The sequence below is a fragment of the Pseudomonas sp. P7548 genome (assembly GCF_013386585.1).
Taxonomy (GTDB): domain Bacteria; phylum Pseudomonadota; class Gammaproteobacteria; order Pseudomonadales; family Pseudomonadaceae; genus Aquipseudomonas.
The window spans coordinates 39690-89294 of the sequence record NZ_JACARO010000035.1 but is presented as its reverse complement, the minus strand read 5'-3'; the positions used below and the strand labels follow the sequence as shown (position 1 = coordinate 89294).

The window sequence follows — 49605 nt, the reverse complement described above, 5'->3', positions numbered from 1 at the left end:
GAGCCTAGGCGAGGTGCCGAGTGTTGGGGCAAGAGCCTTTTGGTTACTTTTGGGCTCTTTCCAAAAGTGACCCGCCGTAAGGGCGGAACCCATATCAGCCATCACCCAAATAATGGATACGCCCACCACCCAAAACCTCAGGGACTGTAATACCCCACAGCCACCATCAAATCCCCCACCCTACGCAAATAAGCATGCTTATTCTCAACCCGATCCGTCACCGGGTTCTTCCAGCGATACTTGTACTCCCCCTGATCCTGCTCCCCCATCAGCCTCAAGATAGGCTCCCCCACCGGCTTTCCATCCGGATCCTTGATCTTGGCAAAGTCGGTATTCACCAGCCGCAAATTGGTCCCATGCGCCACATAGCGTTCGGTCTTAAGGTCCACCACAAACACATACAAATCATCCTGCAGAAACCCACCCTGCAATGAGTTGATCGCCTTCAGCGTCCCGGCTTGGTCCTTGAGCAGCGCATTCGCCGCCTTGTTGCGCAAGGCCCGCGCCTGTTCCGGCGTCGCCCGTGGCAGGTAATACCCCACCGCCAGAATCCGCTCCCCCACCCGCTGATAAAACACATGCTTGTGTTCAACCTTGCCGTCATTCCAGTTCTGCCAGCGGTAGTCGGCCTGCTGGATGCCCTGGCCCTCGGGCACGTTCAAGGCGTCCTTGAACGACTGCCGCAAATCCGGCCCCAGCACCTCGGACACATCACGGCCGATCAGCGCCGAGGAGGGCCCGCCGCTGGCCAGCAAGACGCCTTTTGTGTCGACCACGAACACGTAGCGGTCATGGTCGACGAACTCACCCTGGCGGCTGAACGCGGCGAAGGCCTTGTCGCCGTTGCTCTGGTAATACACCAGGGCTTTTTCCAGCAGCGCCTTGGCGGCGCGGGCGTCCTCTTCCTGAGTGGTGGCGTGCACCTGGCTGGCACACAACAGCAGCAGCCAGGTGAGTCGGAGCAGTCCCTTCATGACCCGTCCCTCGTTGTTATTGATGTGACAACAGCGTAGACCGCCGTGGCTCAGGGCGCCGCCAGCCATTGGTTGACGATGCCGTCGTACACGCCAGTGGCCACGCTCAGGTGCAACCACTGGTCGACGTAGCTCTTCCAGGCCACATCATCGCGGGGCAGCAAAAAGGCTTTTTCGCTGTATTGCATCGGGTGGTCGGGGTTGACCGCGCACAGCCCGGGCTTCTGCTTCTGTTGGTAGCGTGCCTCACTGGCGTCAGTGATCATCACGTCGGCCTTGCTCGCCAGCAGTTCGTCGAAGATCGTCACGTTGTCGTGCAGGCGGATTTGCGCCTGGCCCAGGTGGGCACGGGCGAACACTTCGTTGGTGCCGCCAGCGGGCTCAATCACCCGCACTTCGGGTTTATTGATTTGCTCGACAGTCTGGTAGTGCTGCACATCGGCGCAGCGCACCAGCGGGATCTTGCCATCCACGCCGAGGGTTTGGCTGAAGAAGGCTTTTTTCTGGCGCTCCAGCGACACCGAGATACCGCCCACGGCGATGTCGCAGCGTTGGGCGAGGAAGTCCGGCATCAGGGTTTTCCAAGTGGTGGGCACCCAGCGGATCTTGGCGTTGAGGCTCTTGGCCAGGTTTTCGGCCATGGCAATGTCGATGCCTTCATACGTGCCGTCGGCGCGCAAGGAGGTGTAGGGCTTGTAGTCGCCGGTGGTGCACACGTTGAGCGTGCCACGCTGCAGCACCTCGTCGAGACGCGACGGGGCGTTGTCGGCCAGGGCAGGCGTGGCCAGGCAGGCCAGTACACACAGGGTCAGAGGCGCTTTCATGCAGTCGAATCCTTGGGGGCATGATCAGGGGCGGTCATTATTTGCAGGTGCCGGGGAGGGTGGCAAGGCGCGGCGAATGTTTAGCCAACGTGCAACCAAACTCCATCAACCCTGACTTGAACCCCCTTTGCAGGCATGTGACGCTGCCGGGCATCTACCTCACTGTGACCCTTGTATGGACGGTTCCCCCGACACTCACCCCGAGACATCGCCTGGCGCCCATGTGCCGAGCTGTCCGACGGTTGTCGAGGCACTGCCGTCCGAGTTGGCCTTTTGGGCGTTGTTCCACTGCCGACACGCGCGCCCACCAGATACTTTTCTCCTACGTTGATCTGCCCCATGGATGACGTGCACCTGTGCGCATCTGCCCGGCGGCGCCTGCGCGCCTGCCTGACGCAAACGTATGAGAATTGCCATGAGTGTTTTTGCCAGCCTGCACGAAGCCCAATCCTTCCTTGAACACAACCCGGACATCGAGATGTTCGAGCTGTTTATCCTCGACAACAACGGTGTGCCGCGCGGCAAGTTGCTGCACCGCGACGAGCTGTTGGCGGTGTACGACAGTGGCCGTCCGCTGCCCAGCACTATCCTTGGCCTGACCATCAACGGTGATGACGTCGAAAACTCGGGGCTGGTGTGGGAGGTGGGCGATATCGACTGCCGCGCCTACCCGGTCAGCGGCAGTTTGCAGCGCATGCCGTGGCGCCTGATCCCGACGGCAGCGGTGCAGGTCAGCATGCACCCCACCGAAGGCCTGCCCGCGACGGTGGCCGACCCTCGGCATTTGCTGGCCAAGGTGATCGACGGCCTCAAGGCTGACGGTTACTACCCGGTGATGGCGGCGGAGCTGGAGTTCTACCTGCTCGACCAGAAGCCCGACAGCAATGGTCGCCCGCAACCGGCGCGGGATGGGGACGGCGGCCGGCCGCGCTCGACCCAGGTCTACGGCCTGCGCGAGCTGGAGCAGATCGAGCCGTTTCTCGCCGACCTCTACAGCGCCTGCAAACTGCAAGGCATCCCGGCGCGCACGGCGATCTCCGAATACGCCCCGGGCCAGGTGGAAATCACCCTGGAACACCGCGCCGACGCGCTGCAGGCGATGGACGAGGCGGTGCGTTACAAACGCCTGGTCAAGGGCGTGGCCCACAAGCACGGGATGACCGCCTGTTTCATGGCCAAGCCCTTCGACGACCTGGCTGGCACGGGCATGCACATGCACGTCAGCCTGGCGGATGCCCAGGGCAATAACCTGTTTGCCAGCGAAGCCACCGATGGCACGCCGCTGTTGCGCCAGGCGGTAGGCGGTATGCTCAGCACCTTGCTCGACTCGTTGCTGATGTTCTGCCCCAACGCCAACTCCTACCGCCGTTTCCAGACCAACAGCTATGCGCCGCTGGCCGCCACCTGGGGCGTCGATAACCGCACCGTCAGCCTGCGCGTGCCGGGAGGGCCGGCGAATTCGCGGCATATCGAACACCGCATCTGCGGCGCCGACGCCAACCCTTACCTGGCGGCCGCCGCGATCCTGGCCGGTATCCACCGGGGGATCCGTGAGCAACTGGACCCCGGCGCGCCGGTGGAAGGCAACGGCTATGCCCAGGCCAAGGAACTGCTGCCGACCGACTGGCTCACCACCTTGCGCGCGCTGGAAGGTTCCAGCTGGGCGCGGGATGCGTTCGGCAGCGAATTCCTCAACGTCTACCTGGCGGTAAAACGCGCCGAATACCGTCAATTCATGGGCGAAGTGGGCGAGCAGGATTGGCGGTGGTACCTGCATCAGGCGTGACGGGTTTGGTGGCGGTACGGGTTTCGACCTTTTTTTCACGTTGCAGTGGTTAAGCTGCGTATCAAGGTCGTTCACTACCGTTCCACTCACTTGAGCCCGTGATGTCGCCACAACCACCATCCTCCATCGAGATTGAATTCGCCGAGCGCTGCGACCGTGAGCACGCCAGGGTCTGCGGCGACACGCGCCCGCCGGGGCTGTTGCAGCGCCTGGCGGTGTGGCGCGATGAGCGGCTGGTGCGCCATGCGCTCAAAGTGGCTGGCGAACCGGGCCTGATCCTCGACCTGGCCTGCGGCTCGGGGCGCTTTTGGCCGGTGTTGGCCGAACACATCAACCGCGTGATCCTGGCCTCGGACAATTCCCAGGCCATGCTCGACCACGCGTGCACCCATCACCCGGCGTCGTTGCTCAAGCGGGTCAAGACCTTCCAGGGTTCGGCGTTTTCCATCGGCCTGTCGGCCAATGCGGTGGATTGCATCTTCTGCCTGGAATTGTTCCGCCATGTGCCCACGCGCGAAGCGCGCCTGGCGCTGCTCAGTGAGTTCTATCGGGTCAGCCGCGATACGGTGATCGTGTCGGTCAATGCCGGCACACCGGTAGAGGAGGAGTTTCGCCACGCCGGCTTCAGCGTCCTGAACCACCAAGAGTTCCTGCCGGGCTCCAAGCTGTGGCGTGTCTACGTTCTGCGTAAGAGAGGATAACTCCTAGCGGTCGGACTACTCTTTCATCTCTTGTAGGAGTTTTCACGATTGTGCGTGCACAGCGAATGCTCGCTACGGCCTTTCGCGATATATACTGCGCGCCATTCTTCAAGGGAGAGCCGTGTGGCCATCGATATTCACTGGATCTGCGACAACGATAGCCTCGGCCAGCACTGCGCCGAATGGCAGCAGTTGCCATTCGTCGCCCTCGACACCGAATTCATGCGGGTCGACACCTTTTATCCTATTGCCGGGCTGATCCAGATCGGTGATGGCGCACGCGCTTACCTGATCGATCCCCTGACCATCGACAACTGGCAACCCTTGGCCGCCTTGCTGGAGAACCCGGCGGTGATCAAGGTGGTACACGCCTGCAGCGAAGACCTGGAAGTATTGCTGCGCCTGACCGGCAGCCTGCCGGTGCCGTTGTTCGATACCCAACTGGCGGCGGCTTATCTGAACCTCGGTTTCTCCATGGGCTATTCGCGCCTGGTGCAGGCCGTGCTCGATATCGAATTGCCCAAGGGCGAGACCCGTTCGGACTGGCTGCAGCGGCCACTGTCCGAGACCCAGGTGAGCTATGCCGCCGAAGATGCGGTGCACCTGGCGGAGGTCTACACCCGCTTGCGCCCGCAACTGTCGGACGACAAGTACACGTGGGTCCTGGAAGACGGCGCCGAACTGGTGGCCAACCTACGCCGCGAAGTGGACCCTTACGAGGTGTACCGCGACGCCAAGCTGGCGTGGAAACTGTCCCGCGCGCAACTCGCCGTATTGCGCGAGCTGTGCGCCTGGCGTGAACAGCAGGCCCGCGCGCGTGACTTGCCGCGCAACCGCATCATTCGCGAACACTCGCTATGGCCCCTGGCCAAATCCCAGCCGGATAACCTCGCCGCGCTGGGCAAGATCGAAGACATGCACCCGCGCACCGTGCGTCAGGACGGCCAGTTCCTGCTGGATCTGATCAAACGTGCCGGCAGCGTGCCGATGGACCAGTGGCCGCCCGCCGTTGCCGAACCGCTGCCGGTGGATGCCGCGGCGCTGATCAAGCAACTGCGTGCCCTGGGCCAGGCCGAAGCTGAGCGCCTGGACATGGCGCCGGAACTGATGCTGCGCAAGAAAACCCTCGAAGCCCTGGTCAAAAGTGGCTATCCCGATGGGCCTTACCAATTGCCAGACTCGCTGCGTGGCTGGCGCCGCGAGTTGATGGGCCAGGCGCTGCTCGACAGCCTGGCCACTGCCGGAGAACAGCCTTGAAACGTATTTGCTCCATCTACCGCAGCTCCAAACGCACTGGCATGTACCTGTATGTGCTCAAGAGCGATGCCCTTGAACGGGTACCCGAAGGCCTGCTGACGATTTTCGGCAAGCCGGCGCACGCCTTCGACCTGGTGCTGACACCTGAGCGCAAGCTGCAACAGGAAGACATCGTGCAAGTCCTGGAAAACCTCGACAAGCAGGGTTACCACCTGCAAATGCCACCGGCCGAGGACGAGTACATCGAACACTTGCCCGAAGAGCTGCTGCGCCGCAACGACCCGATGTGATCGGTCGGTGCCCTGTTCAGGGCACATTCATCCATGGACTCGTATTATCAGGCGCTGGCCGCAGGGAGGCAGCGAACGGCCTCGGCGGTCGCCTGCATTGTTTTTGAAAGGTTTTAACCATGCGTGTTCTGATTGCTGAACAGGATCACCCGCTCTACGCCCAGTTGCTGAGCGCAGCGGCTCCGAACCTTGAGGTGTTCACCAGCGGCGACTCGGCCGAGCTGTCGCGCCTGGCCGCCGATTGCCCGGTATGGCTGGGCCAGCCAGACCTGCTGGCGACGCTGTTGCGCCAAGGTCATCACCCGCAATGGCTGCAATCGACCTGGGCCGGTATCACGCCGCTGTTGGCCGATGGCTTGCCCCGCGACTATCGCCTCACCCGTGCGGTGGGCATCTACGGCCAGGTCATGGCTGAATTCGTGCTCACCTATATGCTCGGCCACGAGCGTGAAGTGCTGGCGCGGCTGGTCAGCCAGGTCGAGCGCAAGTGGGACAATCGCATGGGCCAGAGCCTGGCGGGGCGCAAGGCGTTGATCGTGGGCACCGGCGATATCGGCCAGGGTGTTGCCGAGTTCCTGGTGCCGTTCGGCGTGAAGCTGTACGGCATTGCCAGTGCCGCCCGGGAGCAGGCGCCGTTCATCGAAGTGGCCGGGCTGGACCAGTTGGGCCGCCTGGTGGGCGAGGTGGATTACGTGATCAACCTGCTGCCCAACACCCCCAACACCCACGACCTGTACGACGCGGCGTTGTTCAAGCAATTCAAGCCGACCGGGTTGTTTATCAACGTCGGGCGCGGTGTGTCGGTGGTGGATGCCGACCTGGTCGAGGCCTTGAAGGAAGGGCACCTGGCCGGCGCGGTGATCGATGTGTGCCGCCAGGAACCGCTGCCACAACGGCATCCTTTCTGGACCGCCTGGGGGCTGTTGCTGACGGGGCACAGCTCGGCGCCAACGTCGCCGGAGTTGATGGTGGAGTTGTTTGTGCAAAACCTGCGGGCGTATCAAGCCAAAAAAGCACTGCGTGGGACTGTGGATTTCGCACGGGGTTACTGATCCGAAGACAGTGGCATTGACATAAGCACTGACAGTCAAGCGGGAACTGCTTCCCTGGGGATTAACACCCAGTGAACGCCAACCAGGCCGAAAGGCGTGGGTGGCAGGACGTATTCCCGCTATGGACAGGTCACTACTATGCACGCCATCAATGCCCTACGTACTCCATCATATTCCGTAACAAGCGCAGGTGATCAAACACCGCCACCCTCGACGAACCTCCCGCTACAGTCGCCAAACCTTCAGGTGCAGGCCCCGACGCTCGACAACCCGGCGGCGTTGAAAAGGGCTTTCGGCGACAGTTGCAACTGGCTAGCCCTGGCAAAAAAACTCAAGGATGTCACACAAGCCTTGAGCGAGGCTTATCCTGATCAAGCGCTGGCAGCGCCGCATCAGCAGGGCAGCGGTTTTCAGGCGGACTTGGCAGCACGCTTGAAAAACACCACGATCCATGTGTGTGAGGATTCCACCTATTTTCAGCAGCATCCGCTGACGTCTTCCAGTCTGGACGCCTTTCTGGCGGCCAGTGGCCTGAGCGTACCGAAATCCATTGGCGCGCTGATCGAACTCAATAACGTGGTTGCCAAGAACGCTCAGGTACATCCCCTGGGCAATTTCAGTGGCGCACTCGCCTGGCCTGTACCGTTGTCGAATCAGGACCAGGATTCGTTGGCTGCCTGGCTGCAAAGTGATTCGTCCGGCCTGCCGGGGGTGCCATTGGCCGAGGGTGCCAAGGGGGTGCTGGGGCACTTGTTCAGTGGCAGTGCTGTGTCCGAGTCTGACTTGAAGAGGCCGAGCCTGGCGATTGAGAAACTGCTCGGCTCACCCAAGGCCCAGGCGCTGGGGAAAGCCCTGCAGGACAAATTGGGTGGTATTGCCACGGACACCAGCATCAATGACTACCTTTTGGCAGCTATTCATGTCGGGCTTGATCCTGAGTCACGTGGGCGTCCTGCCCCCAACAGTGTTGCCGGGTTTGACCTGGCGCAGCGTTCACACTGGGGCAAACCCGCGTCGGTAGTGATCCAGGCTTTGGCCGAGCACTTGAGGATAAAGGGCAGAGCCTCCCGGCAGACGGCAGATCTGGCCGCACGCCTGCTGCTGGCTCGCCAGGCCCCTGAGTTGCTGGTCAAGGGCGTTCCTTCCAGCGTGACATATGGCAGCCTGCTCTGGACCCAATTTGCGATAGCCACGGCCAGGCTTGAGGCGGACTCCCCCGGCCGTGTCCTGAACATGACCTACAGCGAAGTCCTGGTCGCAGCCGAAGAGATCGGCCCCGGCCTACCGGGCGTTCAAGTGGCCCAGCGCAACGCCCTGACCCTATGGGCAGCGGCCAACGGTGTTGTTGATGGGCGCGACACTTCATCTGTCGCAAGTGAAATGGAACGCATCCGGCTCGCCTACAACAACCAGTTAAGTGTCCTGACGTCTGCAGCGACCTTGCTGCAGACTGAAATACCCGACCGCAAGGCGTTGGCGCTTGCCCAGCTCAAAGCGGCCTTTCCTGAGGTTGAAACCCACGTCTTTGAAGCAAAGACCTTGCAGAAAGCCTGGCTCAATCCAGGGCGGCCCGGTGTGTTTCCTGGCATGCGTTCGATGATGGATATCGTCATGGAGGGGGACACGCTGGGTGATAAGGAACATTGGATTTCCCAGGATAAACGCATCCCCATCCAGCGGTTCTGTGCATTGTCCGAAAGCGGCAAGCTGGATGTATCGGGTGCATTCGCCAGCGCCTATGAGCAAAGCCTCACAGCCCTTGAAAACGGGCATGAGGGTTTGGTTCGCTACCTGATTTCCACGCTGGCGCCTGAAGATAGAATGAACTTCGAATATGGCCGGCTGGAGTTTTTTCACACGAATGACTACACCATGGCCATGGACCTCACCACCCCCCTGGCTTTGAAAACCCGGGGGCATACCCTCGATGTCAAGGTAACCCGGGGCGGCGAGACGCATATTTATGAGATCGACACCCGCACGTTCAGCATAAAAAACCGCGACTACTTAAGATCACGCTACACACCGCCCTATACAACCGGGAAGCTGGAAGATCGCACGGCAAATACCGTTAGTAAGACAGTGCTGTTTGATCCCTTCAAGGAGGAGGCGGCCCAGGCCCGCGAAAAAAACGCGCCGGCAACCGTGCCTGACAGCTTGGGGTCCGAACGCAGTAAATACATTGCGAAGGTTTTCGCCAAGTCTCTCGACTTGCACAATGAAGACCTGCTCAACCACGCCAGGGGCTTCACGTCCTACGACCAGGGGCGTGCCCGGAATGATGCGATAGGTGAGTTCTTTCTCAACCTCATTCCCTTGCGATCGGCCATCGTCAATTTCAGTAACGGCAACTACGCGGCAGGCCTGTTTGACCTCGGGCTGGATGTCATAGGCCTCGTGACGCTGGGGGCCGGGAAGGCTGCACAGGCGAGCAGATTGCTGGCCAAAGGTGTTTCCAGTCTAGGTGCGGTGACCAAAGTCGCGCGCTTGCTGGGGGCTACCGCTGTCGAGGCGTTCAACCCCTTCAGTGGTTTGGTGGATTTGGCCACGGGAGGCGCCCGTTTGCTTGCCAAAGGTGCGCAGAAAGGCGTGGAAACCGTCAACAAGCTCAGGGGAGCCAGTGGCAGTTATGACCTGCTCAAGGCCGCCAGCAAACACTACGGTGAAGCAGCGACCGGCAGCCTCAAAATAGCGGGCCAAAGCACTGAAAACGGTGCAGTGCTCCTCAGGGGCAAATGGTACGGTTTTGACCCTGACAAGATGCGCCCCTACGGCCCACCCCTTGATGGGTTCACGCCAAGAACCCGGGCTGTGGACGGTGCGATCAGCCCCGCGAATATCGAGCCCTCCCGAGCATTGAGCAATACCCAATTTGGCAACTACAAGGTGCCGGCATCGAGCATTACCGGGCTTACACCTGACAGCCGGGGCGTGTACGTCGCTGCTGATGGGCACCTGTCGCATATCCGGCATACCGACAGCACCGGCCTGAGCGCCGTGTACGAAGTCCGCCAGGTGACCCGTACGGCAGACGGGGCCGTGCAAGCGCGGATCTATCACAACAACCGGCAAACCCCTCTGCTGGTCGAGCATGTCCAGGGTGACCAGTGGCAACGTCTCGGCGCTCAGGGCGGTGGCCTGCCGTCGGTCAAGTCGGACCTTGGGCCGGAGATTGGGCGGGGTGGAGAGGGCATTATCTACGCGAGCCTGGATGGCAAGAGTGTTTACAAAGACCTGGGACCGACGCGACTGACCACTGCCGAGGGCCACACCGATATGGAGGTGGTCAACCTGAACAAATACTACGGCGAAGGCTTTGCCGTGGTGATGATCGATGAGGGGCGTAAGTACATAAAGATGGGCAGGATCGACGGCATCGACCTCAGCCAGATTGAAAAGGGCAGTTTGCCGGCATCCGCGCGGTCGTTACTCGACGATGCATTCGCAGAAATGGAAGCGAAGGACATTTTCCATAACGATCCTCAGTTGAAAAACTTCATGTACTCCGCAAGAGACAACAAAGTGTTTCCCGTGGACATGGATGGTCTGCCTGCCGAGTTTATGGTGCCGGGCGTCAGCGATGTGTACTACCGGAGTAAGGAAGAGGCACGCCGCAAGTTCAACGAGCTTCTCGCTAAGGCGCCTTGACAGCGTTACGCCGGACAACCCCTTGACTATGGACAGGTAGCCTCTCATGACGGTCATTAATCCCGCCAACCCCTATTCCCGTGACACCCAGCCGACTGTGCCAGTCGCCAACCCTCTATCGACGGTGGTGGTAGGTCGGCCCCAGACGTCGAGCTCGCAAGGTGCAGCGTCGACGCTGGATAACCCGACCGCGTTGAAAACCGCATTTGGTGACAGCTGCAACTGGCAAGTTCTGGCGAGAAAATTACACACGCTGATTGAAGCACTGAATAAACGGTTCCCCTCAGACATCCCCCTCGTGCAGGGCCAAAACGCCGCCCGGTTTGAAGCCGAGGTAATGGCGGGCCTGAAAAGTGCCTCAATGACGGTGTGCGAAGACTCCACGTTTTACCGCCAACAGGCGCTGACGGCGCCTGCCGTTGTCAGCCTTGAGGCTTTTCTGAAAGGCAGTGGCTTGACCCTTGCGAAAACCTGGGACGCGTTGATCGAGTTGAATCACATCGTGACCCGGCGCGCGCAGGTCCACCCTTTGGGGAATTTCAGCGGTGCGCTGGCTTGGCCGATACCGCTCAGCGTGCAAGCACAGCGGTCAATCATCGACATGCTGCAAAGCCCAACCACCGGGCTGCCCGGCCTGCCGTTGGTGGATACGCACACTGGCGTCCTCGGGTATCTGCTCAGTGGCAGCTCGATCACCGAGAAGGACTTGCGCGCGCCAAGCGCTGCGATTGAGACGTTACTTGGCTCACCCAAGGCCCAGGCACTGGGACGGGCGATCCAGGCAAAACTGGATGGGGTTGCCAGCGACAGCAGCCTTAACGAGTACCTGTTGGCTGCGATCCAGTTGGGGCTGGACCCTGAGGCTTTGGCCGCACCGCCGCACACGACAGTCGCCGGTTTTGACCTTGCACAAAAGGGGCATTGGGGCCAGCCACCTTCGACAGTGATCGATGGCCTCAGCCGTCATCTGTTGGAAAAAGGACGGGTGACAGCGCAAACCGCCAATCTGGGCGCTCGGCTGCTAATGGCGAAGTCGGCGCCGCAGTTCCTGGTCAAGGGCATTCCCTCAAGCGTGACTTACGGCAGTGTCACCTGGGTGCAGTTGGCGATTGCGACGGCGCGCATTGAAGCGGATTCTCCAGGGCGTGCGCTCAACCTCAATTACACCCAGGTGCTGGCCCTGGCCGAGCAGCTCAACACGCCCGAGGCTGTTCTTCAGCAGGCTCAGCAACACGCGCTGACCGACTGGGGTGTGGCGAACGGCTTGCTGAAAACCACCGCGCCGACAGATGCCGAGCGTGAGCGGGTAAGAGTGGCCTACAACAGCCAACTGGCGGCCTTGAGGCGTGCTAATACCCTGGCTCAGACGCCCATCCCCAGCCGTCGGGAAATGGCGCTGGATGCGCTGAAACAGGCGTTTCCCGACGTGGACCCCAAGGTGTTCGAAGCGCCAACCTTGCATAAGGCGTTCCTGATCCCAGGCCGTACCGGTCGATTTCCCGGGATGCAGTCCATGCTGGACATCGTCATGCACGGTGGCCCGTTAGGTGCCAATGAGCACTGGGTGTCCCGGGACACGCGCATCCCCATCAAGCCCTTCTGCACTCAGTACGCCGCGGGCAAGCTGGACGTTGCGACAGCCTTCAAGACCGCATACGACCAGGCGATCACGTCGATCGAAGCCGGCCAACAAGGCTTGGCCAACTACTTGATCTCCACGTTGCCGCCCCAGGATCGTGAGAACCTGGAACACGGGCAATTGGAGTTCTTTCATACCAACGACTATACATTGGCCGTGGACATGACGACCAAACCCACCCTCAGTAATCGGGGCCACACCTTGCAGGTGAAAACCACGCGTGGCGGGGAGGTCAATATTTATGAGATCGACACGCGAAATGCCACGATCAAGAAACAGAATTATCTAAGGAGACGCTATACACCGCCCTATACGGACGAGAACCTGCATCACCGTAACGCCAATGTCGTGAGCAAAACGGTGGTATTTGATCCCTTCAAGGACGAACGGCTCCCCCAGGTCGGCTCGACGCGCAGCGATTACATTGCCAGGGTGTTTGCCAAGTCCCTTGACCTGCGCAACGAGGACTTGCTGCAGCAGGCCAGGGGCGTGACCTCCTTTGATGAAACCGCGGCGACAAACAAGGCCATCGGCGAGTTCTTCCTGAACCTTGTTCCCCTGAGATCGGCCATCGTCAATTTCAGCAACGGCAATGTGGCTGATGGTCTGTTCGATTTGAGCCTGGATTTCATCGGATTGGTCACATTGGGCGCCGGCAAGGCGGCGCAAGCGAGCAAGGCGTTATCAAAGGGGGTTTCAAGTCTGCGTGGTGTGGCCAAGGTGGCGCGATTCATCGGCGCGACGGCCATTGAAGCCTTCAATCCCTTGAGTGGCGTGGGCGATTTGACGGTGGGCGCAGCCAGGCTTATCGGTGCGGGTGCGCAACGGGTGCTTTCCAAGGGGCTGGAAACGGTCAATGCGCTGAGGGGCGCCAGCGGCAGTTACGACCTGTTGAAGGCTGTGAGCAAGCACTATGACGGGGCGGCGACGGGCACGTTGAAGGTGGCGGGCGAGTCTGTTGAAGTCGGTGCCGTGTTACACAACGGCAAGTGGTATGCCTTTGATACCGCATTGATGCGTGCTTACGGATGCCCGCTTGAAGACTTCACCGCGCATACCCATGCCGTGGATGGTGTGAGTGGCGCGGCTCATGTGGAGCCAGGCAGCGAGTTGAGTAACACCTTGTTCCGCCACTTCAAAGTTTCCGAGGCGAGCATCAGCGGCCTGTCACGCAACAGCCAGGGGGTTTATGTGGCTGCCAACGGTCATGCCTCCCACATTCGCCACACCGACAATGCTGGGCAAACGGCCGTGTATGAAGTTCGACAAGTGACTCGCACCGAAGAGGGGGCTGTTCAGGCGCGGATCTATCACAACAACCGGCAAACGGAGGTATTAGTCCAGCATATCGAAGGGGATCAGTGGCAACGCCTGGGGGCGAAGGGCGGTGTGCATGTAAACGGCGATCATCTACGGGCGTGGGAGGCCTTGTCCGTACCGGAGCAGCAAAAGGTCACGATTCAGGGGTTTGCCAGGCGGCATCGGCTCAACCCGGCCACCTGGGCACATTACGTTCAGGCTGACGGCCGTTTGAGCGCCGCGGGCGTCATCCTGCGCGACCGCGCCGCGGGTGTACCGTTGAATGCGATTACACCCAGGCACATTCGTGACTGGCAGGGCATGACGCAGCAAGCACGTGATGCAATGACCATGGAGGGCTTCGCCAGTGGCCACAACCTGGGGATCGCTGATTTCAAGGGGCACGTGAGGCAATCTGGTGGCCTTATGGGGCGTGGCGAGGCGTTGTTGTTCAGGGCTGCCGGCGGTACGTACGACACCCTCACAGACACGCATTTGCAGCAGTGGAGCCAGCTTTTCCAACAGCCCGGTAATCGCGTCACCCCTGAGGCGTTCAGACGTCAACACAACCTCAATCCTGTCACGTGGGTCACCTTTGTCTATGTCGATGGCACCTTGAGCCCGGCGGGCTTGAAGCGCAGCGCGCGTGCGCCAGCGGGTGTTCCCGTTCTGCCTCCGACTGTGCAGCCGCCTCCTGGGGCATCGCGCAAACGGCCAGCTTCTGACCCCATCGACCCGCCGCAACAGGAACCGCTGGACTTGTCGATGCCCAAACTCTCTCCTCCACCACCGGCGCCGAACGTACCGATTCCCGGGCCGTCCAGGACTGCCTCGACCGTCGTCAAGATCGAGCCCGGCGTCACGACACCTCGTACCCTGTCGTCCCATCAGGTCGACAATTCGCTACCGATTCTGCAAGACCCGCGAGATCCCAAGATCAGCTTGACCCTCGCGTTGGAGGGGCCTATCGATGACATTCGGATCTCCCATTGGAATGGTCTGTTGGACGGTCTGGGTTCGGCAGAAAAAAAAGCGGTCGCTGATCGCATCAAGGCGTCCATAAAAGACTGGCTGCGCAGCGAAGGGCAGCACGGAACGAAGTTTGATGAAACATTGGAGGTCGTCACGCCACTGGACGATGGCGGGCCGGCGCGTGGGGCTTCGGTGTGGGCACGACGCGACATTCCCCAGTTCGAGGTGCTGGGGCCTTATTCAGGCAAATATCATGCGTCAGAGGCCTCATTATTTGAGGAGCAGCGCAAACAAGGCTCGCGAGCGGTGTTGACCTATCTGTTCGGCACGCGCTCGGGTACACGTTCGGTGAGTGCGTTCAACACCGGAAACACCCTGAGCCTGGTCAATACGGCGCAGTTGAGGAACGGGCCGGCGTGGCAGGCGAATAATGTCGCGTCCATCTCGGTGGGAAAAAACCTGACTTTCTATGTGTCGCTCAAGGACATCAAGGCCGGTGATGAGTTACTGCTGGACTATGGGCCTTATTACAACCCGGTGCCCGACATCGCGATCAAACCCGATCCCGACGCCTGACCGATCAGCGATAAAGCTGCATCCTTGGCGATGCAGCTTCATTCGGCATCAAAGGCTGAAATCACCTTCGGACACCAACTCGCTCAAGGGCCGACGTGGGCTCGGCGTTTCACGGCCTTGCAGGTACTCCGGCAAGGTCGACTTGTCACCCAGCTTGCCCACGGCCACGGCGGCGTGCAGCGCGTAGCCTTCGGGAATCTTCAACTCTTTGCGGGTCAGCTCCTGGTCGAAACCGGCCATGCCGTGGGTGTGCCAGCCGCTGAGGCTGGCTTGCAGCGCCAGGTGGCCCCAGGCCGAACCGGTGTCGAAGGTGTGCCACAGGGCCGGGGTTTCTTCGCTGGCGCCGGGGGCGGTGAAGTCGGTTTTCGAGGCGATGATCACCAGGGCCGACGCGTGTTGCGCCCAGCCACGGTTGAATTCATTGAGCAGGCCCAGGAAGCGCTCCCAGTCCGGCGTGTCGCGGCGCGCGTAGAGAAAACGCCAGGGCTGCGAGTTGTAGGCCGACGGCGCCCAGCGCGCGGCTTCGAAGAAGCTCAGCAGGGTTTCCTGGGAGATGGTTTCGCCGGTGAAGGCGCGGGGCGACCAGCGTTCGGTGAACTGGGTGTGGATCGGATAATCGGCAACACGTGTCATGGAGCAGTTCCTGATCGTCAATTCGGCGTTCAAAGCTACTGCGCGGCCACTAGACTGACAAGTGTTGTTACACCGCCAGTCGTAAGCGCTTGGCCCCGGGGGCCTCTGGCACTAGACTGGCGGCCTTTTCACCTACCGATACTGATGTAGAGCCATGGCCGCCAAAGTCGAACCTTTCTGGATACGCAAAACCCTCGAACACCTCGACCAGGAGGAATGGGAGTCGTTGTGCGACGGCTGCGGCCTGTGCTGCCTGCAAAAGCTCGAAGATGAAGACGACAACAGCGTCTATTACACGCGTATCGCCTGCAAGCTGCTGGACCTCAAGACCTGCCAGTGCACCGACTACCCCAACCGTCGTGCGTCGGTGCCCGACTGCATCCAGCTCACCCCGGGCCAGGCCGACCAGTTCAAATGGCTGCCGCCGACCTGTGGTTACCGCCTGGTCAGCGAGCGCAAGGACTTGCCACTGTGGCACCACCTGGTGTGTGGCGACCGCGACGCCGTACACCACGAACGCATTTCCCAGTCCGGGCGCATGCTCAGCGAAGGCAGCGTGCCCGAAGATGACTGGGAGGATTACCTGATCTTCCGCGCGGGCTGAAAAAAGGAGTGTGTATGAGGCTGGGATCCAAGCTGGCGGCGACCCTGGTGCTGTTGTCGCTGAGCCTGCCGGGCTGGTGCGCGAAGAAAGTCGACCTCGATTATCACGTCAAGCTGCTGCCCCAGAGCGACCAGGCCGAAGTGCGCGTGAGCCTGTCCCAGGGCGCGGCCGTGCGCAGCCTCGACTTCGACCTGGGCCATGACGGTGACTACAGCGACTTCAAGGCCGACGGCCAGTGGAAAGTCACCGGCACCCGTAGCCTGTGGCAGCCCGGCGCGAGCAAGGCCAGCCTGACGTACCGCGTTCGCCTCACCCATGCACGCAAACCGGGTCTCTATGAAGCCCGCATGACGCCAAGCTGGGCGCTGTTCCGTGGCGAAGACCTAGTGCCGGCCGCACGGTTGGACCAGCAGGATGGGGTCGAGCTGGTGTCGCGGCTGGTGTTCGAGTTGCCGGCCGGCTGGAAAAGCGTCGAAACCGCCTGGCCACGTATCGGCAAGAACAAATTCCGCATCGACAACGTTTCGCGTCTGTTCGACCGGCCCACCGGCTGGATGCTTGCCGGCAACCTCGGCAGCCGGCGCGTGCGCCTTGGGGAAACCGAAGTCACCGTGGCCTCGCCCAAGGGCCAGGCCATGCGCCGCATGGATGTGCTGACCCTACTGACGTTCGTCTGGCCCCAGGTGGAGGCGGCATTTCCGCGCCATCCGGCCAAATTGCTGGTGGTGGGTGCGAGTGACCCGATGCGCCGTGGCGTGTTTTCGTCGCGGGACTCGATCTACCTCAACAGCCGCACGCCGTTGGTCAGCGAAAACGGCAGCAGCCCGTTGATCCGTGAGGTGGTGCAGACGATCGGCCGCTTCAACGACCATGAAAGCAGTGACTGGATCAGCGAAGGTTTGGGTGAGTACTACGCCATTGAATTACTGCGGCGTGCCGGTGGCATCACCGATGAACGGTATGCCGCGATCCAGACGCGCCTGAACCATGAGGGCAAGGACGTCACCACGCTGCGTGGCGAGCACGTCGGTGCGGCGACGGTTGCGCGTGCGGTGGTGGTGTTGCAGGAGTTGGACCGGGAGATCCGCGTGAAGACCCACAATAAGCGTTCACTGGATGACCTGGCCCAGGCGGTGATGCGCGCCAACAGCATCACCACGCCAGAGTTTGTGCAGTTGGCTGAAAGCATTATTGGCGAGTCGTCGGTGGTGCTGGATAGCAAATTACTGCGCTGATTCCAAACCTTGCACTATCCAATGTGGGAGCGGGCTTGCTCGCGAATGCGGTTTATCAGTTCAAGATGAGTTAACTGACACACCGTCTTCGCGAGCAAGCCCGCTCCCACATTTAGATCTCCATTGTTTGGACGATCCCTGTTAGCCAGTGGTTTTTTCAGCGGCCACTTCAGCCTTGGTCTTCAAGTTTTTCAACTCGGCGCCCGCGCGTTCGATCTTCGTGCGCACGCTGTTCATTTCCTGGCGGCCCTGTTCCAGCTTGTCCTTGAGCGAGCTGTGCCCGGTAAAACCACGGGCCAGGGCCACGCCGCCGATCGCTACCTGGATCAAGCCGAAAATGCCGCCACGGCGCAGGCCTTTACCCACCATCATCAGGCCACCGGCCACCGAGCCGATGCGTTCCCAGCCATGCACGTTCTGTGTCGGTGGGGTTTCAAACGGCGTGTGCTCGATGATAGGTCGCAGGGTTTTGCTGTCGCTCATGATCTGTCTCCAACAAGGGCAAAGGTAAACAGCTGACTGCCCGCAGGCGCCGGATGTTCCCGCAGAATCAGTATTTGGGGCCCGAACGGGTGTTGTTGCCCTTGGCCAGGCGGTCATAGAGCACCACGTTGACGGTCGCCGCGAGGTTCATGCAGCCGGTGGTCGGGATGTACACCACGTCTTCACACCAGTCACGGATCTCCTTGTCGAGGGAGCCGTCCTCAGGGCCGAAGATATACAGCGCGCGGTCCGGGTGGGTGTATTCGGGCAGCGGGCGGGCGCCCTCCACCAGTTCCACGGCGACGGGGATGCAGCCCAGGGGCAGGATCTTTTTCAGGTCATCGATGCCGATCAGCGGAATGTCGTGGTGGACCTTCTTGGTGTCGGTGATGAAGTCCCGGGCGCGCTCGTAACGCACGCCGGTGTAGAACACCGAGGCCACGCCGTAGCAGCCGGCGGCGCGCATCACCGAGCCGACGTTTTCGGGGGATTTGGGGTTGTACAGACCGATGCAGCTGTAGCGTTTATTGCCCACGGGGAAGGGTGCCTTGGAGAAAAAACGCGATTATACGGCCTGGAGGTGATGCGGTCTTGGACGATCGTTATGCAGCCAAGTACAAGGGTCGGACGCTCTAGCGTTGATTCGAGCGGTCTGGGCTACCTGCACGCAGGGTATATTCCGCAGCCAACTCCTGCAGCATATTGCGTATCCAGCGATGGGCTGGGTCGCTGTCGAGCACTTTATTCCACAGGGTGAATTCCCGTAGCAGTGGCATCTCAAACGGCGGCGTCAGGACACGTAACGACAGAAAGTCCTTGTACAGCGTCGCCAGGCTGCGGGGTATCACGGCCACCCGCTGAGTGCCTACCAGCAGATGCGGCACGGTGTTGAAGCTGCTGGTGGTCAGTTCCACCCGGCGGGCTTGGCCATAACCCTGCAGGATCTTTTCGCTGAAGCTCGGTTCGCGGGCGCTGCCGAAGTTGACCGCGATATGGCCCAACTTCAAATATTCTTCCAGGCTCAGGTGCTCGCCCACCAGGTTGTTTTGCGACCAGACCACGCACTGGTAGTCATCCTCGAATAACAATTCCTTGGCATGCAGGTCGGACAAGTACTGATCCGGCATGATCACAAAGTCCACTTCGCCTTGGGTCAGCATCTGGTTGTAGTGATCGGAGGCGTGCTGGATGTCCAGTGTGATATGCGGCGCGCGTTGCTGCAGGCGCTGGGCCAGCGGCCCCAGAATTACCGTGGTCACGAAGTCGGTGGCAATCAGCTTGAAGTGCCGCTTGCAGGTCAGCGGGTCGAATTCGGGCTTGTTAACGATGGTCGACTGAATATCCAGCAACACTCGTCGCACGGGCTCCGTTAGCCCTTGGGCAAGCGGCGTAGGGAGCATCTTACGACCGACCTGCACCAGCAACTCATCATCAAAATAATCGCGCAGGCGCCCGAGCAACCCGCTGGCTGCTGACTGGCTGACGTTCAAACGCGCAGCGGCGCGGGTGATGTTTTGCTCGGTCAGCAGCGTGTCGAGCACCACCAGCAAGTTCAAATCCAAGTGATGAAAACGCATGGCCCTGCCCCCAGAAGAGTACGGCGCTTTGTATCACTTTTTTTGGATGGGTGGCATCCCGATAATCGATTGTTCGGATTGTTTGGCCGTCCCTATGATCGACCCAGAACCTGCAGGAGCGCAGCTTCGCAACAGACCTTTCAAGACAAAAATAACAAGTCAGAGGTTGGTACGATGAGACGGATACCTATGAGCGGCTGCCAAGCGACCGCCCTGGCCACCGCGCTGGCCGCAGTTGGCTGTTTGCCCCACGCGGGCGCTTTTGAAATCGACACTGGCGACTCCGACCTGCGCCTGCGGTGGGACAACACGCTCAAGTACAACGCCGCCTGGCGCGTCAAAGACCGTGACAGCAAGCTGGTGAGCGCGGTCAATCAGGACGACAGTGACCGCAATTTCAGCAAAGGCCTGATCTCCAACCGGGTGAACATCCTGTCGGAATTCGATGCGCGCTATAACAACTTCGGCGCACGCGTCAGCGCCGCCGGCTGGTACGACAACGTCTACGAAAACCGTAACGATAACGACTCGCCAGGCACTGCCAACCAGCGCTCCGTTAACTACGACCACTTTACCGACGACACCCGCAAACTGCATGGCAGCAATGCCGAGATCCTCGACGCGTTTGTATTCGGCAAGGGCAACATCGGCGAGCTGCCCAGCAGCTTCCGGCTGGGGCGCCATACCGTGCTGTGGGGCGAAAGCCTGTTCTTCGGCGCCAACGGCATCGCGGCGGGGCAAGCGCCCGTGGATATCATCAAGGCCACCTCGGTGCCCAACACACCGTTCAAGGAACTGATTCGCCCGGTCAATCAGTTCTCCGGGCAGATCCAATTGCGGCCCAATGTTTCGGTGGCGGCGTATTACCAGTTTGCCTGGGAAGAGAATCGCATCCCGGCGGTGGGCAGCTATTTTTCCACCTCGGATGCCGTGGGTGAAGGCGGCGAACGCTTGATTGTCGGCGGTCCGATTGGCCCCAATCGGCAACCGCTGGCGTTCTTTCGCGGCAAGGACATCAAGCCCGACGACAAGGGCCAGTACGGCCTGTCGCTGCGTTTTTCCCCGGAAGACTGGAACACCGACTTCGGCCTCTACGCCATCCGTTACCACGCCAAAGACCCGATGATTTACACCCATGCCAACCCCACCGGGCCGAATGTTCAGACCGGCCAGTTGGGCGATTACGAACTGGTGTATGCCGAAGGCATTCGTGCGTATGGCGCCAGTTTCAGCACCTCGGTGGGCGATGCCAATGTCGCCGGCGAAGTGTCGGTACGGCGCAATACGCCGCTGGTCAGTCTGTCCCAGGCCAACCCCACTGGCCTTGGCGACAACGACAGCCACGCGCTGTATGCGGTCGGCAACTCGCTGCACGCGCAACTCTCCAGCCTCTATTCGTTTAACAGCAACGGCTTTTGGGATTCCGCCAGCCTGGCCGGCGAAGTGGCCTGGCACCGACGCACCAGCATCACCAAAAACGCTGCCGCGCTGGACCCCAACAGTGAACGCGATGCCTGGGGATTGCGCATGAGCTTCACGCCGAATTTTTTCCAGGTGTATCCCGGTGTCGACCTGAGTGTGCCACTGGGGCTGGGCTACAACCCCAAGGGGCGTTCTTCGGTGATCAGCAAGTTCAACAACGGCGTGGGCGACAAGGGCGGCGACGTCAGCGTGGGCCTGCAGCTCGAGTACCTGCAAACTTGGAAGGCCGGCCTCAACTACACGCACTACATCGGTGGCGCCGACAACTTCCTCGACAGCCGCAATGCCAACACCTACGGGCAACCGCTCAAGGACCGCGACTTTATTGCCTTCACCGTCCAGCGGTCGTTCTGAACACAGCAGCACAACAACAATAAACAGAGGTGCGTTTCATGAAACTCCAACCGTTGATGCTTGCGGGTCTGCTGGTGGCCGTTGCGCCCTCCGCCTGGGCGGCGACCGAGGCCCAGGCCCAGCTACTCAAGTCCACGCTGACCCCGCTGGGCGCCGAGCGCGCCGGCAATGCCGATGGCAGCATTCCTGCGTGGGACAAGGGCTTTACCCAAGTGCCGGCTGGCGTCAACCCGGGGCCGCGGCTGCCGGACTACTTTGCCGCTGACAAACCGCTGTACTCGGTTACCCCACAGAACGTTGCGCAGTACGCCGACAAGCTCAGCGACGGGCAAAAAGCACTGTTCGCCAAATACCCGACCTACCGGATCGACGTGTACCCGAGCCGGCGCACGGCTGCCGCACCGCAATGGGTCTACGACAACACGCTGAAAAACGCCACCAGCGCGCACCTCACCAGCCAGGGCAACACCCTGGAAGGCGCCAGCGGCGGTATTCCATTTCCCATTCCCACCACCGGCGCCGAGGTGATCTGGAACCATCACTTGAGCTGGCGTGGCGTGGCGTGGAAGAACGACTACAACGTGTACGTGATTACCGCCAGCGGCCAGCGCATCTTGTCCGCTACCGTGCAGGCACAGCGCGAGATGCCGTACTACTTCCAGGACGGTAAATCCGAATACAAAGGCGTGTACTGGATGACCCGCCTGGTCAACCTCGGCCCGCCGCAGCGTGCCGGTGAAGCGCTGCTGGGACGCGAACCGCTGGATTACGCCAGCGGCGGCCCGCAATCCTGGGTCTATCTGGCCGGCCAGCGCCGGGTGCGCAAACTGCCGGTGTCGTCCTATGACACGCCAACGCCCACCAGCTCCGGCGTCGCCAACTTCGACGAAGTTTCGGTATTCACCGGCCCGCTGGACCGTTACGACTGGAAGATCGTCGGCAAGCAAGAAATGCTGATTCCCTACAACAGCAACAAAATTTTGCAACCGGCCAAGGATGATGCGGTCCTCAGTGAACGCTTCCTCAACCCCGACCACATGCGTTGGGAACTGCACCGCGTATGGGTGATTGAAGGCAACTTGGTTGCCGGCAAACGCCACAGCATGCCCAAGCGCCGGCTGTACGTAGACGAAGACACCTGGATGGCGGTTTTGGGGGACAGCTGGGACGCCAACCACCAGTTGTGGCGCACCTATTTTCAACTGCCGTACCTGATGCCGCAGTTGCCTGGCCTGGTGCGCGGCTTGTACGGCCAGTACGACCTGCAGACCGGCGCGTGGATGGCACACAACGTGGTCACCGAAAAACGTGTGCACAACGACGTGGTTGCGCCGTTTCCTGACAGTGATTTCAGCCCGGACGGCCTGGCTGCCGACGGGGTGCGTTGATGCCTCGTTATTACTACTGGCTGGCGCTGGGCCTGCTCGGCGCCAGCCTGGCAACCCAGGCCAGTGAAGCATCGGTCAGCGATGTTTTATTGCGCCCGGCTCTCAAGGTGAGCGCGCCGCAACAAGCGGTGTTGATCGACATCACCCGCGCCGGCACGCGGCTGGTCGCTGTCGGCGAGCAAGGTCTGATTCTGCTCTCGGACGACAACGGCCGGCACTGGCGCCAGGCCGCGGTGCCTGCCAGTGTGAGTCTCACGTCGGTGAGCTTTGTGTCTGCCTTGCAAGGCTGGGCGGCAGGGCATGCGGGCGTGGTGTTGCACACTGTCGATGGCGGTGAGCGCTGGACCCTGCAACTGGACGGCAAACAGTCAGCCCAGCGGGTGCTCGATGCCGTGCCCTCCGGCAACCGGCAGCAACTCAACATTGCCCAACGGTTTGTCGCCGACGGTGCCGACAAACCCTGGCTGGCGGTCCATTTCAGCAACGAGCGCGAAGGCATCGTGGTGGGCGCCTTTGGCCTGATCCTGCACACCAGCGACGGCGGCGCCACCTGGCAGTCGTGGGTCGATCGCCTGCCCAATCCGGCCGGCAACCACCTGTATGCAATCGCCACCCAGGGCCTGCGCATCTACATTGTTGGCGAGCAGGGCACCATATGGACATCGGCGGACGGCGGCGCGAGTTTCATCCGCTTGAGCAGCCCCTATGACGGCAGTTTTTTTGCCTTGGATGTGTCCCCTGACGGTGATGTTCTCGTGGCGGGATTGAAGGGCAATGTATGGCGCAGCAACGATCAAGGTGTGCACTGGCAAGCCGCGCCAAACCCATTTAACAGCAGTGTCATGTCGGCCCGCTCGCTGGGCAGGGCGGGCGTAATGCTCGCCGACCAGAGCGGTCACCTGTTACTCAGCACGCCAGGAGCTGCGCTGCGTGAGCAAGGCGTATCGGCAGCTGTGTCGTCATTTATCCAAGCGGCGGACGGACAATGGATCACGGTCGGCGCACGGGGCATCCAGCGCGTGGAACAGGTGAACGTGCAATGACCGATCTCAGTCATCCTGGCGAACAGAGTCTCAAGGCATTTGATCGGCGTTCCGGTTCGCTGGTCGAACGTGCGCTGTTCAACCATCGTGCGTGGGTGCTCTGGCTGTGCCTGCTGCTGACCCTCGGCCTCGGTGCCGCGAGCACGCGCCTTGGGCTTAACGCCAGCTTCGAAAAAATGATCCCTACCGGGCATCCCTACATCGCCAACTACCTGGCCAATCAACCAGAGCTTACTGGCCTGGGCAACGCCGTGCGTATTGCCGTAGAGGCCCCCGGCGGTTCGATCTACGACGCGCACTACCTGGAGCTGCTGGCACGCCTCAATGACAAAGTGTTCCTGTTGCCGGGTGTCGACCGGCCTTTCATGAAGTCGTTGTGGACCCCCAACATGCGCTGGATGGCCGTGACCGAAGAGGGCGTGGAAGGCGGCCGGGTGATCCCTGACGACTACGACGGTTCGCCCGACAGCCTCGACACCGTGCGCCGCAACGCTGCGCGCTCGGGTGAGATCGGCCAGACGATTGCCGTCGACGGCCGCAGCAGCCTGATCTTCGTGCCCTTGATGGACATCGACGCGCAAACCGGCAAGCCGTTGGACTACAGCGCCTTGTCACAACAATTGGAGCGACTGCGCACTGAATTCCAGGCCCAGGGTCTGACCCTGCACATCACTGGTTTCGTCAAAGTGGTGGGCGACCTGATCGAGGGCTTGCGCCAGGTGCTGCTGTTTTTTGCAGCAGCGATTGTGATTGCCACGCTGATGCTTTACGCGTTCACCCGCTGTCTGCGCAGCACGTTGCTGGTGATGGCCTGTTCGTTGGTCGCTGTGGTTTGGCAACTGGGCCTGGTGGCGTTGCTCGGGTTTGAACTTGACCCGTATTCGGTGCTGGTACCGTTTCTGGTGTTGGCCATCGGCATGAGCCATGGCGCACAGAAAATGAACGGCATCATGCAAGACATCGGGCGCGGCATGCACCGCCTGGTGGCGGCGCGCTTCACCTTTCGACGGCTGTTTCTTGCCGGTCTCACCGCGTTGCTGTGTGACGCGGTGGGTTTCGGCGTGCTGATGCTGATCGACATCCAGGTGATTCAAGACCTGGCATTGATCGCCAGCATCGGCGTCGCGGTGCTGGTGTTCACCAACCTGATCCTGCTGCCGATCCTGCTCAGTTATTGCGGGGTCAGCGCCCGTGCAGCCGTGCGCAGCCTGCGCAGTGAAGACGCCGCCCTGTGCGGGAAAAAGCATGCGTTGTGGGCGTTTCTGGACCGCTTCACCCAGCGCCGCTGGGCGACGGTCACGCTGATCGTCAGCGCGTTGCTCGGCGGTGGCGGCTGGTGGATCAGCCAGCAACTGCAAGTCGGTGACCTGGACGCCGGCGCGCCAGAGTTGCGCGCCGACTCGCGCTACAACCGCGACAACGGTTTTATGGTGGCGCATTACGGCGCCAGCAGCGATGTGTTCGCGGTCATCGTGCGTACGCCTGACAACGCGTGCTCCGACTACACCACGTTGATGCGTGTTGATGCACTGGAGTGGCGCTTGCGCCAACTGCCGGGCGTGGAGGCCACGGCGTCACTGGCGAGCCTCAACCGCAGCCTGTTGGTGGGCATGAGCGAGGGTAACCCGAAGTGGTATGACCTGACGCAGAACCAGGCGCTGCTTAATTCGATCACCGGGCGTGCGCCGCGTGAGTTGTTCAATCAAAGCTGCAACACCCTCACGCTTTACACCTACTTGCGCGACCACAAGGCGGTGACGCTCACCCGATTGGTGAATGAAGTTGAAGCGTTTGCCCAGGCCAACAACACCGCAGACGTGAAGTTTTTACTGGCTGCTGGCAATGCCGGTATCGAAGCCGCCACCAACATTGTGGTCAAGCAGGCCAATCACGACATGCTGTATTGGGTGTACGGCGCGGTCATCGTGCTGTGCCTGCTGACTTTCCGTTCGGTGGCGGCCGTGATTTGCGTGGTGCTTCCGCTGATGCTTACTTCGATTTTGTGCGAAGTGCTGATGGTGTGGCTGGGCATCGGCGTCAAGGTCGCGACCTTGCCGGTGATTGCGCTGGGCGTGGGCATCGGCGTGGATTACGCGCTTTACGTGATGAGCATTCTGCTGGCGCGACGCAAAGCCGGAGACAGCCTGTCCCAGGCGTATTACCAGGCCCTGCTGTTCACCGGCAAAGTGGTGATGCTCACCGGCGTCACCCTGGCCGTTGGCGTGGCCACTTGGGCGTTTTCGCCGATCAAGTTCCAGGCGGATATGGGTATTTTGCTGGCGTTCATGTTTTTGCTGAACATGGTCGGCGCACTGGTGCTGCTGCCGGCCCTGGCGCACTTTCTGCTGCCCGCGCCGGCAGCAGCTGTCACGTCTGAACACTCGATAACAACAACAGGAAAAACCTCATGAGTCAGTTCTCGCAAGCCGCTCCCGTGCCGCGTCGGCGCGGTTCGGGCGCATTGTTGTTGCTCGGCAGTTGCCTGCCGGTGCTGGGCGGCGTGTTGATTGCGCCGGTGTTGCCGCGCATCGCCGAACAATTTGCCGGCACGGCCAATGTCGGGCTGCTGGTGCCCATCGTGCTGACATTGCCGGCGCTGATGATCGCGCTGTTTTCACCGTTCGCCGGCTGGCTCTCCGACCGCATCGGGCGTAAGCGTCTGCTGGTGTTGGCGATGCTGCTGTATGGCATCTGCGGGCCGTTGCCGCTGGTGCTGGATGGCCTTGACGCGATCCTGCTCAGCCGAGCTGGGTTGGGGCTGGCCGAGGCGGCCATCATGACCTGCTGCACGGCGTTGATCGGCGACTACTACGACGGTCGTGAGCGCGTGCAATTGCTGTCGTGGCAGACCATCGTTACGTCGCTCTCGGCGACCGCGTTTTTCATGCTTGGCGGGTTTATCGGCGAGCACGGTTGGCGCGTGCCGTTTGCGTTATACATCGTCGGCCTGGTGTTTGCGCCACTGATGCATTGGGTGCTCAGAGAGCCATTACGCCGTGTCAGTGCTGCGCTTGCGGTGCCGCACACAGGGGCGTTTCCAGTGCGCTCACTGTCGGTGATTTGCGCCATGACGCTGTTGGTTGCGCTGGGCTTTTTTATCGTGCCGGTACAAACCGGGTTCCTACTGGAGCACATCGGCATCGACTCGCCGCAGCGCATCGGCATGGCAATTGGCTTGGGCCATTCGGCGGTGTTTCTGGGCGCAATACTGTTCCGTCGCCTGAGTCGGTTCGGGCCTGGGTTGCTGCTGGCGCTGGGGTTCTTGATCTCCGGCGCCGGCATCCTGCTGCTGGCCAATGCCGTGGATTACCGCACGGCGATCATCGCGGTCATGGTCAACGGTCTGGGGGGCGGCCTGGCATTGCCGACGGTGCTGAGTTGGGCGCTATCGACCTTGAGTATCGAACATCGCGGCAAGGGTACCGGCCTGTTCAATGCAGGTTTTTTTGGTGGCCAGTTTGCCAGTCCGTTATTAGTGATGGCCTTGTCCGGCGTGGCGGGCGGTCGCGTCGGCGCCGTGGCACTGGTGGGCTGGGGCCTATTGCTGGCGGCGCTGGTAGCGTTGATTGCGCCTTGGATAGCAGGCAAGCGGTTGCTGGATCCGATTCAGGTCGCCAATGACGTGGTACTGCATTGACCCGACCGCTGTTTACCCTTCAGAAGGATGCACCGATGAAACTCGCTACGTTAAAAAATGGCCAGCGTGACGGCCAGTTAGTGGTGGTCTCCCGGGACTTGCGCCAAGCCGTGATCGCGCAGCCGTTCACCACTTTGCAGCAAGCCCTGGAAAACTGGGCACACGCCGAGCCGGTCTTGAGCCAGCAATATCAAGCACTCAACCAGGGCCAGGTGCCCGAGGCGTTTGCCTTTGACCCGGTCGCTGCCGCTGCGCCGCTGCCGCGAGCCTATCAGTGGTGTGATGGTTCGGCGTTTCTCAATCATGCGCACCTGCTGCAAAAGGCCTTTGACCTGGCGCCGATGAAAGACGAACGCATCCCCTTGATGTACCAGGGCGCCAGCGATGACTTCCTCGGCCCGAGGGATGACGTGCCGTTGCCGGAGGTGAATCACAACATCGACTTTGAGGGAGAGTTTGCGGTGATCCTCGACGAAGTGCCGATGGGCTGCCCTGTCGAGCAGGCGTTGCAATACGTGCGGCTGGTGTTGCTCGTCAACGATGTGAGCCTGCGCGGGTTTCTGCTGCATGAGGTGAGCACCGGCTTCGGTTTTTTGCAGGCTAAGCCCTCGTCGAGTTTTTCGCCTGTGGCCGTTACCCCGCACGCACTCGGCAGTGCCTGGCGCAACGGGCGCGTGTGCTTGCCGTTGACCGTCACGTGGAACCAGAATTGGTTCGGCTCACCGAGTGGCGCCGAAATGAGTTTCAGCTTTGCCGACCTGATCGCCCACGCCGCGCGCACCCGGCGTTTGCGTGCCGGGACCATTATCGGCTCAGGTACCGTGTCCAACCTTGACTGTGCGGCAGGTTCGGCGTGCATCAGCGAGCGTCGCGCCATCGAGATGATCGAGCATGGCAAGCCGCTGACCGGGTTCATGAACTTTGGCGACCGCATTCGCATCGAGGCGCTGGACGGCGACGACCAGTCGGTGTTCGGCGCCATCGACCAACGTGTGGTGGAGGCTTCTTCATGAGTGCGCGCCAACGTCGCCTGGTGGACTTATCCGTCGTCCTCGAAAACAACCCCTACACCGACCCACCGCCGTTACTGCCAAAAATCGAATACATCGATCATCAAGCCGGGGAAGCAGAGTTGCTGGCAATGTTCCCGGGCCTGCGCATCGAAGACATGCCGGGCCAGGAGGCCTGGGCCGCAGAACGCCTGAACATCACCACCCACAGTGGCACGCACATGGATGCGCCTTGGCATTACGCGTCCACCACCGACGGCGGCAAGCCCGCCTATGGCATTGATGAGTTGCCGCTGGACTGGTGCCTGCGACCGGGAGTGAAACTCGATTTTCGGCATTTCGCGGACGGGCACGTAGTGACCGCTGCCGAGATAGAGGCCGAACTCAAGCGCATCGACTACGTGCTGCAGCCGCTGGACATCGTGCTGGTGAACACCCGTGCCGGCGCGTTGTTCGGGCAGCCGGGTTATCTCGATGCGGGCGTGGGCATAGGTCGGGAAGGCACCCTTTATCTACTGGAGCGCGGCGTGCGCGTGGTGGGCACCGACGCGTGGAGTTGGGACGCACCGTTCAGTCACACCCGCGCGCGGTTTGCCGCCACCGGCGACAGTTCGTTGATCTGGGAAGGGCACAAGGCCGGGCGCGATATTGGCTACGGGCAGATGGAAAAACTCGCCAACCTGGAAGCGCTACCGGCCTTCGGTTTCGAGGTGTCGTGTTTTCCCTACAAGATCAAACACGCGTCGGCCGGATTTGTGCGGGCAGTCGCGATCTTTGAGGAGGACTAGGGCGATCGCTATCGCAGGCAAGCCAGCTCCCACAAGGGAACGCATTCCAATTGTGGGAGCTGCGGTGCGACGATTCGACTTGCCTGCGATGAGGTCAGAACAGGCGATGAAGAGCCTTCAGGCGTCCTTCTTCATCAACCCCGCCAACGCCGCAAACGGGTTGTGCGTAGCCTTGGCAATCGTCGGGCTGCTGGTGGAGCCGTCGCCGAAGTACTGCTGGTCGGTGTAGCGCGAGTGCTCGTTGTCGTGGCAATACAGGCACAGCAACTCCCAGTTGGAGCCATCCTGGGGATTGTCATCATGATTGTGGTTGCGGTGGTGTACCGTCAGTTCGCTCAGGCGCTTGCCTGAGAACTCACGGGCGCAGCGGCCGCACACGTGGGGGTACATCTTCAAGGCTTTGTCGCGGTAGCCCATTTCCCGGTCGCGCTGGGCATCGGCAAGGATGCGGTCCAGCTTGGCGGTGTGGGAGGGCGGGTTGGTCGAGCTCATCATGGCTCCTGGCTATTTGGGGGTTCACGGATAGGGTTGATTCTAGCCGCTTGCGCTGCACTTGACTGCTTCACTTTACAGATAAGGATCTGAAACTCATGCGTCTGCCTTCATGGATTGTTGCGTTACTGCTGTGTGCTGTTACCGCCCAGGCCCAGGCGTTTTCCACGCCCAAGCCCGGCCAGGTGATCGAGGTGGCCCTCGACCAGCTGCACCCCACCCAGGCCGTGGTGGGGTTTGACCAGATCTACTACAGCCTGGGCCTGTTCGCTGACAAGCCGGACAAGGTCTTCGACGAATACTGTGAAACCAATGGCCAGGGCACGGCTGACAAGGTGCCGAAAAAAACGACCTGCACACACCCGACAGTTTCACCTGCAAGGACCCGGTGGGCACCCACCCCGACGACATGAAAACCGTGGTGGTCGGCCCGGCCGGCCAGCTGTACCTGACCGATGGTCACCACAGCTTCACCACCCTGTGGGAAGTGCCCGGTGGTGGCCCGCAATTGAAAATGTGGGTGAAAGTGACGGACGACTTCAGCAACAGCCCGGACATGGCCACCTTCTGGCACCGCATGGAGGCCGCGCGCAAGGTGTGGCTCAAGGACAACCGGGGCCAGACGTTGCCACCCGAGCAACTGCCGGCGCACCTGGGCTTCAAGAGCCTGCAGGACGACACCTTCCGCAGCCTGGTGTACTTCACCCGCAAGGCCGCCTATGGCAAGCCGGAGGATGGCGCGATTGCGCCGGAATTCATGGAGTTCTACTGGGGTAACTGGCTGCGCACCCAGATCGACCTGAGCGCGTACAACCTGGACAAGAAGGGCGGCTACAAGGACGCCATCGAGGCAGTCGCCAAGCGCATGGTCAGCCTGGCGCCGGGTTCGCAGGTGGGGGACAGCGGGTTCACCGCCCATCAACTGGGCGGGATGACCCAGCTGGACCGGGATGAACTGGAAAAGACTTTCGACAAAAAAGTGCCGTACGTGATCGATTACCGCAAATCCCGAAACTGAGGCAGGACGAAATGTGGGAGCGGGCTTGCTCGCGAAGACGGTGGATCAGTCACCGGATGCATTGACTGGCACACCGCATTCGCGAGCAAGCCCGCTCCCACACGGGACCTGTGGTGTTTGGTGAATCGTGTTCAGCCTTTGAGCTTCTCGGCGATCCAGATGGTATGCCGGGTGCCCTTGTTGCCATGGGCGAACACCTGCACTTCTTCGGCCTTGAAACCCGCCTTGCGCAGTTTGTCGCTGAACAGTTTGTCGGCGCTGGCCGACCACACTGCCAACACGCCCTTGGGGCGCAAGGCCTTGGCACAGGCCGCCAGGCCACCGGCGGAGTAGAGCCAACTGTTGGCCTTTTGCGTGAGGCCTTCGGGGCCGTTGTCCACGTCCAGCATGATCGCGTCAAACCCCTGGGGCTCGGTTTGCAGCACCTTGGCCACGTCTTCCATGCGGATCACGGTGCGTGGGTCCAGCAGTGGCCGACCGGATTTTTCTCCCAGGGGGCCACGGTTCCACTCCACGACACCCGGCACCAATTCAGCGACAACCACCTCGGCTGTCTTGCCCAAATGCTTGAGTGCCGACGCCAGGGTAAAGCCCATGCCCAGCCCGCCGATCAACACCCTTGAACCCGGGCGCCCGGCAACCTTGCGGCAGGGGATTTCCGCCAGCGCGTCTTCGGAACCGTGCATGCGCGTGTTCATCAACTGGCCGCCGTCACCGCCCTGGATCTTGATGACAAAATCCTCACCGTATTCGAACAGGCACAAGGCACCGCCGTTGTCGGGGATCGGGGTGGTGTCCAGCAGAACGAAACGTTTCATGGAAATCTCATTGGGAAGGGCATTCTTGCGCGGTTGGGAGTAGCCTTACGACATTCCGGTCAGGCCATGGAGCCATCGATGAAGTGCAGCATTCTAACGGTCATTGTGCTTGGCGCGCTCACATTGGGTGCGGCGCAGGCTCAAGAGGTGCAAAGCGTGCCGGTCGCACCCGCGCCAACCCCAGGCGCCCCGGGCACGCCGACCCCAACCTTGTACCCACAAGTCACCCCGCCGGTCGCGCCAAAGGCCACGGCCAACGGTTCACCGGCACTGGTGCCCATCGTGTTGCCCACGCCGCCTAAAGATCAAACCGTGCCGGGCCTGCTGCAGAACGACAGCAAGCCAAAGACCCCGGGCGGTTAAAACTGTTGCGACAACAGTTGCCCGTCGGCCATGCGCAGGCGCTTGGACAGGGCAATGGCGATGGCACGGATGATCTTGGCGGCGACCCTGGGCGCTTCGTTGAGCATTTTTTCCAGGGAGTCCTTGCCCAGGTTCAACAGCACGCACTCACTGGCGGCCACGCAACTGGCTGAACGGCGCTCGCCGTCGAGCACCGCCATTTCGCCGAAGGCCCGACCGCTGCGCAGGGTGGCGATGGTCACGCGTTGGCCGTCGTGATGGGTTTTCTGCACGGCCACTTGGCCGCTATGGATGATGCACATGAACGTGCCGGCATCGCCTTCGAGGAAGATCACTTCATCGCGGGCAATGCTGCTGATATTGAAGTAGCCCGCAGCCACATGAAAATCTTCCGGCAGCAGCGGGTCAAACAGCCCGCAGTCCATCAGCATGTCGCGGATTTCGTTATTCAGTAAGGTCGGTTGTGGCATGGCTGCAATCTGGGTCCATCAAACAGGTAGGCGGTCTGTGTGTTCAGACAGGACCGCCGCACTAAGTTCCTTAAATCAGCCCCAACGCCTTGAACACAAATCCATATTCGAGCGCTACGTCACGTAATCCCTGGTAACGACCGCTCATCCCGCCATGGCCGGCGCCCAGTTCGGTCTTGAGCAGCAGCAGGTTGTCGTCGGTCTTGGTGTCGCGCAGCTTGGCCACCCACTTGGCCGCTTCCCAGTACTGCACGCGGCTGTCGTTGTAGCCGGCAATCACCAGCAGGTGCGGGTAGGCTTGGGCGCTGACGTTTTCATACGGCGCATAGGCCTTGATACGCGCATACACCTCGGGTTCTTCGGGGTTGCCCCACTCGTCGTACTCGGTGATGGTCAACGGCAGCTCCGGGTCGAGCATGGTGTTGAGCACGTCGACGAACGGCACCTCGGCAATCGCCGCCTGGAACAGTTCCGGGCGCTGGTTGAGCACCGCACCGATCAGCAGGCCACCGGCACTGCCACCGCTGATGGCCAGTTGTTGGGAGGTGGTCAGGCCTTGGGCAATCAGGTGTTCGGCGCAGGCAATGAAGTCGCTGAAGGTGTTCTGCTTGTGTGCCTGCTTACCGTTGCGGTACCAGGCTTCACCCAGCTCGCCGCCGCCGCGCACATGCGCGATGGCAAACGCCACGCCCCGGTCCAGCAGGCTCAGGCGCGCGTGGGAGAACCACGGGTCGAGGCTTGAACCGTAGGCACCATAGCCATACAGGTACAGCGGCGTTGGCTTGCCGAGGTGGTCGCGCTTGACCACCAGGCTGATCGGCACCTGGGTGCCATCGACCGACGTGGCCCACAGGCGCTGGCTGACGTAGTCGTCGGCGTTGAACACGCCGAGCACCGGCGTCTCCTTGAGCACCTGCTGCGCGCCGCTGGCCAGTTCGAGCTGGCGCACTTGGGCCGGGCGGTTCAGGGCCTCGTAGCGCAGGCGGATCTTGTTGCTGGCAAATTCCAGGCTGTTCTGTACGTAGAGGCTGTAGGCGGCGTCGGGCAATTCCACGCGATACGCCGATTTGCCCTCGGGGTGCACTTCGATCACCGGCAGGCCGCCGATGCGCAGGCTCAGAGTCATGGCGCTGGCATTCAGGCTGACGCCGTCGAGCATCACCTCATCGCTGTGGGGAATCAGGTTCTGCCATTCGCTTTCGGTCGGCACGTCGCCAATGTCGGTCGCCACGAACAAGGCGTAGTTGATGCCATCACGGTTGCTGCGGATGAACCAGGTCCACGCGCCATTCAACTGGCCATGGTCGACATCGTATTCATGGTCCTCGACCCGTGGCGCCAGGCAGGTGAAGTCCAGGTGCGGCTGCTCGGCGTCCAGGGCCCAGATTTCGCTGGTGGTCTTGCTGCCCAGCGCGAGCAGCAATTGGCGCTCGGAGCTGGAGCGATAGCAATGCAGGAAGAAACGTCCGTCCGGCTCATGGAACACTTCCTGCGCCGCCGTGCCATCCAGGCGATAGCGATACAGCTTGTGCGGGCGGTGGGTGTCGTCCAGCTCTCCGAAGAACAGGGTCAGGCTGTCGTTGGCCCAGGTCATGCTGCCGTCGCAGTTTTCAAACTCCAGTTCGCTGACCTTGCCGGTGGCCAACTCCTTCACGTACAGGGTGAAGATTTCTTCACCGCTGGTGTCCAGGCTGTAGGCCAGGCGCTGATGGTCGGGGCTGATGCTGAACGCGCCCAGTGAAAAAAAGCCGCCATTGGCCAGCACGTTCGGGTCCAGCAGCAGTTCTTCGCTGCTGCCGTCCACCGTGTTGCTGTCGTCGGCGGGGCGGCGGCAGCGGTAGTGGCGGGCGTATTCGTCGCCGGCCGTGGTGCGCGTGTAGTAGAGGTACGGGCCCCAGGGGGAGGGCAGGGACAGGTCGGTCTCCAGGATGCGGCCCTTGATCTCTTCGAACAGGGTTTCGCGCAGGTCTTGCTGGTCGGCGAGCTGAGCCTCCTGCCAGGCATTTTCGGCCTTGAGGTAATCGAGGACGTCGCTGCTGTCACGCTCTTGGAGCCAGGCATACGGGTCTGGGCCTTCGGCCTTGCGGGCAATCGGGGCGAGCGATGTAGGCATGGATTATTCTCTATCTGGCGGAAGGTGGCCGGCATTGCAGCCGAGACACCGAAAAGCCGTTATCATAGCGGCCTGTTTGCCTACCTTGCCATGGACACCATGACCGAGAACGACTATCTGACCGCTTGGGGCCTTTACGCCTTCGCCGCTTTGGGCTGCCTGTTGGTGTGGTGGCGCATGACCCGCTGGATCTGGCGCTGGTTGCGCGAGCCGCTGCAATTGCTGATGGCGGTGCTGTTGTTCAGCCCGACCATCGTCGACCCGGTCAAGACCCAATTTGCCCCGGCCGTGGCGATTACCGCCCTGGACCTGGTGCTCAAGGTCGGCAACAACGCCTGGCGGGCCATCTCCGACTTGTTCATGTACACGATGATCGCGTTTGGCGTGTACCTGGTGATTGTGTTGATCCGCTGGCCCATCGAACGCGCCGCCAAGGCCCGTCGTGAGCGCAAGGCCGCGGCTGACGCTGCCCTGGCCGCCGAGCCGCAGGAAGATGACGAACCTTTCCGTCGCCCGGCCCCGGTGAGCGGCATGCGGGTTGAACCGCGCCTTTAACGTTGCAGCGAGAGCCCTGGCATGTGTGAATTATTGGGCATGAGTGCCAACGTCCCCACCGATATCGTGTTCAGCTTCACCGGGCTGATGCAGCGCGGTGGGCGCACCGGCCCCCACCGGGATGGGTGGGGTATCGCGTTCTATGAAGGCCGTGGCCTGCGTTTGTTCCAGGACCCGGCCGCCAGCAGCGAGTCGGAAGTGGCACTGCTGGTGCAGCGTTACCCTATCAAGAGCGAAGTGGTGATTGGCCATATCCGCCAGGCCAACGTGGGCAAAGTGTGCCTGTCCAACACCCACCCGTTCGTGCGCGAACTGTGGGGCCGCAACTGGTGCTTTGCGCACAACGGCCAGTTGGCGGACTTCAACCCCCGCGCCACCTTCTACCGCCCGGTGGGCGATACCGACAGCGAAGCGGCGTTCTGCGACTTGCTCAACCGTGTCCGCGAGGCGTTTCCAGAGCCGGTGGACATCGAGCAGGTGCTGCCGGACCTGATCGCCGCCTGTTCCGAATACCGCAGCAAAGGTGTGTTCAACTGCCTGCTCAGCGACGGCGACTGGTTGTTCTGCTATTGCTCGACCAAGCTGGCGCAGATTACCCGGCGTGCACCGTTTGGTCCCGCGCGCTTGAAAGATGTCGACGTGATCGTCGATTTTCAGGCCGAAACCACCCCCAATGACGTGGTGACGGTGATTGCCACCGAACCTTTGACCGACAACGAAAACTGGACCCGCTACGAACCGGGCCAATGGAGCCTGTGGCGGCGCGGTGAATGCGTCAGCCAGGGCATCACCGAGTAAGGATATCGCCCATGTTGCTCAGCTATCTGCGGTTGGTGCTGTTTGCCATTGGTTTGTTGGTCGGCGTGCAAGTGCCGGGGTTTATCAATGACTACGCCAAGCGTGTCGAAGCCCACCTGATCGAGGCCCAGACCAACTTGCGTGGGTTTGATGCCACGGCGCAGCAGTTCTTCAACGGTGACTTGCAGGCCCTGGTGGCGCATTACCGGGCCAGCGATGACCCGGTGTTTCGCAGCGATGCCAACAGCCTGGGTTCGTTACTCGACCGCCAACTGGTGCTCGACAAGCAATTCCAGGCCATGCAAGGCCCGTGGTACATCCGCGCGTTGCAGGTGGCCGTGGCGGCCGACCCGGCTATCCGCCTGGAAACCTGGAACGGCTACAGCTATCAGATCCTGCTGACGCCAGAGGCCATGGGCTGGGGCCTGGGCGGCGCGATGCTGTTGTCGTTCGGCATCGAGTGCCTGTTCCGCCTGATCGACTGGGTTGTGTTGGGCGGCAAGCGCCTGCGCCAGAGCCGGCCGATCGAAGAGCGTGACCTGAAGGGATTGTAAGTACACCTCGGATCAAATGTGGGAGCTGGCTGGCCTGNNGCTATCGCCGGCAAGCCAGGCTCCTACAGGGTTAATCGGGTTTTGCCAGTAGCATCCGCGCTGGGCCGACTTCTTCGGCATAGCGGGCGACGACCCTCTGGCACAGCCCGACAATCTCCTCCACCAACTCCACCCCCACGCGCCACGACACCACCACCTGCAAGTTCGGCAAACGTTGCTCCATCGGCAGCATCACCAATTCCCCTCGCGCCAGTTCCTCCATGACCAGCACCGGCGGGAGCGCGCCGATCCCGAAGCCATCACGCAACAACCGGGTAATCGCCGACACCGAATTCACACAGCTCATCCGGGGCGCGGCCACGCCGTTGGCCTGCATCAGGCTAAGCACGTCCTGATGCGGGTGGGAGTTTTTCGAGTAGGTGATGATGCGTTCCTGGGCCAGTTCGGCGAGGGACGCGTAGTCTCGGTGGTAGATCGATTGGCTGGCGACGATCCAGGCCATGGGGTGGCTGGCCAGCTCCAGGCTGCGCACGGTTTCGAGGCGCAGCAGGTCGGTCTGCAGGATCAGGTCAAGGAAGCCTTTTTGCAGCTGATCGCTGAGGTTGAGTGCGGTATCGGCGACGAGTTCGATTTCCACCAGGGGGAAATGGTCCATCAGTTCCGCCACCAACGGGCTGAGCCAGGTATGGATCACCGTGTCCATGACGCCGATCCGAATGCGCCCGACCTTGCTGCTGGTGGTCTCCAGGGACTGCTTGAGGCCCTGCATGGTCACCATCATCTGCTCGGCGTAATCGAGCACCTTCACGCCTTCCGGGGTCAGGCTCACGCCCCGCGAGTCGCGCAGAAACAGCTTCACCCCCAGTTCGCTTTCNNTGAGCTTGGCCACCCAGACGAAGGTTTCGAGGAACTTCAAATTCATGGGATCAACTTTTCTTATGCATGGATCGGTTTTTATTAGTTGGACGCCGCACCGGGCAAACGCCAAAAATCGAGCCATTCCACGATAAGCGTCGTGGGGGGGTCAGGACAAGTTGCGAGTTCTGCATAAAAAATCCCACACTACAAAAAATAAAGCCTACAGGAGCAACTACCGTGAGCCGTCTGCTTTTGAATTGCGACATCGGCGAAAGCTTTGGCAACTGGACCATGGGTCTGGACGCCGAGGTCATGCCGTTCATCGATTGCGCCAACGTGGCTTGCGGCTTCCATGCGGGCGACCCGAGCATCATGCGCAAGACCGTCAGCCTGGCGCTCAAGCACGGTGTGCAAGTAGGGGCGCATCCGGCGTACCAGGACCTGCAAGGCTTCGGTCGTCGCTCCATGGCCTACACCCCCCAGGAAATCCAGGACCTGCTGCACTACCAGATCGGCGCGCTCGACGGTATCTGCCGTGCCCAAGGTGGGCGCGTGAGCTACGTGAAACCCCACGGCGCAATGTACAACGACATGATGGCCAACCCGGCGCAATTGCGCGCGGTGATCCAGGCCGTGGCGGCCTATGGCGACCTGCCGCTGATGCTGCTGGCCACCCGCGACAACAGCGCGGCACAGGCCCTGGGCGACGAGTACGGCGTGACCCTGTGGTTCGAAGCGTTTGCCGACCGCGCCTATGACGCCAAGGGGCATTTGGTCTCGCGCCAGTTGCCCGGCGCCGTGCACCACGACGCCGACACCATCGTGCAGCAGGCCCTGACCCTGTCCCGAGGCGAAGCCCTGGTTGCCAGCGATGGCAGCGACCTGGCCCTGCAGGCCAACACGCTGTGTGTGCACGGCGACAACGCCAGCTCGATTGCCGCCGTGAAGCGTATCCGCGAGGCATTGAAGCCAGCATGAAGGCACGGATTGAAGTGGTGGCCATCGACTGCCTGATGGTGCGTCTGTTTGAGGTGATAGCCGAAGCCAACATGCCGTGGATGCTCGCCGCCACGGGGCGCCTGCGCGAAGGCTTTGGCGCGGCGCTGGTGGACCTGGTGCCGTCCTACACCACCCTGATGGTTCATTACGACCTCAGCGCGTTGAGCCCGGTCCAGGCACGGGGGCTGATTGACCAGGCGCTCGCGGACCTGCAACCGCAGGCCCAAGGTGGCGGCCAGTGCCACGTGTTGCCCGTGTGGTATGACCTGAGTGTCGGTCCCGAGTTGACCCTGCTCAGCCAGCGCAGCGGCCTGAGTATCGACGAGGTGATCCGTCGTCACAGTGCCCATGAATACCAGGTGTTCGCCCTTGGCTTTGCGCCGGGCTTTGCCTTCATGGGGCTGGTGGATGAAATCCTCGCCACCCCACGGCTCAATACCCCGCGCAAACGCGTGGCGGCGGGCAGCGTCGGCATCGCCGAACGGCAGACCGCCGCCTACCCGGTGGTGTCGCCGGGCGGCTGGAACCTGATCGGCCGCACACCAGCCAAGTTGTTTGACCGTGAGCGTGACGGCTACAGCCTGATGCAGCCGGGCGACACGGTGCGGTTCGAGTCCGTCGATCACGCTGAATTCATTAGGCTAGGTGGCGATGACACGCCGTTGGAGGCGCAGGCATGACCCGCTTATTAATCGAAGCCAGCACGCCGCTGTGCCTGTTGCAGGACGCTGGCCGCTTTGGGGTACGCCATTTGGGTGTCACCCAGGGCGGTGCGCTGGATTGGGTGTCGATGTCCTGGGCCAACTGGCTGCTGGGCAACGCGCTGGATGCGCCGGTGGTGGAAATCACCCTGGGCGGGTTTACCGTGCAGGCCGAGGGGTATTGCTTGCTGGCCCTGGCTGGCGCGGATTTGGGGGCCTACATCGACGAGCGTGCCATCAGCCCCGGACGCAGTTTTATCCTGCAAAAGGGTCAGCGTTTGCGCTTTACCCAGCCGTTCAGCGGCGCGCGGGCCTACTTGGCGGCGCCGGGCGGGTTTGATGCGCCGCAGGTGCTGGGCAGCAGCGCCACGGTTGTGCGCGAAGAGCTGGGCGGGGTGGATGGTTTTGGCAAGGCGCTGGCCGAAGGCGGGTACCTGGCGTATTCCGGGGTGGGCGGCGCGATGAAGGTGTTGGGCGACCACGCCTTGCCGGCCAAGGCGCCGCTGGACGTGATTGTCGGCGCACAGATCGGCCAGTTCAGCGGCCAGAGCCTGTTCGATGCCTTCAACACCGAGTGGGCCTTGGACAGCCGCGCCGACCGCATGGGCATGCGCCTGCTGGGCACGCCGTTGCAGTATCAGGGGCCGTCGTTGATTTCCGAAGGGATCCCGCTGGGGGCGATCCAGGTGCCCCCGGATGGGCAGCCGATCGTGTTGCTCAATGACCGGCAGACCATTGGCGGTTACCCTCGCCTGGGGGCGTTGACGCCATTGTCGCTGGCACGGCTGGCGCAGTGTCTGCCGGGGGAGAAGGTACGGTTGGCGCCGATGGTGCAAGAGACGGCGCACCAGCAGCACATCGATTTCCTCCAGCGATTTTTGAACAGCTAAAAGCATCGCAGGCAAGCCNNTTTGAAATGCATTCCCCTGTGGGAGCTGGCTTGCCTGCGATAGCGTCAGTGAGCACACCGCCTATTTGGAAAGAAAGCGCATCCCTTCTTCCAGGCCCCGCAAGGTCAGCGGGTACATCTGGTCTTCAATCAACTCGCGCACAATTCCCGTCGACGCCGTGTAACCCCAGGTGTCCTTCGGGTACGGGTTAATCCAGATCAGCTTCTTGTACTTGGCCATGAAGCGCTGCATCCACACATAACCCGGTTCTTCATTCCAGTGCTCTACGCTGCCGCCCGCCTGGGTGATCTCGTACGGTGCCATCGACGCATCGCCGATGAAGATCACTTTGTAGTCGGCGCCGTATTTATGCAGCAGGTCCTGGGTGGAGGTGCGTTCCGAGGTGCGCCGCTGATTGTTCTTCCACACCGATTCGTACACGAAGTTGTGGAAGTAGAAATACTCCAGGTGCTTGAACTCGGTCTTGCACGCCGAGAACAGCTCTTCGCAGATCTTCACGTGGGCGTCCATCGAGCCGCCGATATCAAACAGCAGCAACAGCTTGATGGTGTTGCGCCGCTCCGGGCGCATCTGGATGTTCAGTAAACCGGCATCGCGGGCGGTGTGGTCGATGGTGCCGTCGATGTCCAGCTCGTCGGCCGCCCCCTGGCGCGCGAACTTGCGCAGGCGACGCAGGGCGATCTTGATATTGCGCGTACCCAGTTCCACCCCGTCGTCGAGGTTCTTGTACTCGCGCTGGTCCCACACCTTCACCGCCTTGCCCTGGCGCTTGCCGGCGTCACCCACGCGAATGCCTTCGGGGTTGTAGCCCCCGGAGCCAAACGGGCTGGTGCCACCGGTGCCGATCCACTTGTTGCCGCCGGCGTGGCGTTCCTTCTGTTCTTCCAGGCGCTTCTTGAATTCTTCGATCAACTTGTCGAGGCCGCCGAGGGACTGGATCTGCGCGCGTTCTTCGTCGGTCAGCGAACGTTCGAATTCCTTGCGCAGCCAGTCTTCCGGGATCAGCGCCTGCAAGTGGTCGTCGAGCTTTTCCAGGCCGTTGAAATAGGCGCCGAAGGCTCGGTCGAACTTGTCGAAATGCCGTTCGTCCTTCACCAGGATCGCCCGGGCCAAGTAATAAAACTCGTCCATGTCGGCGAAGGTCACGCGCATTTTCAGGGCGTTGATCAGGTCGAGCAGCTCGCGCACCGACACCGGCACCTTGGCGGCACGCATCTCATTGAACAGGTTGAGCAGCATCAGCGATTACCGCGACGGCTCATGAACGCCAGACGCTCCAGCAACTGCACGTCTTGCTCGTTCTTCACCAGGGCGCCGGCCAAGGGTGGGATCGCCTTGGTCGGGTCACGCTCGCGCAGCACGGCCTCGCCGATGTTGTCGGCCATCAGCAGCTTGAGCCAGTCCACCAGTTCGGAGGTGGAGGGCTTTTTCTTCAGGCCCGGTACTTTGCGTACGTCGAAGAACACGTCCAGCGCTTCGCTGACCAGGTCTTTCTTGATATCGGGGTAGTGCACATCCACGATCTTCTGCAGGGTGGTGCGGTCGGGGAAGGCGATGTAGTGGAAGAAGCAACGGCGCAGGAAAGCGTCCGGCAGCTCTTTTTCGTTGTTGGAGGTAATGATGATGATCGGGCGTTTCTTGGCCTTGATGGTCTCGTCGATTTCGTAGACGTAGAACTCCATCTTGTCGAGTTCTTGCAGCAGGTCGTTGGGGAACTCGATGTCGGCCTTGTCGATTTCATCGATCAGCAGGATCACCCGCTCGTCGGACTCGAAGGCTTCCCAGAGCTTGCCCTTCTTCAGGTAGTTGCGCACGTCGTGCACTTTGTCCACGCCCAGTTGCGAGTCGCGCAAGCGGCTGACCGCGTCGTACTCGTACAGGCCCTGGTGGGCCTTGGTGGTGGACTTGATGTGCCAGGTGATCAGCTTGGCGCCGAAGGACTCGGCCAGTTGCTCGGCCAGCATGGTCTTGCCGGTGCCGGGCTCGCCCTTGACCAGCAGCGGCCGCTCCAGGGTGATGGCGGCGTTGACGGCCAGTTTCAGGTCATCGGTAGCCACATAGGCCTGGGTGCCTTCGAACTTCATCGGTGTTTCCTCGCATTCATCAATGCCCGGACTATACCGCGCAGCCCCGGCGACTGTGAACGCAGACGGGTTATTCAGTCTCTGAATGGCCGGTCACGCCACCCCAATTATTGTAGTGAGCGGGCTTGCCCCGCGCGGCGTCACTCCAAACGCCCGGTTTCGCCAGCGAATGAGCGGTGTTTGGTCTGGCGTGGCGCGGGGCAAGCCCGCTCACTACAAATAATAGGGATGTCTTAGTCGGTGCTGGGCTTGGGCTGTTCGTAGCGTGCATTGAAGGCCTGGATAAAACCGTTACGCAAAATCGCCAAAAACGCAGAGAACGCGCTGACATTTTGCTGATGCACGTTGCCGCTGAGTTCCACGCGGGTGGCGAATTGGTTTTTGCTCTGGTTTTTCAGCACGGTTTCACTGGCGCCCACCACCGCCTCCCAGATCGAGCGGAAGATGTTCTTGTCTTTGTTTTCCACGTCCTGCTGCCAGTCGAACACTTCCACGTCGCGCAACAGCGGCTTGATATAGCCGGTCAGTTGGCCCTTTTCGGCCTGGGCTTCGATCACCACATCGCCGGTACCGGCCTTGAAGTCGAACTTGCCGTAGGCCGAGGCGAAGTCGTTCATGCGCTTGAGCTGCAGGTCCTTGGCGCGAAAGCGGAACTCGAAGTTTTCGAAATTGCTCAGCGGGTCAAAGGTGGCCGTGGCTTCCAGGGGCGCCTGGCCTTGCAGCAGGGCTTTGCCTTCGAAGCGGGCGTCGCGCTTACCTTTGACGTCGACCACGTTGGTCAGGTTATAGAAGCTGGCGTTAACCGCCGTGGCGTTGATGTTGACCGGTGGCTTGGAGCTGAAGTTACGAAAGGCGATCTTGCCGTCTTCGATGCGCACTTCGTCGAGGGTGATCGGCAGCAGCTTGCCCAGTTGCGCCCGCCAGTCGGTGCCCTTACCGGTCTGGGACGCCTGCTTGTTGGCGCCGCCATCGACGAAGTTCACCTCGGGGTTGATAAAACGCACCTTGGCGACCACCGCATGGTCATTGATCAGCGACGGCCAGCTCACCGCCAGGTCGATCAACGGCGCCTTGACGAACGGCACCGGTACTTTGCCATCGACCTTGGTAATCTCCAGGCCATTGATCTTGTACGCGCCGCGCCACAGCGCCAGGTCCACGTCGGCCACGCGGCCACGGTAGTCGCCCATGTCGGCAAGCTTGTCATTCAAGTAGTTGCGCACCAGATAGGGCAGGGCGAGGTCCAGGGCGACCAGCACCACCACCAGCCCGGCGACGGTCCATAGCGGCCAGCTGTAGCGACGTTTCATCGGATGTTCTCCATGCAGGTAGGCGATGGACTGCCGGGAGGTGCGCAACGTTCCTCTGACTGGACGCGTTGCAGCACGAGGCATACCCTTGGGGCCTTCCTGAAACCGCCCAATAGGATCCGTCATGAGCCGCATCTTTGCAGACAACGCGCACTCCATCGGTAACACGCCCCTGGTGCAGATCAACCGGATCGCCCCGCGTGGCGTGACCATCCTGGCCAAGATCGAAGGACGCAACCCAGGCTACTCGGTGAAGTGCCGCATTGGCGCCAACATGATCTGGGACGCGGAAAGCACCGGCAAACTCAAGCCCGGCATGACCATTGTAGAACCGACCTCGGGCAACACCGGGATTGGCCTGGCGTTTGTCGCTGCCGCCCGTGGCTACAAATTGCTGCTGACCATGCCGGCGTCCATGAGCATCGAACGGCGCAAAGTGCTCAAGGCCCTGGGCGCCGAGCTGGTGCTGACCGAGCCGGCCAAGGGCATGCCCGGTGCCATCGCCAAAGCCGCAGAAATTGTTGCCAGCGACCCGGCCACCTATTTTATGCCGGGCCAATTCGAAAACCCGGCCAACCCGGCGATCCACGAGAAAACCACTGGTCCGGAAATCTGGAACGACACCGACGGCGCGGTCGACGTGCTGGTTGCCGGTGTGGGCACGGGCGGCACCATCACTGGCGTGTCGCGTTACATCAAGAACATTGCGGGCAAGCCGATTCTCTCGGTGGCGGTCGAGCCGATCGTGTCGCCGGTGATCACCCAGGCGCTGGCCGGTGAAGAAATCAAGCCCAGCCCCCACAAGATCCAGGGGATCGGCGCCGGTTTCGTGCCGAAAAACCTGGATTTGTCGATGGTCGACCGCGTGGAGTTGGTCACCGATGACGAATCCAAGGCCATGGCCCTGCGCTTGATGCAGGAAGAGGGGATCCTGTGCGGTATCTCCTGCGGCGCGGCGATGGCCGTGGCGGTGCGCCTGGCCGAGAAGCCGGAAATGCAGGGCAAGACCATCGTGGTGGTGCTGCCGGACTCCGGCGAGCGCTACCTGTCGAGCATGCTGTTCAGCGATTTGTTTACCGATCAAGAAAACCAGGCTTGATGTATGTCAGCGCCAATACCTTAGGCCTTCTGCATACTGGCCCAACTGTTTATCATGGCCGGCTGCTACGTCTGCTGTTGGCCAGGCGCTTATTTTCAGGAGTTGCTGCATGACCTTTTCTTTGGCCGCCAAGCTGTCCGTGCTGGCGTTGTTTATCGGCAGCACGTTGTACGTGCACCTGCGCGGCAAGGCGCGTTTGCCGATGTTGCGCCAGTTCGTCAACCATTCGGCGCTGTTCGCCCCCTATAACGCCTTGATGTACCTGTTTTCGGCCGTGCCGTCCAAGCCCTACCTGGACCGCAGCAAGTTCCCGGAACTGGATGTGCTCAAGGACAACTGGGAAGTGATCCGCGAAGAGGCCATGCACCTGTTCGACGAGGGTTACATCCGCGCGGCCGAGAAGAACAACGACGCCGGTTTCGGTTCCTTCTTCAAGAAGGGCTGGAAGCGCTTCTACCTCAAGTGGTACGACAAACCCCTGCCCTCGGCCGAGGCGCTGTGCCCGAAAACCGTGGCGCTGGTCAGCAGCATTCCCAACGTGAAAGGCGCGATGTTCGCACTGTTGCCGGGTGGCAGCCACCTCAACCCGCACCGTGACCCGTTCGCCGGTTCCCTGCGGTATCACCTGGGACTGTCCACGCCAAACTCCGACGACTGCCGCATCTTCGTTGATGGCCAGGTCTACGCCTGGCGCGACGGTGAAGACGTGATGTTCGACGAAACCTACGTGCACTGGGTGAAAAACGAAACCGAACAGACCCGTGTGATCCTGTTCTGCGACATCGAACGCCCCCTGAGCAACCGCCTGATGACCCGCGTCAACCGTTGGGTCAGCCAGCAACTGGGCCGCGCCACCGCGCCGCAGAACCTGGACGACGAACGTGTCGGCGGGATCAACCAGGCCTATGCCTGGAGCAAGACCTTCAGCGACAAGTTCAGTGGTGGGGTCAAGCAGTGGAAGCGCAAATACCCCAAGGCCTACCGCATTGCGCGGCCGGTGCTGGCGGTGGTGGTGCTGGTGCTGCTGTGGAAGTGGCTGTTCGGCTAATTTGAAACACAATCAAAAAATGTGGGAGCGGGCTTGCTCGCGAATGCGGAGTGTCAGTTGATACATACTTGACTGATCCACCGCATTCGCGAGCAAGCCCGCTCCCACATTTGGTTTTGCAGTGTTGCTTAGGAGGCGATTAGCTGGCGCAGCACATAGTGCAAGATCCCGCCCGACTTGAAGTACTCCACTTCATTGAGCGTATCGATCCGGCACAACACCTCCACCTTCTCGCGGCTGCCATCCTCCCGCGTAATCACCAGCGTCAGGTTCATCCGCGGCGCGATCTCCACGTCGGTCAGCCCAAGGATGTCGATCTTCTCCTTGCCTGTCAGCTTGAGCGTTTTGCGGTTCTGATCCAGCTTGAACTGCAACGGCAACACGCCCATGCCCACCAGGTTGGAGCGGTGGATACGCTCGAAGCTCTCGGCGATCACCGCCTTGACCCCCAACAGGTTGGTGCCCTTGGCCGCCCAGTCACGGCTGGAACCGGTGCCGTACTCTTGCCCTGCAACCACCACCAGCGGCGTGCCCGAGGCCTGGTATTTCATTGAGGCATCGTAGATCGCCATCTTCTCGCCGGTCGGGATGTACAGCGTATTGCCGCCTTCCTCACCGCCGAGCATTTCGTTGCGGATACGGATGTTGGCAAAGGTGCCGCGCATCATCACTTCATGGTTGCCCCGGCGTGAGCCGTAGGAGTTGAAGTCGCGCGGTTCCACGCCTTGCTCGCGCAGGTAGCGTCCGGCCGGGCTGTCGGTCTTGATGTTGCCGGCGGGGGAGATGTGGTCGGTGGTCACCGAGTCCCCCAGCAGGGCCAGTACATGGGCACCTTTGACGTCTTTGATTTCCGGCAGCGGCCCGGCAATGTCATCAAAGAACGGCGGATGCTGGATGTAGGTGGAATCCTTCTGCCACACGTAAGTCGCCGCCTGCGGCACTTCAATGGCCTGCCACTGCTCGTCACCAGCAAACACCTCGGCGTATTCCTTGTGGAACATGCCGGTGTTGACCTGGGCCACGGCGTCGGCAATTTCCTTACTGCTTGGCCAGATGTCCTTGAGGTACACCGGCTTGCCGTCCTTGCCTTCGCCCAGCGGTTCGCTGCTGATATCGATACGCACCGTACCGGCCAGCGCATAAGCGACCACCAGCGGTGGCGAAGCCAGCCAGTTGGTTTTCACCAGCGGGTGCACGCGGCCTTCGAAGTTGCGGTTGCCGGAGAGTACCGAGGCCACCGCGAGGTCGGCCTTCTGGATGGCTTTTTCAATCGGTTCGGGCAACGGCCCGGAGTTGCCGATGCAGGTGGTGCAGCCATAGCCCACCAGGTCGAAACCGAGTTGATCGAGGTAGGGGGTCAGGCCTGCGGCCTTGTAGTAGTCGGTGACCACTTTGGAGCCGGGCGCCAACGAGGTTTTCACCCACGGCTTGCGGGTCAGGCCTTTTTCCACGGCCTTCTTCGCCACCAGCCCGGCCGCCATCATCACGCTGGGGTTCGACGTGTTGGTGCACGAGGTGATCGCCGCGATCACCACCGCGCCGTTTTTCAGGCGATAGGTGTGGCCGTCGTATTCATAGTCGGTTTCGCCCACCAGGTCGGCATTGCCCACGGCAACACCGCCACCGCCTTCACTTTCCAGGCGGCCTTCTTCCTTGCTGGCGGGTTTGAATTGCAGGTCGAGAAAGTCACTGAACGCCTGGCCCACATTCGGCAGCGCCACGCGGTCTTGCGGGCGCTTCGGCCCGGCCAGGCTGGCTTCGACGCTGCCCATGTCCAGGGCTAGGGTGTCGGTGAACACCGGTTCCTGGCCCGCGTTGCGCCACAGGCCCTGGGCCTTGGTGTAGGCCTCTACCAGTTGGACGGTTTCGGCAGGGCGGCCGGACAAGCGCAAGTAGTCCAACGTCACTTCATCCACCGGGAAAAAGCCGCAGGTGGCGCCATATTCCGGGGCCATGTTGGCGATGGTGGCGCGGTCGGCCAACGGCAAATCGGCTAGGCCGTCGCCATAGAACTCGACGAATTTACCCACCACGCCTTTCTTGCGCAGCATCTGGGTGACGGTCAGCACCAGGTCGGTGGCGGTGATGCCTTCTTTCAGTTTGCCGGTGAGCTTGAAGCCGATCACTTCCGGGATCAGCATCGACACCGGCTGGCCGAGCATGGCCGCTTCCGCTTCGATACCGCCCACGCCCCAGCCCAGCACGCCCAGGCCGTTGATCATGGTGGTGTGGGAGTCGGTGCCTACCAAGGTGTCGGGGAAGGCGTAGGTGCGACCGTCTTCGTCCTTGGTCCACACGGTGCGGCCCAGGTATTCGAGGTTGACCTGGTGGCAGATGCCGGTGCCCGGTGGCACTACGCTGAAGTTGTCGAAGGCGCTCTGGCCCCAGCGCAGGAAGGCGTAGCGTTCGCCGTTGCGCTGCATCTCGATGTCGACGTTCTGCTCGAAGGCGCTGGTACTGCCGAACTTGTCGACCATCACCGAGTGGTCGATCACCAGGTCCACGGGTGACAGCGGGTTGATGCGCTGCGGGTCGCCCCCGGCCTTGGCCACGGCGGCACGCATGGCGGCCAGGTCGACCACGGCGGGCACGCCGGTAAAGTCTTGCATCAGCACGCGGGCAGGGCGGTATTGGATCTCGCGGTCGGACTGGCGCTCTTTGAGCCAGGCGGCGATGGCCTTGAGGTCGGCGCCGGTGACGGTTTTGTTGTCTTCCCAGCGCAGCAGGTTTTCCAGCAGCACCTTGAGGGACATCGGCAGCTTGTCCAGGTCACCCAGGCTCTTTGCGGCTTCGGGCAGGCTGAAGTAGTGGTAGGTTTTACTGTCTATTTGCAGGGTCTTAAGGGTTCTCAGGCTATCAAGCGATGACATGACACGACTCCTTATGGTCCGCACGGCTACGGACCTGACGGGACGAACAGAGCTATCAACTTAGCCCTGTTTTCATTAGCAGGCTAATAACTGGACTCTATCGTTGAGTCCAAGGTTCCGAAGTCCGTTATCATGCGCGGGTTTTCATGACAGGCATTGCGACAGCGCAAGGTCGGTTGATTCACTTGGAGAGTTGATGAACACCCTTTTTATGCACTGCCGCCCGGGTTTTGAAGGCGAAGTCTGTTCCGAAATCGCGGAGCACGCCGCGCGCCTGAACGTTTCCGGCTACGCCAAGGCCAAGACCGGCAGCGCCTGTGCCGAATTCGTCTGCACCGAAGAAGACGGCGCCCAGCGCCTGATGCACGGCCAGCGTTTTGCCGAGCTGATCTTTCCACGGCAATGGGCGCGCGGGGTGTTCATCGACCTGCCGGAAACCGACCGCATCAGCGTGATTCTTGCCCACCTGCGCGAATTCCCGGTGTGCGGCAGCCTGTGGCTGGAAATGGTCGACACCAACGACGGCAAAGAGCTGTCGAACTTCTGCAAGAAGTTCGAAGTGCACCTGCGCAAAGCCCTGCTCAACGCCGGCAAGCTGGTGGACGACCCGAGCAAGCCACGCCTGCTGCTGACCTTCAAGAGCGGCCGCGAAGTGTTTATGGGCCTGGCCGAGTCGAACAACTCGGCGATGTGGCCGATGGGCATCCCGCGCCTCAAATTCCCCCGTGAAGCGCCGAGCCGCTCGACCCTCAAGCTGGAAGAGGCCTGGCACCACTTCATCCCTCGCGACCAATGGGATGAGCGCTTGCACGGCGACATGACCGGCGTCGACCTCGGCGCCGCGCCGGGCGGTTGGACCTGGCAACTGGTCAATCGCGGCATGCTGGTGACCGCCATCGACAACGGCCCCATGGCCGAAAGCCTGATGGACACCGGCCTGGTGCAGCACCTGATGGCCGACGGCTTCACCTTCGTGCCCAAGCAGCCAGTGGACTGGATGGTCTGCGATATCGTAGAGAAGCCGGCCCGTAACGCCGCGCTGCTGGAAACCTGGATCGGGGAAGGGCATTGCCGCGAAGCCGTGGTGAACCTGAAATTGCCGATGAAGCAGCGTTATGCCGAAGTGAAGCGCTTGTTGGAGCGCATCGAAGAAGGCTTCAAGGCCCGCGGCATTCGTGTGGAGATTGGCTGCAAGCAGCTGTACCACGACCGTGAGGAAGTGACCTGCCATCTGCGTCGGCTTGAAAGTGCGAAGAAACCCAAAAAGCACTGATATCAAATGTGGGAGCGGG

The 49605-nt window shown here is 61.4% G+C and carries 41 protein-coding genes and 1 pseudogene; 27 read left to right on the top strand and 15 right to left on the bottom strand.

The genetic code is table 11. The annotated features are described in order from the left end of the window. Positions 1-137 precede the first annotated feature (137 nt). On the bottom strand, positions 138-974 hold the full coding sequence (locus tag HX803_RS14720) for a cache domain-containing protein (RefSeq protein WP_178921589.1): 837 nt from the start codon (positions 972-974) through the stop codon (positions 138-140). A gap of 50 nt (positions 975-1024) precedes the next feature. Next, positions 1025-1798 carry a transporter substrate-binding domain-containing protein gene (locus HX803_RS14715; protein ID WP_178921587.1) on the bottom strand — a complete coding sequence of 258 codons (774 nt, stop codon included), beginning with the start codon at positions 1796-1798 and terminating at the stop codon, positions 1025-1027. Between the two features lie 415 nt (positions 1799-2213). Between HX803_RS14715 and HX803_RS14710 the strand changes: the two genes are divergently transcribed. From HX803_RS14710 to HX803_RS14680, 7 genes are all read left to right on the top strand, one after another. After that, positions 2214-3584 (top strand): glutamine synthetase family protein, encoded by a 1371-nt coding sequence (locus HX803_RS14710; protein ID WP_178921585.1) that lies wholly within the window; start codon positions 2214-2216, stop codon positions 3582-3584. A 101-nt stretch (positions 3585-3685) separates the two neighbouring features. Further along, positions 3686-4285, top strand: a complete 600-nt coding sequence (locus HX803_RS14705; RefSeq protein ID WP_178921583.1) for a class I SAM-dependent methyltransferase — start codon at positions 3686-3688, stop codon at positions 4283-4285. 123 nt (positions 4286-4408) lie between these two features. Beyond that, positions 4409-5542: a ribonuclease D gene (rnd, locus tag HX803_RS14700; protein ID WP_178921580.1), complete on the top strand. Its 1134-nt coding sequence runs from the start codon at positions 4409-4411 to the stop codon at positions 5540-5542. Continuing rightward, positions 5539-5832 carry a YcgL domain-containing protein gene (locus HX803_RS14695; protein WP_016971378.1) on the top strand — a complete coding sequence of 98 codons (294 nt, stop codon included), beginning with the start codon at positions 5539-5541 and terminating at the stop codon, positions 5830-5832. The genes rnd and HX803_RS14695 overlap by 4 nt, the downstream gene beginning before the upstream one ends. Positions 5833-5951: 119 nt before the next feature. Next, positions 5952-6884: a D-2-hydroxyacid dehydrogenase gene (locus tag HX803_RS14690; RefSeq protein WP_178921578.1), complete on the top strand. Its 933-nt coding sequence runs from the start codon at positions 5952-5954 to the stop codon at positions 6882-6884. A 138-nt stretch (positions 6885-7022) separates the two neighbouring features. Then, on the top strand, positions 7023-10532 hold the full coding sequence (locus HX803_RS14685) for a hypothetical protein (RefSeq protein WP_178921576.1): 3510 nt from the start codon (positions 7023-7025) through the stop codon (positions 10530-10532). 46 nt (positions 10533-10578) lie between these two features. Further along, positions 10579-15018 carry an SET domain-containing protein-lysine N-methyltransferase gene (locus tag HX803_RS14680; protein ID WP_178921574.1) on the top strand — a complete coding sequence of 1480 codons (4440 nt, stop codon included), beginning with the start codon at positions 10579-10581 and terminating at the stop codon, positions 15016-15018. A 48-nt stretch (positions 15019-15066) separates the two neighbouring features. Here the strand turns inward: HX803_RS14680 and HX803_RS14675 are convergent, their stop codons facing one another. Next, positions 15067-15651, bottom strand: coding sequence for a nitroreductase family protein (locus HX803_RS14675; protein WP_176995308.1), 585 nt, complete (start codon positions 15649-15651; stop codon positions 15067-15069). 154 nt (positions 15652-15805) lie between these two features. On the opposite strand from HX803_RS14675, the gene HX803_RS14670 reads away from it, so the two are divergent. Then, complete coding sequence (locus HX803_RS14670) at positions 15806-16255, top strand: YcgN family cysteine cluster protein (RefSeq protein WP_003172524.1); 450 nt, start codon at positions 15806-15808, stop codon at positions 16253-16255. Between the two features lie 14 nt (positions 16256-16269). Continuing rightward, entirely contained in the window at positions 16270-17490 is a 1221-nt protein-coding gene (locus HX803_RS14665; RefSeq protein ID WP_178921572.1) for a hypothetical protein, read from the top strand. Between the two features lie 141 nt (positions 17491-17631). Here HX803_RS14665 and HX803_RS14660 read toward each other — a convergent pair whose 3' ends face one another. The 3 genes from HX803_RS14660 to HX803_RS14650 form a co-directional block, all read right to left on the bottom strand. Next, complete coding sequence (locus tag HX803_RS14660; RefSeq protein WP_178921570.1) at positions 17632-17973, bottom strand: DUF2892 domain-containing protein; 342 nt, start codon at positions 17971-17973, stop codon at positions 17632-17634. Positions 17974-18040: 67 nt separating this feature from the next. After that, positions 18041-18508, bottom strand: coding sequence for an RNA methyltransferase (locus tag HX803_RS14655; RefSeq protein ID WP_003189607.1), 468 nt, complete (start codon positions 18506-18508; stop codon positions 18041-18043). A gap of 97 nt (positions 18509-18605) precedes the next feature. Beyond that, entirely contained in the window at positions 18606-19550 is a 945-nt protein-coding gene (locus HX803_RS14650) for a LysR family transcriptional regulator (RefSeq protein ID WP_178921568.1), read from the bottom strand. A gap of 189 nt (positions 19551-19739) precedes the next feature. On the opposite strand from HX803_RS14650, the gene HX803_RS14645 reads away from it, so the two are divergent. The 7 genes from HX803_RS14645 to HX803_RS14615 are packed head-to-tail and all read left to right on the top strand — an operon-like array spanning position 19740 to position 29252. Then, complete coding sequence (locus tag HX803_RS14645) at positions 19740-21386, top strand: DUF1302 domain-containing protein (RefSeq protein WP_178921566.1); 1647 nt, start codon at positions 19740-19742, stop codon at positions 21384-21386. Positions 21387-21424: 38 nt separating this feature from the next. Next, complete coding sequence (locus HX803_RS14640) at positions 21425-22774, top strand: DUF1329 domain-containing protein (RefSeq protein ID WP_178921564.1); 1350 nt, start codon at positions 21425-21427, stop codon at positions 22772-22774. Further along, on the top strand, positions 22774-23817 hold the full coding sequence (locus HX803_RS14635) for a YCF48-related protein (RefSeq protein WP_178921562.1): 1044 nt from the start codon (positions 22774-22776) through the stop codon (positions 23815-23817). The genes HX803_RS14640 and HX803_RS14635 overlap by 1 nt, the downstream gene beginning before the upstream one ends. Beyond that, positions 23814-26228 carry an RND family transporter gene (locus tag HX803_RS14630; protein ID WP_178921560.1) on the top strand — a complete coding sequence of 805 codons (2415 nt, stop codon included), beginning with the start codon at positions 23814-23816 and terminating at the stop codon, positions 26226-26228. Before HX803_RS14635 ends, HX803_RS14630 begins: the two co-directional genes overlap by 4 nt. Next, entirely contained in the window at positions 26225-27454 is a 1230-nt protein-coding gene (locus HX803_RS14625; protein WP_178921558.1) for an MFS transporter, read from the top strand. Before HX803_RS14630 ends, HX803_RS14625 begins: the two co-directional genes overlap by 4 nt. 35 nt (positions 27455-27489) lie before the next feature. Next, positions 27490-28467: a fumarylacetoacetate hydrolase family protein gene (locus HX803_RS14620; RefSeq protein ID WP_178921556.1), complete on the top strand. Its 978-nt coding sequence runs from the start codon at positions 27490-27492 to the stop codon at positions 28465-28467. Further along, positions 28464-29252: a cyclase family protein gene (locus HX803_RS14615; RefSeq protein WP_178921554.1), complete on the top strand. Its 789-nt coding sequence runs from the start codon at positions 28464-28466 to the stop codon at positions 29250-29252. Before HX803_RS14620 ends, HX803_RS14615 begins: the two co-directional genes overlap by 4 nt. Positions 29253-29369: 117 nt before the next feature. On the opposite strand, the gene HX803_RS14610 is transcribed toward HX803_RS14615, so the two are convergent. Next, entirely contained in the window at positions 29370-29744 is a 375-nt protein-coding gene (locus HX803_RS14610) for a YajD family HNH nuclease (RefSeq protein ID WP_178921553.1), read from the bottom strand. A gap of 98 nt (positions 29745-29842) precedes the next feature. Between HX803_RS14610 and HX803_RS14605 the strand changes: the two are divergent. Then, positions 29843-30762 (top strand): annotated as a pseudogene (locus tag HX803_RS14605) (ParB/Srx family N-terminal domain-containing protein). 131 nt (positions 30763-30893) lie between these two features. Here the strand turns inward: HX803_RS14605 and HX803_RS14600 are convergent. Beyond that, a complete protein-coding gene (locus tag HX803_RS14600; RefSeq protein WP_178921551.1) occupies positions 30894-31580 on the bottom strand; it encodes a spermidine synthase in 687 nt (228 codons plus the stop codon). Between the two features lie 78 nt (positions 31581-31658). Between HX803_RS14600 and HX803_RS14595 the strand changes: the two genes are divergently transcribed. After that, positions 31659-31943: a hypothetical protein gene (locus HX803_RS14595; protein WP_176995312.1), complete on the top strand. Its 285-nt coding sequence runs from the start codon at positions 31659-31661 to the stop codon at positions 31941-31943. Here the strand turns inward: HX803_RS14595 and HX803_RS14590 are convergent. Beyond that, positions 31940-32413, bottom strand: a complete 474-nt coding sequence (locus HX803_RS14590; protein WP_178921549.1) for a cyclic nucleotide-binding domain-containing protein — start codon at positions 32411-32413, stop codon at positions 31940-31942. The genes HX803_RS14595 and HX803_RS14590 overlap by 4 nt on opposite strands. A 70-nt stretch (positions 32414-32483) precedes the next feature. Continuing rightward, positions 32484-34526: a S9 family peptidase gene (locus HX803_RS14585; RefSeq protein ID WP_178921548.1), complete on the bottom strand. Its 2043-nt coding sequence runs from the start codon at positions 34524-34526 to the stop codon at positions 32484-32486. Positions 34527-34550: 24 nt separating this feature from the next. Between HX803_RS14585 and HX803_RS14580 the strand changes: the two genes are divergently transcribed. The 3 genes from HX803_RS14580 to HX803_RS14570 are packed head-to-tail and all read left to right on the top strand — an operon-like array spanning position 34551 to position 36433. After that, the gene (locus HX803_RS14580; protein ID WP_178921546.1) at positions 34551-35081 is read left to right on the top strand and encodes an MFS transporter; all 531 of its coding nucleotides are present in this window, start codon (positions 34551-34553) and stop codon (positions 35079-35081) included. A 21-nt stretch (positions 35082-35102) separates the two neighbouring features. Next, positions 35103-35879 (top strand): class II glutamine amidotransferase, encoded by a 777-nt coding sequence (locus tag HX803_RS14575; protein ID WP_176995316.1) that lies wholly within the window; start codon positions 35103-35105, stop codon positions 35877-35879. A gap of 11 nt (positions 35880-35890) precedes the next feature. Beyond that, on the top strand, positions 35891-36433 hold the full coding sequence (locus HX803_RS14570) for a DUF2937 family protein (RefSeq protein WP_178921544.1): 543 nt from the start codon (positions 35891-35893) through the stop codon (positions 36431-36433). Positions 36434-36503: 70 nt separating this feature from the next. On the opposite strand, the gene HX803_RS14565 is transcribed toward HX803_RS14570, so the two are convergent. Beyond that, the gene (locus tag HX803_RS14565) at positions 36504-37355 is read right to left on the bottom strand and encodes a LysR family transcriptional regulator (protein WP_178921542.1); all 852 of its coding nucleotides are present in this window, start codon (positions 37353-37355) and stop codon (positions 36504-36506) included. 173 nt (positions 37356-37528) lie between these two features. Here HX803_RS14565 and HX803_RS14560 point away from each other — a divergent pair, with 173 nt between their 5' ends. Genes HX803_RS14560 through HX803_RS14550 form a run of 3 tightly spaced genes read left to right on the top strand, consistent with a single transcriptional unit; the run spans position 37529 to position 39881 of the window. Further along, positions 37529-38269, top strand: coding sequence for a 5-oxoprolinase subunit PxpA (locus HX803_RS14560; RefSeq protein WP_178921539.1), 741 nt, complete (start codon positions 37529-37531; stop codon positions 38267-38269). Continuing rightward, on the top strand, positions 38266-38970 hold the full coding sequence (locus HX803_RS14555; RefSeq protein WP_178921537.1) for an allophanate hydrolase subunit 1: 705 nt from the start codon (positions 38266-38268) through the stop codon (positions 38968-38970). The genes HX803_RS14560 and HX803_RS14555 overlap by 4 nt, the downstream gene beginning before the upstream one ends. Next, positions 38967-39881 (top strand): biotin-dependent carboxyltransferase family protein, encoded by a 915-nt coding sequence (locus HX803_RS14550; RefSeq protein ID WP_178921535.1) that lies wholly within the window; start codon positions 38967-38969, stop codon positions 39879-39881. The genes HX803_RS14555 and HX803_RS14550 overlap by 4 nt, the downstream gene beginning before the upstream one ends. Positions 39882-39962: 81 nt before the next feature. Here HX803_RS14550 and HX803_RS14545 read toward each other — a convergent pair whose 3' ends face one another. From HX803_RS14545 to HX803_RS14535, 3 genes are all read right to left on the bottom strand, one after another. Next, a complete protein-coding gene (locus HX803_RS14545) occupies positions 39963-41141 on the bottom strand; it encodes a VWA domain-containing protein (RefSeq protein ID WP_176995322.1) in 1179 nt (392 codons plus the stop codon). Beyond that, positions 41141-41986: a MoxR family ATPase gene (locus HX803_RS14540; protein ID WP_034112447.1), complete on the bottom strand. Its 846-nt coding sequence runs from the start codon at positions 41984-41986 to the stop codon at positions 41141-41143. The genes HX803_RS14545 and HX803_RS14540 overlap by 1 nt, the downstream gene beginning before the upstream one ends. 233 nt (positions 41987-42219) lie before the next feature. After that, a complete protein-coding gene (locus HX803_RS14535; RefSeq protein ID WP_178921533.1) occupies positions 42220-43296 on the bottom strand; it encodes a DUF748 domain-containing protein in 1077 nt (358 codons plus the stop codon). 124 nt (positions 43297-43420) lie between these two features. Between HX803_RS14535 and cysK the strand changes: the two genes are divergently transcribed. Next, the gene (cysK, locus tag HX803_RS14530) at positions 43421-44395 is read left to right on the top strand and encodes a cysteine synthase A (protein ID WP_178921531.1); all 975 of its coding nucleotides are present in this window, start codon (positions 43421-43423) and stop codon (positions 44393-44395) included. Positions 44396-44504: 109 nt separating this feature from the next. Next, positions 44505-45443, top strand: coding sequence for an aspartyl/asparaginyl beta-hydroxylase domain-containing protein (locus HX803_RS14525; protein WP_178921529.1), 939 nt, complete (start codon positions 44505-44507; stop codon positions 45441-45443). 128 nt (positions 45444-45571) lie between these two features. On the opposite strand, the gene acnA is transcribed toward HX803_RS14525, so the two are convergent. After that, on the bottom strand, positions 45572-48313 hold the full coding sequence (gene acnA, locus HX803_RS14520; RefSeq protein WP_178921527.1) for an aconitate hydratase AcnA: 2742 nt from the start codon (positions 48311-48313) through the stop codon (positions 45572-45574). Positions 48314-48509: 196 nt separating this feature from the next. On the opposite strand from acnA, the gene rlmM reads away from it, so the two are divergent. Beyond that, positions 48510-49586 carry a 23S rRNA (cytidine(2498)-2'-O)-methyltransferase RlmM gene (gene rlmM, locus HX803_RS14515; RefSeq protein WP_178921525.1) on the top strand — a complete coding sequence of 359 codons (1077 nt, stop codon included), beginning with the start codon at positions 48510-48512 and terminating at the stop codon, positions 49584-49586. Positions 49587-49605: the final 19 nt, after the last annotated feature.

Bases quoted from the DNA above. Each gene is read 5' to 3' on its own strand.
- HX803_RS14720 (WP_178921589.1), bottom strand. From the start codon at position 974: ATGAAGGGACTGCTCCGACTCACCTGGCTGCTGCTGTTGTGTGCCAGC.
- HX803_RS14715 (WP_178921587.1), bottom strand. From the start codon at position 1,798: ATGAAAGCGCCTCTGACCCTGTGTGTACTGGCCTGCCTGGCCACGCCT.
- HX803_RS14710 (WP_178921585.1), top strand. From the start codon at position 2,214: ATGAGTGTTTTTGCCAGCCTGCACGAAGCCCAATCCTTCCTTGAACAC.
- HX803_RS14705 (WP_178921583.1), top strand. From the start codon at position 3,686: ATGTCGCCACAACCACCATCCTCCATCGAGATTGAATTCGCCGAGCGC.
- HX803_RS14690 (WP_178921578.1), top strand. From the start codon at position 5,952: ATGCGTGTTCTGATTGCTGAACAGGATCACCCGCTCTACGCCCAGTTG.
- HX803_RS14685 (WP_178921576.1), top strand. From the start codon at position 7,023: ATGCACGCCATCAATGCCCTACGTACTCCATCATATTCCGTAACAAGC.
- HX803_RS14680 (WP_178921574.1), top strand. From the start codon at position 10,579: ATGACGGTCATTAATCCCGCCAACCCCTATTCCCGTGACACCCAGCCG.
- HX803_RS14675 (WP_176995308.1), bottom strand. From the start codon at position 15,651: ATGACACGTGTTGCCGATTATCCGATCCACACCCAGTTCACCGAACGC.
- HX803_RS14670 (WP_003172524.1), top strand. From the start codon at position 15,806: ATGGCCGCCAAAGTCGAACCTTTCTGGATACGCAAAACCCTCGAACAC.
- HX803_RS14665 (WP_178921572.1), top strand. From the start codon at position 16,270: ATGAGGCTGGGATCCAAGCTGGCGGCGACCCTGGTGCTGTTGTCGCTG.
- HX803_RS14660 (WP_178921570.1), bottom strand. From the start codon at position 17,973: ATGAGCGACAGCAAAACCCTGCGACCTATCATCGAGCACACGCCGTTT.
- HX803_RS14650 (WP_178921568.1), bottom strand. From the start codon at position 19,550: ATGCGTTTTCATCACTTGGATTTGAACTTGCTGGTGGTGCTCGACACG.
- HX803_RS14645 (WP_178921566.1), top strand. From the start codon at position 19,740: ATGAGCGGCTGCCAAGCGACCGCCCTGGCCACCGCGCTGGCCGCAGTT.
- HX803_RS14640 (WP_178921564.1), top strand. From the start codon at position 21,425: ATGAAACTCCAACCGTTGATGCTTGCGGGTCTGCTGGTGGCCGTTGCG.
- HX803_RS14635 (WP_178921562.1), top strand. From the start codon at position 22,774: ATGCCTCGTTATTACTACTGGCTGGCGCTGGGCCTGCTCGGCGCCAGC.
- HX803_RS14630 (WP_178921560.1), top strand. From the start codon at position 23,814: ATGACCGATCTCAGTCATCCTGGCGAACAGAGTCTCAAGGCATTTGAT.
- HX803_RS14625 (WP_178921558.1), top strand. From the start codon at position 26,225: ATGAGTCAGTTCTCGCAAGCCGCTCCCGTGCCGCGTCGGCGCGGTTCG.
- HX803_RS14620 (WP_178921556.1), top strand. From the start codon at position 27,490: ATGAAACTCGCTACGTTAAAAAATGGCCAGCGTGACGGCCAGTTAGTG.
- HX803_RS14615 (WP_178921554.1), top strand. From the start codon at position 28,464: ATGAGTGCGCGCCAACGTCGCCTGGTGGACTTATCCGTCGTCCTCGAA.
- HX803_RS14610 (WP_178921553.1), bottom strand. From the start codon at position 29,744: ATGAGCTCGACCAACCCGCCCTCCCACACCGCCAAGCTGGACCGCATC.
- HX803_RS14600 (WP_178921551.1), bottom strand. From the start codon at position 31,580: ATGAAACGTTTCGTTCTGCTGGACACCACCCCGATCCCCGACAACGGC.
- HX803_RS14595 (WP_176995312.1), top strand. From the start codon at position 31,659: ATGAAGTGCAGCATTCTAACGGTCATTGTGCTTGGCGCGCTCACATTG.
- HX803_RS14590 (WP_178921549.1), bottom strand. From the start codon at position 32,413: ATGCCACAACCGACCTTACTGAATAACGAAATCCGCGACATGCTGATG.
- HX803_RS14585 (WP_178921548.1), bottom strand. From the start codon at position 34,526: ATGCCTACATCGCTCGCCCCGATTGCCCGCAAGGCCGAAGGCCCAGAC.
- HX803_RS14575 (WP_176995316.1), top strand. From the start codon at position 35,103: ATGTGTGAATTATTGGGCATGAGTGCCAACGTCCCCACCGATATCGTG.
- HX803_RS14570 (WP_178921544.1), top strand. From the start codon at position 35,891: ATGTTGCTCAGCTATCTGCGGTTGGTGCTGTTTGCCATTGGTTTGTTG.
- HX803_RS14555 (WP_178921537.1), top strand. From the start codon at position 38,266: ATGAAGGCACGGATTGAAGTGGTGGCCATCGACTGCCTGATGGTGCGT.
- HX803_RS14550 (WP_178921535.1), top strand. From the start codon at position 38,967: ATGACCCGCTTATTAATCGAAGCCAGCACGCCGCTGTGCCTGTTGCAG.
- HX803_RS14545 (WP_176995322.1), bottom strand. From the start codon at position 41,141: ATGCTGCTCAACCTGTTCAATGAGATGCGTGCCGCCAAGGTGCCGGTG.
- HX803_RS14540 (WP_034112447.1), bottom strand. From the start codon at position 41,986: ATGAAGTTCGAAGGCACCCAGGCCTATGTGGCTACCGATGACCTGAAA.
- HX803_RS14535 (WP_178921533.1), bottom strand. From the start codon at position 43,296: ATGAAACGTCGCTACAGCTGGCCGCTATGGACCGTCGCCGGGCTGGTG.
- cysK (WP_178921531.1), top strand. From the start codon at position 43,421: ATGAGCCGCATCTTTGCAGACAACGCGCACTCCATCGGTAACACGCCC.
- HX803_RS14525 (WP_178921529.1), top strand. From the start codon at position 44,505: ATGACCTTTTCTTTGGCCGCCAAGCTGTCCGTGCTGGCGTTGTTTATC.
- acnA (WP_178921527.1), bottom strand. From the start codon at position 48,313: ATGTCATCGCTTGATAGCCTGAGAACCCTTAAGACCCTGCAAATAGAC.
- rlmM (WP_178921525.1), top strand. From the start codon at position 48,510: ATGAACACCCTTTTTATGCACTGCCGCCCGGGTTTTGAAGGCGAAGTC.